Origin of the sequence: uncultured Microscilla sp., from assembly GCF_947493425.1 — a bacterium.
In the GTDB taxonomy this organism is placed as follows: domain Bacteria; phylum Bacteroidota; class Bacteroidia; order Cytophagales; family Microscillaceae; genus Microscilla.
In genome coordinates, this window is record NZ_CANLRP010000032.1 from 1 (window position 1) to 57,671 (window position 57,671).

Consider the following 57,671-nt stretch of genomic DNA (forward strand, 5'->3'; position numbering starts at 1 on the left):
ATGTGAGTGTAAATCCATTGCACAAATATCGTAATTTTAAAAACAATTGTAAACCAGCCCATAGTGCGTTTAGTCTGTTGACAAACCCACTGTACTTTGCCTGGATAAAAAACTGTGCTGCTATAAATCATTGTTTTTGGTAAGCGCTTGTTAGTATAGTTTTAGCCCCCTAAACTTACCGTATGCCCTTTTTGCGGGTCAACCTGGCCGCTCAACATTTCTTGATACAACTGTTCCAGTGCCTGGCTCCCCTGGTGTTTATCTATAGCTACAGCAGGCTGTACCTCAGTGGTAAACTGATGCCATACTTTAGCTACTCGTTTTTTTAGTTCATTGAGTCCCCAGTCTTTCACTCGCTTTTGCATTTGCGTAGGTGCAAAAAAGAAATCACCAGGTTGAGGAAGGGTTTGTGTTCCTTGCAAATGTTGCCAATCGGTAAGTCCTACCAAACAATTGTATACAAGTTGCTGCTGCAAATGAGTTTGCAATCGGTATTGTGTTTGGTGGTTGCCCGTAAAGTCAACTATTACATGCTTTTGTTGTGCATCAAGTGTAGTTATCTGGTCATAAGTGAGTACCTGATCATACCAACTTAGTTGTTGTACAAAATCAGTGTTTTTAGCCGAAGTGAGCCCTATAATATTGATAGAGAGATTTTCTTGTTTTTTGCGCAAAGCAAGTAAAAATGCCAATGCCTGGGCTGTCTTGCTCGATGCACTGGTTAATACAATATGAGTTGCCCCAAAAAATGCCTGATCAGCCACCAAATCGTCTATCAAAAAAGAGGTTTGAAACAAAGGGGCATACAAACTATGCAGGGCTTCTTTTTGTGGGTGGTACAACAAATCCTGGGTTACATTGACATAACCGTTGTATACTGGAGCCAACCCTTGGCGGTGAGGCGACACATCTATAAAGCCATGCGATGCCGCCTTGCCTGCACTTACCAACAAGTGCGACGACATGGGGTAATATCCATAAAAGCGTTGTCCGGGGAGTATATCGGGGTGGTTAGACACGGCTACGTTGGCAAAGCCCCATACTGGAATAATTCCGTGCCCTTCTTGAGTAGGGAAAAAGTTCCAGTAACCCATCTTATCTCCCACTATTGCATACGTAATATTATTGGAGGTAAACGCAAACTGGTCTATTTTAAATAATACCTGGTGAGGTTGTAAGTTTTCAGAGTAACTGGTTTCCACGATTTTTCCTGCATTGAGGTTGTTTAGTTCAACCACAAAATTTTTAGCTTTGATTGGTGGCATATATTTGTTAGAATAAAAGGGTTTAAAACCTTAAATATATCAATCCGAATTTGTTCGACCATAGCATCAGATGAAAAAATTTTTTACCGTTATCAAAGCCTCCCAGACAGTTTCTTTAGGCACTTGTTTTTATTGGCTGGGCTTTGGTTTTATTTTTCAGGCGATTATTCTAATTTTGATTATTGTTTGATAATTACTAAGCAAAAGTGCAATAACCCTCAACAAAAACCAGGAATGATAGTTTTATGAACAGTTGATTACCCTGGATAGTTTGTTAAAAATGTACAGGTTGCTGTAGCAATAGTTCAAAAATAACTGCTATACATCCAATTAGAAAGGTAGAAAGCCTTGCCTGTTTTGAGAGTTTGGTAATTATTGATTAAATAGTAACAACCAAGCTGTATGTGACACAATTTCTAAATAAAAAATAGAAGTAACCAACACAAACTTTTACAAAATGATAAACAAAGTAGTAGATAACGCTGAGGTGGCAGTAGCCGACATTCCTAACAATGCTACCCTTATGTTGGGGGGCTTTGGGTTGTGTGGTATTCCCGAAAACTGCATTAGTGCATTGGTGGCAAAAAAGACCGCAGGGCTTACCTGTATTTCTAACAATGCCGGAGTAGATGACTTTGGTATTGGCTTGATGCTCCAGCAACGCCAGGTGAAAAAAATGATCTCTTCTTATGTAGGCGAAAACAAAGAGTTTGAGCGACAGTTATTGTCGGGCGAGCTTGAAGTAGAGCTTACCCCACAGGGCACCCTTGCCGAGCGTATTCGTGCCGGTGGAGCTGGTATCCCTGCCTTTTTTACTCCAGCAGGTTATGGCACCGAGGTAGCAGAAGGCAAAGAAACCCGTGAGTTTGACGGAAAAATGTACCTAATGGAAAACTGGTTAATTGCCGACTTTGCTTTGGTAAAAGCCTGGAAGGGAGACACTGCCGGCAACCTTGTTTTTAAAGGTACCGCCCGTAACTTTAACCCAATGATGGCAGCAGCAGGTAAAATCACCATTGCCGAAGTAGAAGAGTTAGTTCCTGCCGGAGAGCTTGATCCTAATGCTATCCACACACCAGGAGTATTTGTTCAGCGTATTTTCCAGGGCACTGGCTACGAAAAGCGCATTGAGCAAAGAACAGTTTCTTCTAACTAATTGTTACATGGTTGAATTGCTAAATTGTTATTTAAGTAATATTTTACTAGTATCTAAAACCATTTAGCAATACAGCAATTTTTTTAATTGACAAAAAATATTGATTATGGCTTTAGATAAAAACGGCATAGCTCAGCGTATTGCCAAAGAGTTAAAAGATGGTTATTATGTAAACTTGGGCATAGGTATCCCCACTTTGGTGGCAAACTATATTCCTGAAGGCATGGATGTAGTGCTACAGTCTGAGAACGGATTGTTAGGTATTGGTCCTTTTCCTACCGAAGAAAACGTAGACGCTGATCTGATCAATGCGGGTAAGCAAACTATTTCGATGGTAGATGGCTCTGTATTGTTTAGCTCTGCCGATAGCTTTGGTATGATTAGAGGAGGACACATTGACCTGACTATTTTGGGGGCAATGGAAGTATCAGAAAATGGAGATATTGCCAACTGGAAGATTCCTGGTAAAATGGTAAAAGGTATGGGAGGCGCGATGGATTTGGTAGCGTCGGCCAAAAACATTATTGTGGCAATGCGTCACGTAGACAAGTACGGTAAGTCTAAACTATTGCCTGAGTGTAGCCTTCCGCTAACCGGGGTAAATTGTGTAAAGAAAATTGTGACCGAGCTTGGGGTATTTGAAGTGGTGCCCGAAGGTGGTTTTAAAGTATTGGAGCGTGCCCCTGGGGTAAGCCTGGAAGAAATAAAAAATTCTACAGCAGGTAAATTAATTGTAGAAGAAGAAATACCTGAAATGGCATTTTAATTTTTTATCTGAAACTTAAAACGGCAACGTGAAGGTCTGTACTTTGTTAGGAACGGTGAGAAATTAAATTACCATTCTTGAGGTAGAGGTTTTGTTTTGAGACGAGGCTATTTTTTGCGCCCATAGCAGCGCTACGGGCAATAAAAATAACGAAGTATCAAGGCGAAAAATCACCCCTCAGAGTGTAAATTTATTTTTGAACAATTCCTTAGTTTCAACCAATTAAGTGCTTAATAAAATAGGCAAAGTGTTATAAAAGACAAGCTACAAACGTATAGTAAACACTGTTTGTAGCTTTTTTAGTTAATTTGATGAACAATAATGAATCAAGCAGTGGTGATTGGGTATTCAGGACACGCTTATGTGGTCATTGATATACTTACTAGCATGGGGTATACTGTTACTGGGTATTATGATAGGGAAGAAAAAGCCCGTAATCCTTACCTCTTAAAGTATCAGGGCAAAGAAACCGCTCCAAGTACTAGTAAACAATTGAAGAAGCTTACTTATTTTATAAGCATTGGTGACAATTATGCCCGTAAAAAAGTGTATGAATTACTTGTTGGCTCTACTGCTCAGCCCGTAAACGCCATTCATCCCCAAAGCATTGTGAGCCATGCAGCATACATTGCAAATCAGACAGGAGTAATGGTTGCCCCCAATGTAGTGATTAACGCTTGTTGTTATGTAGGTGTAGGAACCATTTGTAATACATCGAGCACCCTTGAGCACGAATGCCATATAGGAGACTTTTGCCACATTGCCCCAGGTGCCACCCTATGCGGCAATGTACAAGTAGGCGATATGAGCTTTATAGGAGCCAATGCAGTAGTAAAACAAGGCGTTTGTATTGGCAAAAACGTGATCATAGGCGCAGGGGCAGTAGTGATAAAAGATGTGCCTGATAACACAGTAGTGGTAGGAAATCCACAGCGGATTATGCAATAATTTCTGCAAGAGTAATGTTTCTATAAGGGTGATTTTGAGAATTTGTAAAACTGCCAGTACTTCATACACTTAAAACATCAATTAAACTAAATCGTTTCATTCAAAAACCAACCATTTTTATAAAATAATGATACAGAAATACACATTTAAATCTTTGTTTTTGATGCTCATTCCTTTAGTCTTTTGTACTTGTACCAAGGATGGCAAAGTAAATATATTTAGCCTACAAGACGACATTAAACTAGGGCAACAGGTACGCGACGAGATTGCCAGTAAACCTACCGAATATCCTGTGCTAGATCGTACCCAGTATGCGACCTCTTATGCTTTTTTGGAAAAAATAAGAGACAATATTTTAAACGGTGGAGGGGTAGACAATAAAGACGTCTTCGAATGGCAATTATTTATCATCAATGATCCTAATACCCTCAATGCTTTTGTAACCCCTGGAGGCTATATTTATGTATACACAGGGCTGATTAAGTTTTTGCAAAACGAAGATCAACTTGCCGGAGTAATGGGACACGAGATTGCCCATGCCGACAAACGTCACTCTACTACCAACCTTACCAAAAAGTATGGGGTAAGTTTGATGCTAGATGTAGTGTTTGGCAAAAACTCTACTGGGATTAGTGGCATTGCCAAAGATGTTGCTGGTGGTTTAAGTGGTTTGAGTTTTAGCCGTTCCACCGAGACAGAAGCCGATGCCTTTTCGGTAGAATACTTGTCTAAAACCAGTTATCAGTGCAGCGGAGCAGCCGGATTTTTTGAGTTGATAGAAGCCCAGGGAGGTTCTAATACTCCTGTATGGCTAAGTACCCACCCAAGTCCCGAAAACCGGGTGCAAGACATCAAAGCCAAGGCGCAGTCTATTGGTTGTAAAACTACTGTAGACACCAATGTAAGTGACTATCAAGCCTTTCAGAACGGTTTACCTCAGTAAATTTTTAGCATAAAACCCCAAAGTGCGTTACTTGCTCGCTTTGGGGTTTTTGGTAAACGGCTTTGAAATAATTTTTACTAAACTTTGTGTGAAGTAAATAAATTTCTGTTATTTGCTTACTTAGGCAAACTTAATAATCTGAAAAAACCTTGCACAAAGGCTTTAGTGATTTTACGGTGCTGGCATACAAAATTTTTATATAAAACGAAGATACAACCCATGTCTCAAAAAGCTACTGAGGATCAATGGTCAGAAATAATTACACCCAAAAAATCGTGGTTTGATCTAAGGCTCAACGAGCTATGGCAATACCGTGACCTGATTGTTTTGTTTGTGCGGCGAGATTTTGTTGCAGTATATAAACAAACCATTCTGGGACCTTTGTGGCACATCATACAGCCCCTGTTTACTACCTTAGTGTTCGTGCTGGTTTTTGGCAACATAGCTGGACTATCTACTGATGGACAACCTGCCTTTTTGTTTTACATGTGTGGGGTGACTATCTGGAACTATTTCGCCAATAATTTAAATAAAACCTCTAATACGTTTGTTGAAAATCAAGGGGTTTTTGGTAAAGTGTACTTTCCTCGTTTAACTGTCCCTGTTTCAAATGTTATCAGTGGTTTATTCTCCTTTACTATTCAGTTCTTTTTGTTTCTTGTCATCTATCTTGTTTTTTACCTGAGAGGCGTCAGTCTACAGCCAAATATGTGGATACTTGCTATTCCATTTTTTATATTAACCATGGCTATACTTAGCCTTGGGCTAGGTATTATCATTTCTTCACTTACCACCAAATACCGCGACCTTACCATGTTGATAGGTTTTGGGGTACAGCTATTTATGTATGCCAGCCCTGTCATTTATCCAATGTCTTCACTGAGCCCAAAGTTACAGTATTATATGCATTTCAACCCTGTGGCATCTATTCTCGAAGGTTTCAAGTATGCTTTTTTTGGCAAAGGTATAGTAAGCTACAACTCATTGACTTATAGCTTCATTCTTGCGATCACTATCTTTTTGATAGGGGTGGCACTATTTCATCGGATTGAAAAAACATTTATGGATACGGTATAGCTCAACTAGTTTGATTAAGCATCGAAAACCTAAATGAAGCAAATTATAAAATAGCTTAATTATTCAAATGCTGGATTTTAAAAATAAATCAATCATTATAACTGGTGGTACAGGTTCTTTTGGTAGGCGCTTTACTAGAAAAGTTATAGAAGAGGTACCAGGTATAAAATGTTTAGCGATATTCTCCAGAGATGAATACAAGCAGCAACGAATGGCTGAGGAATTTCCTCAATCTAAATATCCTGCTATAAAATATATTTTAGGAGATATAAGGGACTTTGACAGGTTAAATCAGGTATTTACTGGAATGGACTATGTTGTGCATGCAGCAGCACTCAAACAAGTTGATATTTCAGAGGCTAATTCTATGGAGTTTGTCAAAACCAACATCATGGGCACAGAGAATGTAATAAGAGCTGCTCAACAAAATAAAGTAAAAAAGGTAATCGGGTTATCATCTGATAAAGCTGTCAATCCTGTAAGCCTTTATGGTGCTACCAAAATGTGCTCAGATAAACTATTTATTTCCGCAAACTTTCATCCTTATGAATCTTGTACCAAATTTACAATTGTAAGGTATGGCAATGTTATAGGGTCAAGAGGGTCTGTTATTCCATTATTTTTACGAAAGAAAAAAGATAAAAAACTACCCATCACTGATTTAGAAATGACACGCTTTCATGTTCCTATAGGTGTAGAAAGTAACACCATCTTGTTTGCGTTACAACATTCTCAAGGAGGTGAAATAATTATACCTAAACTGTCAGCTTTCCGCATAAGTGATGTAGCCAATACGATTTGCGCAGAGTGTGCTCATCAAACAATTGGACTAAGAAGCGGCGAGAAAAAACATGAAGAACTGATAGGAGCTGAAGAAACTGCTTATACTTATGACATCGGGCAACACTATTTAGTGGTTCCTCAAAATCAATCGTTTAACTTTAATTACTATAAACTATCTAGTGCTAATTTAAAGAAGGTCTCTGATAATTTTCAATACTCCTCTGACAATGGATTGTATTTATTAAGCATAAACGAAATACAAGAGGAGATTAGAAAGTACATTGACTGGGATAATTCACTTTTCGAACAAAGGAAGACATGAGTAGAACGGTTTTAAAGGTAGAAAATTTATATAAACAATATCGCTTGGGTTTGGTAGGTTCGGGCACTCTCAAAGATGACTTGGCTCGATGGTGGGCTAAAATGAGAGGAAAGGAAGATCCTTTGCTGAAGATTGGTGAAAGCAACAAGCTAGATACTATTGATGGTGACTATGTGTGGGCACTTAAGAATATTAACTTTGAAGTAAAGCAGGGAGAAGTATTAGGAATTATTGGAAAAAATGGTGCAGGAAAATCTACTTTACTAAAAATACTATCAAAGGTAACTGGACCTTCCAAAGGTAGTATCAAAGTGAAGGGTAGGGTAGCTTCTTTATTAGAAGTAGGCACTGGGTTTCATCCTGAGCTTACTGGGAGAGAAAATATTTTTCTCAATGGAGCTATTTTGGGCATGAATAAGCGGGAAATTCGTAGTAAACTTGATGAAATTATAGATTTTGCGGGAGTAAGTAAATATGTAGATACACCCGTAAAACGCTACTCTTCGGGCATGTATGTACGTCTTGCTTTTGCGGTAGCTGCTCACCTTGACCCTGAGGTTTTAATTGTAGACGAAGTATTGGCTGTAGGTGACATTGATTTTCAGGAAAAAGCCATCGGAAAAATGAAAGATGTAAGTAAAGGAGAAGGGCGAACGGTGTTGTTTGTAAGCCATAATATGAAAAGTGTAAAATCTCTTTGTACAAGGGGGATACTTTTGAGAAATGGACAAGTACAAGATACCGGAGACATACATAGTGTTGTGCAAACCTATCTGAATAAAAACAAAGGGCTAGTGTTTGATGGAACTATTTCGGACGATGTGTTTAGGTCGGGTACAGGAGAGGTTTTGTTTAAAGAAGTTCGCTTGTTGAGCGATAACCACAAGGTGACGGACACTGTTTTTTATAAAGAAAAAATTCGCTTAAGTCTTACTATTGAAGCTTTAATCGATGTACCAGCTTTGCTGGTAGGTTTTCAGATTGTGAGTGCCAATGGCGAAAAAATAGGCATGGCTTTAAGTAAAGATGAAACAAAAGATACCACACTTAGGGTTAATAAGGGGAGGCATAAAATATTAGTTGAGGTTGAAAACAATTTATTGCCAGGAAAGTATGCATTTAACCTGAGCATGTCTATGTTCCCATCTGGAAACGATGTTGATATTATAGATAATATCTGTGATTTTCGAGTGTTGGAGTTTACCCAACATAAAAATGGACACTTTAAGTGGACAACGCATGGGTATGTCCTGTTGAACGCAACATTTACTCTTCAGAGTAGTTGATTCATTGGTTTTAGTAAAGGTTACAGCTGCTTGTTTTAGGAGTTAGTGAAAGTAACAAAGAGCCTATTTCAGATAAATATGAAATCAAAAAAAAAAGTATTCCTTGGTCTAACTAATATTGCCTCCCAAATCCAGGATTGGCAACAGGGATTTGAAGCAAACGGTTTTGATACTTTTACTGCTATTCATGAAGTTCATGCTTCATTTGTAACAAAAGAAAACATACAATATGATATATCTAGCCTGAAAAACAACTATGAAAAATGGTATGATAAAGTACGTCCCTATAAATTAAGGTTTTTATTACAATACTTGGCTGGTGAAAAGTATAAGTTAGACCCAGTTAAATATGTGTATAAAAAGGCAATTGAAGAGTGTGATACTTTTGTGTTTATTTGGTCGAGTTTTTATCCTGATTTTCAAGATTATAGACTACTAAAACAAATGGGTAAAAAAATTATTACCATATTTGTTGGTAGTGACGTAAGGTGGTATCAAAGTATGAAGCAAGACTTTGCTCATTATAATGTACCTCCTATTGAGTATGCTAAGACCATTACTTTTGATGAAAACTACCTAAATCAAAGGTTATTATATATGCGTACTGCTGAAAAGTATGCCGATATAATAGTTAGTAACCCTACACAGTCTCAGTTAGCTTTACGCCCCTATCATAAAGGGTTTGTCATGATGAATCCAGAAATATTTCCTCATAAGCCTACCCAAAGGCACGAAAAGCCTTTATTGATGCACGCCCCGTCTAATAGTGATCAAAAAGGAACTAAATATATACTAGAAACAATTGATAAACTGAGAGATGAAGGTTTTGATTTTGATTTTAAGTTGATACAAAATTTACCCTATATGGAAGCTATAAAAGAGTATGCAAGGGCTGATATATTTATAGGGCAACTATTGATCCCTCAAGCAGGTAAACAAGACCGAGAAGCATTGGCTTGTGGAAAAGTAGTGCTTACAAGTATCAACTATGATTATGCAAATGAAGAAGAAGATTGCCCATTTATTGATATAAATCCTCAAAATATTTATCAGGAACTCAAAAGTGTTTTAAATGATTACCCAAGGCGTTGTAAATTAGCTGCACAAGGGCGAAAGTATATAGAAAAGCATCATACACCAGCCAATATTGTCAAGGATATAGTAAAAATGCTTGAGGTAAATGAAGAAGAACGTTCATATATTTTTAAGCCTACTTTCTTTAGAAACGATTTTAGTCCTGAGAGAGAATATTTAGATCTTTACAACCAATGGACTAGATATGTAAAAGATTGTAATTGGTACAAAAAACATGTTCCTTCAGGAGAGCATAATAGACTAATATTTTAATGCTATTGGGGCATTTAATTAAGTGTAAGGAATGGTGAGAAATTAAATTACCATTCTTGAGGTAGAGGTTTTGTTTTGAGACGAGGCTATTTTTTGCGCCCATAGCAGCGCTACGGGCAATAAAAATAACAAAGTATCAAGGCGAAAAATCACCCCTCAGAGTGTAAATTTATTTTTGAACAATTCCTAAAAGGTGCATAGTAGTAGATGTGGACAGAACAAAAGTAGGAATAGTTAAAACTTTTTAAGTTGAATGGGTGGGGTAACCTATTTCTCTCAAAAGCCAGGTAAAATATTGTTAGACAGTGATAAAGTATCCAACATCGATGAATAAAGTTAAGTTTGCCGTAGTAGGCTGCGGAAATATAGGCAGACGGCATATAGCCGTAGTAGATGCTGAACCCAATGCCGAGTTGGTTGCCATTAGTGATATAGATGAAAGCATTTGTGAAGAGCAATCTCAACTCTATAACAATGTGTCTTGGTACAATGATTATCACCAGTTGTTGGTAAATACGGACTGCGATTTTGTGAATATTTGCACACCTCACTATTTGCATAAAGAAATGACTCTTACTGCAATTGCAGAAGGCAAAAATGTGTTAGTAGAAAAGCCAATGGCACTTTCTGTAGAAGATTGTGAGGAAATGAACAAAGCAGCTAAAGAGGCTGGCGTAAAACTATATGTAGTAAAACAAAACCGATTTAATACTCCTGTAAGGCTCCTTAAGCAGTTACTTGACTCAGGTAAGTTAGGGCAAGTATATATGGTGAAATGTGACGTATTGTGGAATCGTTACCAAGGCTATTATGACGAATCGCCTTGGCGTGGTAAAAAGGCGCTTGAGGGAGGTGCCCTTTTTACTCAGGTGAGTCATTTTATAGATTTATTGGTCTGGTGGTTTGGCGATGTAATAGATGCAAAGACGCACTTGAGCACCAAAAGCCATGAAATAGAAATTGAAGATTGCGGCAACGCATCGATTGTTTTTGACAGTGGCACAATGGGTGCCATTACTTGGACAACCTCTGTATACAGCAAAAATTATGAAGGTAGTATTACCATTGTAGGCGAAAATGGCACTATTAAAATAGGAGGTAAGTATTTGAATAAAATAGAGTATTGGGATGTGCAAGCCTGGCCTTTAGATACAACTATAGAATATACTGATAAACCTAACCTATATGGTAAATACCAAGGCACTAGCTCTAATCACCCTTTTGTGATTGAGCATATTATTCAAAATTTTAATCAAGACACGGGTGATGTGGTAGAGGGTACTGAAGGCATTAAAAGCATCAAAGCAATAGAAATGATATATAACAACGCAAAATTGTACTAATATGACTAATGAGCCTACCTTTTATGAATCAGGGATAAAAAATGTACAGTTTGGCGAGCGTGTCAAGGTAGTTAAACCTGTTAATTTATATGGTTGTACCATTGGTGAAGATAGCTTTATAGGTCCTTTTGTCGAAATACAAAAAAGCGTAACTATAGGCAGTAAGTGCCGGATACAATCCCATGCTTTTATTTGCGAGCTGGTAACCATAGGCAATCATTGCTTTATATCACATGGGGCAATGTTTATCAACGATTTATTTGCTCAAGGCAAACCTGCTGGAGGCAATCAAGATTTTTGGAAAGAGACGCGCATAGGTAATCACGTATCTGTAGGTACCAATGCGACTATATTGCCTGTTACTATTTGTGACCATGTTGTAGTAGGTGCGGGAGCTGTTGTTACCAAAGATATTACCGAACCAGGGTTTTATGTAGGAAACCCCGCCCGTAAAATTAAAAACCACCCCACTATCAAAAATTAATTTATGCAAGTACCCTTTGTTGACCTAAAAGCCCAATACCTGAGTATTAAAACAGAAATAGACGAAGCTATAGCTCAAATACTACAAAATACCTCTTTTGTTGGAGGAGAGCCAGTCAAACAGTTTGAAAAAGCTTTTGCCAAATATACAGGCATTGACCATTGTATCAGCTGTGCCAATGGCACCGATTCGCTGGAAATATTGTTGAAAGCAATGGATATAGGTGCAGGTGATGAGGTGATTGTGCCAGCTGTTTCGTGGATTTCTACTTCTGAGGTAGTAACTTTGGTTGGAGCTACCCCTGTTTTTGTAGACATTGAGCCTGATTATTATACTATAGATGCTGAAAAAATAGAAGAGAAGGTTACCTCTAAAACCAAGGCTATTATTCCAGTTCATTTGTATGGACATCCTGCCAACATGCCTGCTATTATGGCTATAGCTAAAAAACATAACTTAAAGGTAGTGGAAGATTGTGCCCAGGCACATGGGGCAAGCAGGGAAGGTAAAGTAGTAGGCGCGTGGGGGCACTGTGCGAGTTTTAGCTTTTACCCTGGCAAAAACTTAGGAGCTTATGGTGATGCAGGAGCAATGCTTACCAATACCCCAGCGTTAGCCGAAAAAGCGCGCAGAATAGCTAATCATGGGCAATTAAAAAAACATGATCATCAAATAGAAGGTCGCAATAGCCGAATGGATACTTTGCAGGCAGCTGTGCTTAACGTAAAACTTCATTATTTGGATCAGTGGACACAAGCTCGTATCAACAACGCTGCTCAGTATAGCAAACTACTCGCAGGTGCAAACATTATTTTGCCCGCCACTCAAGCCAACGTTCGCCATGTATTTCACTTGTATGTAATAAGAAGCAAACAAAGAGATAAGCTCAAAGAGTACCTTAAGAGCCAAGGAATAGCCACAGGCATACACTACCCCACAGCTTTGCCTTTATTACCTTGTTATCAAAGGTTTAAGCATACACCTAACGATTTTCCAGTGGCTGCCCAATACCAAAACGAAATATTATCTTTGCCTATGTTTGCCGAGTTGACAGAGGAACAAATTATATTCATCACTAATACAATTCACAAACTATATTAACCTTACCAATGAAATTAATCTATTTATACTCGGGTGGGATGCAAGCAAGTGGTGTGCAAAAAAAAGTAGTAAATAAAATAAAGACACTCAACCAGCTAGGTGTAGAAACAAAAGGGATATTTGTAGCGAATACTGAAAAAGAAGTAAATTATCCAGACTTGAATATTAAAGTTGTTCCTTACCAAATCACCAATGTACCTAAAATTTATAGTGCCCCCTTTTTTTGGAGGCTTCATGTATATTATGAAAATAAGATCTTTTATGATACGCTTGACAAAGCCTTACAGAAAGAAGATTTTGATCTAATTCTGTTTCGTTATCCTATTTGGTATGCCGATTTCAATTTTTTAAGGTTTATGAAAAAGTACCACAAAAAAATTGTATTTGAACACAATACCATCGAAACTGTAGAAATGAAAGCTTATAAGCGTGAAGGCTTTCGTCAAAAGTATTTATTGTTTAATGAGAAAAACGTTGCTCCTCGTGCTTTAAAACATGCCAAAGGCATTATAGGAGTTTGTAAAGAAATAACGGATTATGAAATCAACAGGGTTGGTCATAAATTAACGGGGCAAACCATATCCAATGGCTTTGATGTAGAATCAGTAGATGTAAGAACCCCTCCTGATTATGACCAGAAAGAACTGCGTATTTTATTCTCGTCTGGTTTTGCTGGCAAATGGCATGGTTTAGACAGGCTTATAGAAGGTCTACATCTGTACAAAGGTGATGTAAATGTAAAGCTTCAAGTCATTGGGAATGTAATGGAGGAGATACACTTTTTGGTCGAAAAATATAACCTAAAAGACCAAGTAGAGTTCTTGGGAAATATGACTAATGAAGAAGCTAGTCAGGTTTTCGATGAATGTCATATAGCAGCAAGTTCAATGGGGATGCATAGAAATGGGTTACAAGAAGCTGCTACTTTAAAGACCAGAGAATACTTGTCTCGTGGTATCCCGTTTTTTATTTCAAATATAGATGTAGATTTGGTAAATAATGAGTTCATCAGTTTTTTTTATACCAAGATACCAGCTGATGATACTCCTGTAAGCATTGAAGATATTGTTAACTTTACAGAACAAGTCATGCAAAACTCTCAACACGCACAAGATATGAGAAATTTTGCAAAGCAAAACATAGATTATCAGTTGAAAATGAATGAACTTAAAAACTTTTTGGAGCATTTAAATACAAATTAAAGGTTTATACTACAATGACAAAAGGTGTTGAGCACATAGAAAAACAATTTGATTTAGCCATAGTAATATGTACTTATAATCCTGATAAGAAAATATTTGCCAGATTGTTGGATGCCGTCAATAATTTACAATATAGCAGCAACCCTGCACGTGTTGAATGTATAATTATAGATAATAACAGCCATTTACCATTAACAGAGTCTGAGTATGTGGTAGAGTTTCTAAACAAATGCCCATTTCAGACAAAAGTTATTCTTGAAAAAAAGCAAGGGCTTACTGCTGCTCGTGTGGCTGGTGTGCAAAATAGCAGTGCCCCAATTATTGTGTTTTTTGATGATGATAATGAACCAAAATCCACTTACTTAGAGGAGTTATATTCTTTATATGATAAATATCCTTTTGTAGGAGTATGGGGACCAGGAGATATACATGTTGATTTTTTGGAGCCTGTACCTAGTGATAAAGAAGGGTGGATGCGTGGAGTATTTCAAGAAAAACACCTTGACTCGATGCAGTATGCTTTAACTACTACTTGGACGCCTGCTCACCCTTTTGGTACTGGCTTAAGTATCCGCAGGCTTGCTATTAAAACTTATTTAGAAGCTGTGTTAAATAACCGATACAGCCTTTCAGACCGCAAAGGGAATAGTTTGGCTTCAGCAGGAGATACCCAAATCGTACTACAGGCAATACTTGATGGTTGGGCTGTTGGAGCATCACCAAGTTTACAATTAGTTCATATTATTCCTCCACACCGTACAACACTCAAATACCTAAAAAAACTAATGTATGAAGTGGCTATTAGTTCAAAAAAAGCTTTAATAGAACTTATGCCTGAAGAGAAAAAACACGTAGCTACTTTGGGAAGGCTTTCGTTTATAAAAAAAATAACCCACTATATTTTTAACAGAGTATTAAGACGGAGTAGCTTTTTCCTACAAATACACATGGCGAATTATCTGGGGAATATTTCTGCTAGTTATTATATCTTGGGAAAAAAACCACCCAAAAGAATAACTTTTTTTGTTAAAAAAATTATCTATTAGAAACAATAATGCTTGATACTCCCATACTATTTTTAGTATTCAACCGCCCTGATACTACTCGCCAAGTATTTGAACGCATTCAACAGATACGCCCTCGCCAGCTTTTTGTAGCGGCTGATGGGGCAAGGCAACACAAAGAAGGAGAACAACAAAAAGTAGATGCGGTAAGAAAAACCATTACCGATAACATCGATTGGGATTGCGAGGTGAAAACCTTGTTTCGAGAGCAAAACTTGGGCTGTGGCAAAGCCGTAAGCGAAGGCATTACCTGGTTTTTTGAGCAGGTAGAGCAGGGAATTATTCTGGAAGATGATACCTTGCCTGATTTGAGTTTTTTCCATTTTTGTGAAGAACTATTAGATTATTATAAAGACAATGAGCGAGTGATGCATATTGGTGGAAGTAATTTTTTGAACAGCAAAATAGAACTAAAGACAAGTTATTATGGCTCAAATTATTCCCAAATATGGGGATGGGCAACTTGGAAAAATGCCTGGAATAAATATAGATTTCGACATGATTTGACTATCCAAAAAATTACAGAAATCATTAAGCACCATCATTTTTCAAAAAAAGAGCAAATCTATTGGAAAAAGATATATGAAACCTACAAGAGTGTGGATACATGGGATTATCAGTGGTTTTTCACGATTTGGATACACCAAGGTATTTCTCTGATTTCTACAAAAAACCTTGTCAAAAATGTGGGGTTTGGCGAAGATGCCACCCATACTACCAATGTACAGGGTGTTATTGAAAGATTACAAATTGATACTCAAAGTATTGAAAAGGTTGCACACCTTGATAAAACAGAAGTCAATCGTAAAGCTGACATGATTACTTTTCAAACTTATTTTTCTGAGCCTGTATCTCTCAATAGAAAACTATGTATTTTTTTATCTAACATAAGGCAAAAACTTAAATCTTAATGCTAAAACAAGTACTAGAAAAGTATAGATATTATAAAACGAAAAGACAACTTCCAAAGAATGATATAAAGCTAATTATCAAAAAATATCTTGGAAATAGTCCTAATATTTTAGAAGCAGGAGCCCATGTAGGTTTTGATACGGCTCAATTTGCCATGCTATTTCCCAAAGGAAAAATTTATGCTTTTGAACCAGTTCCAGAAATATACAATGCACTAGAAAAAAATACCAGCGAATTCTCTAACGTTTTTCGTTATCAACAGGCCTTATCTGATAAAAATGGATACATGTCTATCAATGTTAGCAAAGGTGGAGTAAATGGAGCGAGTTCTTTGCTAAAGCCTAAAAAACATACAGATTTATTCCCTGAAATTACTTTTAACGAAACTGTAAAGGTTGCTACAGTTTGCTTAGATAATTGGGCAAAACAGGAGAGTATTCAAAAAATAGACTTTATGTGGTTAGATATGCAAGGCTATGAGATAACAGCTTTAAAAGAGGGAGAAAATATATTAAAAACGACAAAAATGGTTTTTACAGAAGTAAATTTAGAAGAACTTTATGAAGGTTGCCCATTAAAAACAGAAGTTATAGAATATATGAAAACTCAGGGTTTTGAAGTAATGAAAGAGTTTTTTGAAGAGAGTGAAGCATACGGTGATATTCTTTTCAGAAAGAAATAACAAACTAAATGAAACATTGTCCTGCTTGCAAAAGCAAAAATATAACAGCGATTAATAATGAGTCATACGCTCAATATCAAAATAATAGCCTTAACCAACAAGGGTATAAGCTTTATGAGTGTAGAGGTTGTGGTTTATGGTTTAAGGATAGTCAATATACACCTCATGAATTACAAGAGTACTATTCTAAATACATAGAAAAGCACTGGAATTATAGTGCAAGATTACCCCATGAATTAAGAATAGATGAAATATTAAAGAAAGCACCCGGAAATGCAGCTGTGTTAGATGTTGGTTGTTGGACAGGAAGGTTATTAAAACCACATACTCATCTCAAACGCTATGGTATTGAACCTAAATTAGAAAGTAGAAAAATTGCAAAGGATAATGGGTTAAATATCTTGTCAGATTTTTTTTATGAAAATACAGACCTAAAACAGCAGTTTGATTTTATTACTTTAGTGGATGTTTTCGAACACTTAAGTAACCCCATTGAAATACTTGATAACCTTATAAAGCATCTTAAAGAAAATGGTAAACTAATCATCATTACTGGAGCCACCAATGCTTTTCCTGTGTATTTATCTAGTTATACTTATTGGTACTATTCAAAAATACCTGATCATATTGTATTTCTAAATAAAAAATTTCTGCACTGGCTTGAGTCTAATAAAAGAATTAAAATAAGAAAGCAAAAAATCAGACATTATAAATTCAATTTCAAAAAAAGGCTTTATGAGCTCTTGTGGCTTATTTCTTGGCGATTTATTAACCCGAATAGCCCTTTTAAAAAAAGTGCATTTAGCAAAATATTTTCCGCGAGATTTAAGAATGTAAAAGAGGTTATTATATGTCAAACTTGGAAAGACCATTACTTTATTGAAGTTTCACGTAAAAAATAGTGCTTTTTTGAAATAAAGTTAGGGGTTAAAATAACCAGTAGTTGTATTGAGTATCTCTGTTAAGCCGATGTATTAGGAGCTACTGATGTATTTACTCAGGGACGCCGTAGAAAAATAGTGAAAACAGGTACGATTAAAAAAGTAGAAAACCGAGATGAGCAATTTCAAAACATCTCTTCTTTAATTACCACTTACCAAGCCTCAGGACATCCTGTGTTAAGTATGGATACCAAGAAGAAAGAATGGGTCGGTCCTTTCTATCAGGAAGGTAAAGTTTATACACAAAAAGAAGCTCCCCAAGCGTTTGATCATGATTCTAACTCTTTGGCTGAGGGGCAAGTTATTCCTCATGGTATTTATGATATAGGACGTAATGAAGCTTATATGTATTTGGGAACTTCCAGAGATACTGCCGAATTTGCCCTAGTACCTTAAACATTAAGTAAATGCACTATTATTTGGGATGAGTTTTGTTTTCTGATGAACTTCAAAAATCGCGCAGAGTTAGTTTACAATTCCGATGCATATCGCATTGGTCAGGGCTTAAAATTCCGCCTGTAAAAACCAGCTTCAAGTTGTGTTGAATCACAATTTTTATGGAATCGTTCAAAACTCTTTGCTCGTTTTTATGCCACTTATTACGAATATTAGCCCCAGTGGGGAGAAACCTTGGTAGAAAAAATAAACGAAACGGGACACGGCTCCGTAGGAGTTGCGCCTAAAAGAGTCGTTTTTGATGATTTTGACGGTATTTTAAGTGTTCGTAAAATTAAGCTTTGACGCATGCGATGCATATCGGAACCGGAGCTACGTAAACTTTTTGAAGTAAAGTAAGTGGGCAAAAATCGCCGAAATAATGGGTTAGGCATTTAGTATTTAAGTTACTAGATGCTTTAATGAATTGGTGGAAAAATCCTGGATCTGTATATTATAAAATGTGTTGTAAACTTGTTTTGTTTACTAAAATTGTATTTTCAGTAAAAGTCGATCAATAATACTCTATGTTTTGGCAACTTTAGCCCCCATAACCCTATTCGTTTACAACCGCCCTAGGCATACTCAAAAAGTATTGCAAAGCCTACAAAAAAATGCCCTGAGTCAAGAGTCGGTATTGTATGTATTTGCCGATGCTCCAAAAACTGACGCAACGCAGGCACAGGTAAACAAAGTAAGACAAATAGTAAAGCAAACACACTGGTGCAAAGAGGTCATTCTTATAGAAAGGGGCGAAAACTTTGGACTAGCAAAAAACATTATAGATGGAGTAACCAAAGTAGTGCAGCAACATGGCAAGGTGATAGTTTTAGAAGACGACATAGTTACCTCGCCAGGGTTTCTTGCATATATGAACCAAGCACTCGACCTATATGCCAACGAACCAAAAGTAATGCAGGTTTCGGGGCATGTGCCCCCAGTGCGTATGAGCAAACAATTGCCAGACACTTTTTTCTTTAAAAAAACATCTTGTTGGGGGTGGGGTACTTGGGTCTCTGACTGGGCAACGTTAAACTTGGATGCTCAATATTTGCTTGGCAGGATCAGAGAACTGGGGCAAACAGCCGCATTTAACATTGATAACTCTTACGACTTTATCGAACACTTAGAAGCTAACATTACAGGTAGACTCAACACTTGGGCTATCAAGTGGCAGGCAAGTGTTTTTTTGGAAGGTGGCTTGTGTTTATACCCTAAAAAATCATTAACACGTAACATTGGTTTTGATAACTCGGGTGAACATTGCACATATTCAGAGCTGCATCTAAACCAGCCAACAGCAGCCAGCGTTACAGTAAACAAAATTAGACTGGAGGAATCGGCAGAAGCCAGAAAAAAAATCGTAGCTTTTAATCATAAACAACGACAACCTACTTCGTTTTTACAAAGAGTAAAGAATAAGCTAAAGATATTTAGGAAGTAAAAGTGATTAACTTTGCATTTTTTTATTGAAAAACTACCAGCCTATAAGACATTTAGCAAAATTATTGGATAGTAAAAGCAAAACCTACTTGTTATTTTCAGGTACATCTGTCTATTTTAGAAAAACATCAATTTTAGATTATAATATCAAAATTACGTAGCCAACAAATAAGCACTTGATTTTGAGTATTGGTTCAATATGAGGGTACTACACATTAATACCACAGATACAGGGGGCGCAGGCAAAGCAGTTATACGTTTGATGAACGGTTTATTGAAAGCTAATATTGACAACAACTTGTTGGTGTTGTATAAATACCAAACAGAGCCTCATGTCCATAAATATTCATTCAATACCCAGTCTTTTTTCAAACAATTACAATTTTCGCTCAAATACAGGCTACACCAACACCACCAAAAAAAAGCCTTGAGAGGTAAAAGTCATAATTATGAAGTGTTCTCGTTTCCTGAGTCGGTGTATAACATATTAAATCATCCTCTATACAAACAAGCCGATATTATCCATCTCCACTGGGTGGCAGGTTTTATCGATTATACCTCTTTTTTCAAGCATTGCCAAAAGCCCATTGTCTGGACACTACACGACTTAAACCCGTTTTATGGAGGGTTTCATTATGAGGGTGATTACCATCACAATGAAACGGAGTATAAATTGCTAGATACTAAAATAAAGGACACGAAATACAAAGCACTCAAACCTATACACAAACTGCAAGTAGTGAGCCCCTCAAGTTGGATGCTTGATATAGCCCAAAACCGAAGTTTTTTCGATCGGTTTCAGCACATACATATTCCCAATGGTATCGACTTGAACGTATACCAACCAATGGACAAGCAATTGGTACGCAAAAAACTGGGCATACCATCAGACAAAAATGTATTGATATTTCTTGCTGAGAATATTACCAATAAACGTAAGGGATTTGAGCTTTTGAGCAAAGCCTTGAAGTGTGTTGACCCAAGCACAAGTTTGGCCGTATTGGTAGGCAACCACCACGATACTTCGCTTGATTTTCCTCACCTTAAGTTTGATTATGTGCAGGAAGAGCACAAGTTAGCCGAAATATATGCTTGTGCAGATGCTTGCATTGTACCATCGTTAGAAGATAACCTGCCCAATACTATGCTAGAGGCCATGGCTTGTGGAGTACCAGTAGTGGCTTTTGACATTGGAGGGATTCCTGATATGGTAGTACCTTACAAAACGGGGTTATTGGCATCAGAAAAAAACCATCAAATGCTTGGTGAAAAAATCAATGAGATACTACACAACACTTTGTTGCGTAGTGAGTTGGCGCAAAATGCCAGAAAAAAAGCGTTGGAAAAGTTTTCTATTGAACAGCAAACAAGTAATTATATAGATATATACCATCAAATATTACAAGCCAAAACATTTGAATACCACCCCTGATTTTCCAAAAAATGTAGGATATTTATTGTTCAATACAACTAAAAGTTAGCGTAAGGTTTTGTGTTTTCCTTCCCAATTGTATATTCATTCTATTTGTAAAAGTCCCGCATACTTTTTACATTTATTCATATAAAATAACAAATCTGTCCAAACTTAATAGTTTTACATACAATACCAGTCTCAATGAAGCATCAAGACATGGATACTGACAAAAATACCGATTTGTCAACTACCGAAAATGAAATCCGTAAGCATATTTTGCTTGTAAGAGATTTGTTGAATAAGATGGTAGTCGAAATATTAAAGAGGTCAAACACCCATGACCAATCCAAACTCTCTTCGCCTGAAATAGAGTACTCAATGAAGTATACTCAAAAACTCAAAGATGCTGATTATGGATCACCCGAATACTTGGTCATCCAAGAAGAAATGAGTGAAGCACTAGAGCATCATTATGCTTGCAACCGTCATCATCCCGAACATTTTGAAGGAGGTATTCAAGAAATGAACCTCATAGATGTAATCGAAATGTTTTGTGACTGGGCCATAGCTTCACAACAACACCCCAAAGGAGACATAGAGCAAAGTATTGAAGTAAATCAACAGCGGTTTGGTTATTCTGATGATCTCAAAGAAATTTTGAGGAACTCTATCAAATTACTAAAATAGGTGAGTAGCTATTTTACTCCAAAAAGAAGGGTGTTTTGGAAATGCCATCAGCGCAAGACATAACTAAAAACGACTTTAATTTATGGGCAAAAAAATTAACTTTGGTAAAAAAAGGTTTTGCCAGATAATTTTTTAAGCTTAAGGGATTATCTCTATATTGACAATTGAAAATTTGTGTATTGCAAAATTCCATAGATATGAAAAAAACTGTTACCGCAGTATTGGATGTAGGTATTATCCAAAAGAAATTAATTCTCTTTGATGAGAACTTTGATGTAGTTGATATAGCTTCTGAGAAGCTGGCAAAAACCAAAGATGATGATGGTTTTGAAGGAGACGATATACAGTTGCTGAACCAGTGGGCTACCGAATCCTGGAACAAGCTTGTGAGCAGTGATCAGTATGACGTAAAAGCGCTCAACTTTTCGACGTATGGGGCAACCTTCATGCATATAGATGAAAGTGGCAATACACTTACTCCCCTTTATTCATATTTGAAACCATTTGATGAAGACCTCGAAACGCAATTTTATGGCAAATATGGCGAAAAAGTAAAGTTTGCACTTGAAACCTGCTCTCCTCCTTTAGGTATGCTTAATTCAGGTTTGCAAATTTATTGGTTAAAGTACAAAAAACCTGAAGTATACAACCGTATTAAATATAGTCTACATTTACCCCAATACATGGCATACCTTTTTACCAAAGAAGCCACTACCGAGTATACCAGTATTGGTTGCCATACTGGTATTTGGAACTTCCGTCGTCGTGACTATCATCAGTGGGTAAAAGATGAAGGCATTGATAAAATCATCCCTGAATTTAGCACTAGTCCTGTTGTGGGGCACTGGGAAGGACAAGGCAAGCAAATACCAGTAGGGACCGGCCTGCACGATAGCTCGTCAGCTTTGAGAACTTACTTACACTTGTTCGACGAAAAGTTTTTATTACTAGGTATGACTGATACCTGGTGTATTACACTCAACCCATTTGATCACTCTCCTTTGCGCCCTGAAGATGTGTCACAGGATTGTTTACAATATTTAACCGTACAAGGACGTAGGGTAAAAGCATCTCGTTTTTTCATTGGAAACGAACATGGCTACCAATTTAATCGCATGGCAAAACACTTTGGCAAGCCCCTTGATTATTATAAAAGTGTAAAATTTGATGAAAGCCTATTTAGCAAAGCTCAGGCTACCTCTAAAGGAGATGCTCGAAGCCTGGTGCCTCATTCTTTTGATGCCAGTGGAGCCCATAAATCGGACACAGGAAGCGAAAAAGAATGGGATTTGTCAATATTCGACAGTTTCGAGGATGCCTATCATCAACTCATGCGGGACCTGATATCGTTTTTTGAACCAGCCATTGCCATTGCTGCCAGAAAAGGATTGCCCAAATACTTGATTGTAGACGGAGAATTTACCGATGATGAGATTTTTCTGCACACACTAAGTAAAGTTTATCCATCAGTAGAAGTTTTGGTGCCCAATATGCCTGAAGGGGCAGCTACAGGTGCCGCATTACTGATCAATCAGTACTTAAATCCTCAAATGAAAAAACCAGAACTAGGGTTTAAAAAATATTAAAGGAAGGATCTGTTGATTCCTAAAGCCTTAATGTCTGCCAAATGATTTGATTGCAAATGTTTTACAACAATTACCCGTTGATCATTCAAAACAGAATGCATATTAATAAAGTAAAGCACTTTACTGGTATAGCTGGCAATTAGAGGTATTGGGCGAACTTATGAGACGGTAAAGTCATAGCTGCAAAGCTATCTAAAACACTACAACTGCCAGAGATAGAGTTCAATAAACCCAAGTTATTTTGGTATGATTACTTGTTACACTGTTAATTAAGTTTATAGCTGCTTTGCTTGAACAATCCCAAAACAAAAGAGGGGCTGTATTTGCAAAGAGCCAAAGAGTGAAGTCCAAACTCAACACAGTTAATTTTGGTCAGATGCTTAATGAAAACTGCGATTTTTATCCAAAAAATCTGTAGCCACTGAACCTACAGCTTTGCTAAGTCTTGCAATGTTAATCTCTCACGTGTGGGCACTTTCAGGCATTTATGAAAAGCACCAAAAGATAAACTTATTTTAACTTATGTAAATTTCAGATTTTTAGTTGTTGTTCAAAGATTTTTGTTAGTGATATGGAAGATTTAGAAATCAAGGGAGAAAGCGGGGTTTTTTATATCCCAAATGTCAAAATGGAAGTAAGTACTGGAACTTGTGAAATTTCGGGGGAGTCTTATCTGGAAGACACCGATGAGTTTTACAACACCATTATCAAGTGGATAGAACAGTACCGGGCTGAAGTAAAAAAAGCCATTAAATTTAACTTTCGCTTGACTTATTTCAACACAAGCTCTTCGCGTGGTATTCTCAATGTGTTGCGTACCCTCAAAGATTATGAAGATAGTGGAGCCGAAGTAGAAATAAACTGGTATTACCCCGATGATGACGATAGCATTGCAGAAGAAGCCGAAGACTATATGGTAAGTACTGGGCTAAAGATTAATATGTATTCTTTTGAAGCCGAAGATTAGCATTTGTTTAAATTACGTCTACAGACCCTTTTTTAAACAATCTCTTTGTCAGGTGAATGCCCAAGTAAGGCTTGGAATAAAACAGAGTACTGCCCGAAGGCAGTGCTCTGTTTTGCTATTGTACCTTTTAGCATCCGCTTTTTTTGATAAAATAAATGTAATACTATAAATTTTTGATAAATTATAAATTACCAACGCTTGGTTTGATATGTTTACACCTAAAACTAAACAGCCCTCAGAAATGATGACGCCCCCTGAATTAATCGCACAAACCAACCAAAGTCTACTAACAGATCACCAACACCAACTATATCATTTACAAGAAATATTAGCAAAAAAGCAGCTCGACATAGAGCCTGTTATTCAAAAGCTACAGGCTTTTCAGGTGAGCGTGCCCAGCTGGGCTTTGGGTACGGGTGGGACACGTTTTGGACGCTTTCCTATAGGGGGAGAACCACGTAACATTGAAGAAAAAATAGCAGACACGAGTCTTTTGCACCAACTTACAGGGAGTAACAATGCTATTTCTTTACATATTCCTTGGGATACATCGTCAGATTATAGCGCAGTTCGACAGTTTGCCCACAGTCAAGGAATCAAGTTTGATGCTATCAATTCTAATACTTTTCAAGATCACCCCCAACAAACCTACTCATATAAATATGGTTCACTAAGCCATACCAAGGCTGAGGTAAGGCAGCAAGCCATTGAGCATAATTGTGAAGTGATAAATATAGGACAACAGCTGGGTTCTAAAGCTTTGACCACTTGGTTAGGCGATGGGGCCAACTTTCCAGGGCAAAATAATTTTAGAAAAGCCTATGAACGCACTGCCGAAAGTTTACAAGAAATATACCGATACTTGCCCAGCCATTGGCAAATGTTGATAGAGTATAAACCTTACGAACCTAATTTTTATTCAATGGTGATTCCTGATTGGGGGACAGCCCTGCTATTGGCGCAACATCTGGGCGATCAGGCGCAGGTATTAGTTGATCTGGGGCATCATTTACCCAATACCAACATTGAGCAAATCATTGCAAGGTTGGCAGGAATAGGGCGTTTGGGTGGTTTTCATTTCAATGGGTCTTCTTATGGTGACGATGATCTAACCACTGGAGCTTTAAAGCCTTACCGTTTATTTTTAATCTTTCAGGAACTTGTTAATGCTATGTGGAGCGATGCTCCCACCAATGCGCCAGACATTGCCTGGATGATTGACGCCAGCCATAATACCAAAGACCCAATAGAAGATTTAATGCAGGCAACCGAAGGAATATTAATAGAGTATGCCCATGCTTTGTTAATTGACCAAAAAATGCTTGAACAGATGCAGGAAGAAAATGAGGTGGTGCAGGCACAAGAAATGTTGCAAGCTGCTTTTAGGGTTGATGTGCGCCCATTGGTAGCAGAAGCCCGCTTCAGAAACAAGGCTTGTATCGATCCACTTACATTTTTTAGAGCTCAGCGTATACGGGCAACGTTGATTGAGAAAAGGGGAATTGCTTCGCGTGCCACTGGTTTGTAACTTTTTGTATTGGTATCTACGTTTAAAGTAAACGAACACATACGAACTACTGTAAATACACTTATGAAAAAATCAGGAGCATTGTTTATACTTATAGCAATAAGCACAATCAATTATGTTGGCTATGCCCAAACCAACAATGACCGCTCATCAACAAATTATTTCTTGTTGTCGTTTGACCAACACACCCACCCAAACAAGGCAAAGTTATATAAATACCAAAACAGAGGTTTTTTGCACATACAAGATGTGGTCAATGCCATGCGCAAAGAGATGATAAAGCCCGAACGCTCGCCAGAGTGGGGGAGTGCCAGAGGGACCAAGAAAAAATATAGAAATGGTTTAGATCTATCTAAACCTATTGCTGCCAAAGCTGGTGAAACCTTTTGCTTTGCAGTGAAAACCGATGCTCTGCCATCAATCTATCTAAGTGGCTATGTTACCCAAAATACGCCTAACTTTAGAACCAAAGACAAACAAAGAGAGCTCTTGATCATTACCTTGCCTCAAGATACTAACAATCACTTTTTTGATGATCGTGGAGTGGCTACTATCCGGGTATATGGTTATTACAAAAACGAGAAAAAAGTTTTTGCTACCCTTATTATTAGTCAGGTAAGCCAACATCGCTACCAGGAGTTAATGGCTGCGACAAAATAATATAAAACGACGATTAACGAATAGAGATTTGAGAGGTACTATCAATCGTTGAACAAATGATCATCAGTATTCGTTAATCGGTACTTAGTCTCTTGAGAAGCTGGTTTGACTAAAAGAAGCAATAGTATGAAGCAAGCCTTAAGCTACCCCATCTTTTTCTCTTTCATAGCGCTCTACATCCTCTTCTGAAATACCCAGTGAAACAATTGCTTTATTGTATATCTCTTGCTCATTAGAGTTACCTTCCTGATCATCGTCGTCTGAACTATCGTCCGATTTTAATAGTTTAAGTAACCAGTACAAAGCTTTTACCCTATCTTTATAGTCAAAGTTATTAAGTGTGGCATACACTTTCTCTACAAAAGCCTCATCAGATAGTTCTTTGGCTTGTGTAATTACAAATTTGTATTCCTCAGCGGTCAAATGATGCTCTTCACTGGTCAGGTCTACAAGCAAACGTTTTTCTTCTGACTGTAACACGCCATCAGCTTTGGCACCCATCAACATGAGCCCAAATACGGCTTGGTTGTAGCTGAATTCCCCGTTATTCATAAATCAAATTAATTTTGGTAGACATATTAGTATACGTTTATTGTAATAAACGGATTTTTTTGTGCAAAAAGATGTTGTTTGTCTGTGGAATTTATCAGGACGAAGGCCCAGCACTTGTTTAACCTTTGCCAAAATATGCTTAATTACCCAATCCTTGATTTCACAGGCTGCAAAATTAATATAGTTCCGATAAATCTCTATTTATAAATGAGGTGTTTTTTATAAAATTACTGAAAACCTGTATTTTGTCAAGTAATTAGTGATTGTTTTAATTATGTTTAGGCAATTTTACAAGGCTTATAGCCATCAAATGAGTAGAAAGTGTAAGGCAACTGTTTGAAGAGCAAGTACAAGAGTTTTTTACGTCTTTATTGATTTTTTTGCAATGCTTATGTTGTTATAAAATAAAAAAAAGACTTTGTGAAAGGCATATCAGCTGTACCCCGTCTTATGTTTGTTGAGGAATGCTGAAAAGGAGTAGTTAAAAATGCTGGTATTTGCCCTGAAACCTGTATAAAGCCAAAACTGCTATTTGCTTTAGTTTCGGTTCATGTAGTAGGTTTAGACAAAATACAGTGATGGATTTTCAAGTTCAGTGCCTTAAAGGCTAATCTCGAATAGCTACTACCAAATCTTTGAATGGATCATATTCTACCTGATTCACCTTAAGGTATACCCCCTTATTGAGTACAATAGTATCGTGTTCTTCGTGAGTAAGCACTGCTTCATTGATTACTTCAAACAGTATGGGTTCTATGCCTGCCTCCGGAGCGTTTGCGGCAATGTTTACCTCACCGGCCAAACGATGGGCGTGCCCCGTTACTTCGCCATACGCTAATACTAATTTGTTGACAGGTGTCATAGTAAACGTTTCCAGGTTAGCCTGGTCAAGCCTAAAAATAATAACATCGCCGTGGCGGTATATCTTACTAAACTTTCCCAAATGGTTTTTAGTGTTCATAGTATTGTTGTTTTGGTTTGTTAAAGCCTCAATATACACAAATATAAGCAGAGCTTCAAGTGATAAGTGGCGTTCCTATGTGCCACTTACCAGCACTACCATCTCTTTGTCGGCCTTGGTTACTTGTTTGTAAAATTTCACCATTTCCTGGTACTTTTCTTTGGGGAATGTACCAGCGTTGACTACCATTTTACGAACATAGGTGATTTTTCTGCCGTCCATGAACACTTTCATTTTATAAGATCCAAATTCGTTGCTGAATTTTATTGGGGCAGGTTTGTATTCGGCGTCATACTTTTCAGGTACTTGATAACTAATGCTATCTATATCAGTAAAAGCATACACTGACGAAATATAAATATCGCTTGAACGGTCTTTCATTGTTGGGGGGACTGTCCGGTAACGATTCATCAGGTTAGGTTTTAGAAATAAACGCTTACCACTTTTAGACGCCAGCCTTCTTATGTTTAGTTGCAAAGTTTCGGTACCTACTGGCAAGCGATCTTTCTTGAGTGTCAATTGATACTGGGCTATTTCAAAACCAGTGAGTTGGAGATGCTCATACAGCCACTTCTTTTGTACTTCAGGTGCTTGGCTAATTAGCCAGGCAATGGCTTCACTTTGAATGGCCTTGTACTTTGTTTGTATTTTTGCTGTAGCATTACCATCAGGAGCAATGGTTACCTGGGCTTGACGATGCAGGGTGTTTACGCTTTGGTCATACACAGGGGTACGAACTATTTTCCCCCCTTGAGGGGTAGCCAGTAATACTTCTCTATCTCCGGTAAAACTACCCATATACCCAAATGATTCGCTTTGACTGGTACACTCAAGCCAGATAGTATCTTTAGCTGTAGGTACACACAAAATCACGTGGTTGAACTGTGACGATGGAAAATCTGTCTGGATGGGTCTTTTATTTTTTCCGGCCTTTACCAAGGTGTAAAATGAAGCAATGCCTAGTTTCTTAAGCAAAGCATACATGTAGTTGCTCAATGCTTTACAATCTCCATAGCCCTTTTGGTCTACAGTCAGTGCCTTGAAGGGTTGCCAACCACCAATACCCAGCTGAATGCTCACGTAACGAGTATTTTGTTGGAGATAGTTGTACACAACTTTGATTTTATCTTCAATACTGCTCAATTTTGAGGTCATCGCCTTGAGCTTCTTTGTTGTTTCGGGACTCACCTCGTCTCGGTTGGCATTGAGCTGGTTTATCCATTTCCCAAAACTATTCCAGCTTTGCATGTTGCCTTTAAAGCCCTCTATCTCAAAGTAGTTGGGTGCCAGCAAAAGGCGAGGAAAAGAGGTTTGTTTTTTATAAGGGATTGGCTGGGCAGCAGGCAATTGAGCAATGCTCCAGGTTTGTACCCCGTTTTGTTCGGGTGTTTTGGTGGCTTTCTCAAGGTTGATTGCTTTGTAACGAAAGGAGTGACTGAGCAGTGAAAAAACAGTAAAAGACGACCTTTCTACGGACATTTTTTGGCTGGTTTGTGGGTGCCAACCCGGAAAAAACAGCAAGCCATTATAAGTTTTGGCATACTCACACTTGATTGTATAAGGGTAAGTATTGTGCCTCAGCTTGGCGTATTTTACGCGGTTGTCGGTATACAAAGAAAACCCATCGGCAGAGCTATAGTCTTGAACGTCACGCTGTTTAATCCTGCGCACAAACTTTCCGTTGGCATCATACACCGCTGCCCGCATGTAATCAATGTGGCTAAGCTTGTTATAAAATACTGTGAAGTTGGCAAAGTGGTCTCCTGCCTCATTCAAGATAGTATATACATACGATGTTGTAAAAACACCCTCACCAATGCTTTGTATACGCAAGTGGCTTGAATCTTTTCTTACTACTATGCTGGCTCCTTTCAATAGGTTAGGGGAGATCTTAGTAGCAGCATATTGAGGTTGATCAGCTTGGGTAAGCTGGGCTATGCTGTTTTGGTGAACAACAAGCCCTAGCACACAGATCAAAAAAACACTTTTCAATCGTTTCATTTAAATGTTTGTGTTTATATTTTTTTCAATACAATTTGTTCCTGTACTTTGTCTATCATTTGGTTATATAGCTCACGTAGCCCCAAGTACTCAGAGGCTAAAAAAACCGGTTTATTGATAGCAAATCTTATAATTACCTGTACCTTACCTTTTTGTTTTTGAGCAATATAAATGAGTCTTCCCGCTCGTTTGGGCAAAGACACCACCTTTTGTTTAGGCATAGATTCTACCTCATAACCTTTAGGTATCTTTATGGTAAAAAGATAGTTTTGTTTGAAGGTATAACCAAAGTCAATAGGTAGTTGCCTTGTTTTTGCTTTGAAAGGGTTTTCGTGAAGCTCAGGGGTAAGTACAGGGGTAATATAAAACATATTACCTGCTTTTTTGATACTGGCATCTTCTTTCAAATTCAAAATGTATTTTGCTGTAAACGGCTTGTAAATATTTTTGCTGTTTTGAAATTTATGAGCATTTACTGTATACTCTGAACCTTTCCAGAATTTTTTAGCGTATTTTTGAGGTTTTTGTTGGTGTAATTTTTTACGTTCATCATAAGCAGCAAATCCTTTTTGAGTGATTGAAGCTACTGTTTTAGAAGTACCATCTTCGGCGAGTATAACCTCTATACCTACCTGAGTACTACTTGGAGTGTTGCCCAAAAATATCCAGCTTCCTCCTTGGTTATTGACTGATCTACCCAAACCGTTCAAGCAACGGTAAGGCAACGTGCCTAAATCTAACAAAGGGTCGGTAGCATCTGCCAATATAGTTGTATTGGAATTAAGTTTTATTTGAGCAATCATATAGTTTAAACGATTGATCATTGGGGCACTACTAGGCTTTATTTTTCCATGTGATCGCGTACTTAGTACCACTGGATCGGTCTTGATGCCTAGTTTTCGGAGCAACGAAACTAGTAAGAAATTAATGGCAGTAGCATTACCAGTTTTTTTGCGGTAAACAACATCTAAAGGTTCATAAACAAATATTCTTTTTTTCTTGTTCCAAGTCATATAAGACTGTATGTGTTGGTAGGCTGCCACAACCCTTTGTGTAGTGTCTGAGTATTTGCTACGAATATTGTTTGCTACCTCATCCAGAAAAGTGTTGAATTTAAGGTGGGCTCCAAAGTTTTCGTGAGTCAATAATTGGTTATTGGCAGTAGCCCAATTGGTGTAATAGTTTGTAGAAGCACCATTCGGAATATTGACTTGATTTAAGCGAAACTCGATGCCCGGAGTATAGTCTTTCAAGGTAGTAATATGGCTTTCTTCCTTAAGGGCGGGTAGGTCTTTTACTGCCCAGTGGTAGTGGGTTGTTTTAACAGGCATTTGGTTGTTCATGCCAGAAGCCTTCATTTCGGTAATTCGTCGAATGCTATAATTGATTAAATACCCTCGGTTAGCAACGTTGTACTTAACGAAGTTAGGCACCTCTACTTTATACTCGCTCCACACAACAGGTATACTCTTTTGAAAATACCAGCTTTTTAGGTTTCTGAAGTCTTTCGATTTTATGGTGTAGGTATACTCTATTACAGTTCCTTCTTTTACCTTAGAAAAAGCCATTGTTTTTTGTTTCCAGTATTTGTTTAACTTTTGGGTCAAAACAGTTTTAGGGTCAAACTTTTGTTTGACAACTTTGCCATTTACTAAGTTGTAAGTATATCCACGAATATAGCGTACAGATTCTCCTCTAATACCACTTATGTAGTAAGGTATTTGAACGTTTGACCATTTATAACCTGATTTATTTATTATTTTTATTCTTACATGTCTAGTATGTATCACCGACAAGTCATCAGTGTCTATGCTGGTCTCTCCTTTGTCATACAGAATCACTGCCGTAGCGTTACTGTCTTTAGGATAGACCTTCATTTCCAGCCATTTCTTATCTATTTTGCCTAGCCTTACTTTGGGAGCTTTTACTTTTTGTTGTGCATTTGCATTGATTACAAATAAAAATATTGCCATCAGCAATAGCGTAAAAATTCTCATTATTGAATCTGATATTAATTTTATCATCTGAATAGGTTTGATATACAAAATTATAATACCAGCATTACTTGAGGCAAACGGATGTTTTTATTAGATTTTTTTCAAATTTCTTTATTGTAAGGTAAGTAGAGAAGGGGTGAGAATAAAAAACTCCCTGTTTTGTGGCCAAGCAGGGAGTAAGTGTTTAATAACAAGACAGATTAAGCCTGAGACATTTGCTTCCAGGCACTTTCTACTGAGTTTACAGGTAATTGACATGTTTTGTTATAGCAAACGTATACAGTTGTTTGCTCATTGATAGTGCCTCGGTTTTGTAAAAGCCCGAGTGAGTCTTGAGGTTGCAGTGTGCCAGCCAGTATTTTGTTAGGATAATAATATTTGTCGAAAGATGCGCGGTATTCTTGAGCTTGTTCGCCTACAATTGCGACTTCGGCTGTAGGCTGGGCAAAGTAAGTATACAAGGCAGCCCAGTTCGCAGTACTTTCGGGATTTTCTACTATTATTTTCTGCATTTGCCCCAACATTTGCGATGCCTTTTGTTGATAGTCACTTTGCTCATAGTAAAGTCCCAGCCAATATAGATTTTTGGCCATCATAGAGTTAGATGCGGGAATTACATTATCAAATAGTTCTTTTTTGCGGGCAATGAGCTTTTCAGCGTTGACATCAGTAAAAAAGAACAAACCCTCTTCTTTATCATAAAAGTTTGCCACGGCATAATCAGTCAGGACTTTTGCATTGGTAAGCCACTGTTCGTCAAATGTTGCCTGATAAAGGGCTATATAAGCATCTACTACAGCAGCGTAGTCTTCCAAATAAGCGTTAATAGAGGCTTTTCCATTTTTGTAACTATGGTAAAGCTGATAGTTTTCTGTGGTTAATTTTTCGGTAATAAACTGAGCATTCGCCAATGCCAGGTTCAATAGTTTTGGAGAGTCAAATACCCGGTACGCATCTACCAGTCCTTTGAGCATTAGCCCATTCCACGACGTTAATATCTTGTCATCCAGCCCTGGGCGTATTCTTTTGTTGCGGGCTGTCAATAATCTCTCATTCCACTGTGTTACTTTTTGTTTGAGGCTTTCCACGTCCATTTGGTGCTTTTTGGCAAAAGCCAGGTCTCCTATATTTCTATGTAGTATGTTACCTTCTTCCCAATTAGCTTGACTAGTTACCTGATAATAGTCAGCGGCTATAGCAGCATCTTCAGCACCTATCACCTCATCAAATGCCGTTTTTTCCCATACATAAAATTTACCCTCTACTCCTTCACTGTCAGCATCAAGTGCTGAGAAAAAGCCACCTTCTTCACTGGTGAGTTCCCGCGCTACAAAATCAACTGTTTGCATTACTACTTGTTGGTAAAGAGGGTTTTGAGTAACATTATAAGCATCAGCATACAGGCTCAGTAGTTGCCCATTATCATAAAGCATTTTTTCAAAATGAGGAGCAAACCAGTCAGCGTCTACTGAGTAACGGGCAAACCCTCCACCAACTTGATCATAAATGCCTCCTTTTGCCATCTCATTTAGCGTAACGTCAACTGCTCTTAAGGCCTCTTCGTCTTTGGTGATTTGATAATAGTGCAATAAAAACTGCCAAATAGAGGGCATAGGAAACTTAGGTGCACGATTGGTACCTCCACGGGTATGATCTACATCATTATAAACACTTTGAAACATTTTGTCAAGAGCCTCGCGTGAGTAACGAATAGTTTCAGGCTTCAGGTCATATTTTTTTGCTTCACTGGCTGCAATGGCTTCCCGGTAGGCTTCTGCCGATTGTTCTAGTTTATCGCGTTTGGTTTGGTACACTTCTGCTACATTTTGCAGCAGCTGCACCCACGACTCTTTTGGTAGGTAGGTAAGGGCATAAAAAGGTTTAGCTTCAGGGGTAAGCAATGCATTGAGCGGCCATCCTCCTCGTTGCCCCATGGCATGAATAGCCTCCATGTAAATGGCATCTACATCAGGGCGTTCTTCTCTATCTACTTTTATGCAAATAAAATAACGGTTCATAATAGCCGCTACCTCGTCATCTTCAAACGATTCCCGCTCCATCACATGGCACCAGTGGCAGGCTGAGTAGCCAATGCTTACAATGATGGGTTTATCTTCATCTTTGGCTTTCTGGAGCGCTTCCTTCCCCCATGGGTACCAATCTACAGGGTTATATGCATGTTGCAATAAATAGGGGCTGGTAGCTTTTGCGAGTCGGTTGGGTGTTTGGGTATTTTGATGGCTCATATTTAGTCTTGTTATTTTACTTTGGTTAAGCGCAAATTTTAGTATAGTTTGTACCAAGGTAGAAGTAAATATATCTAATAAACAGGTGCAATTGTTATACTATGAGTAAATTATACCTACTTGTGGTTTATAGCTTCTTACTTCAAAGTGAAAGAACAAGTCAAACCTACACAAAAGTTTCGGGGGAGTCGCTCTACTCCAAAAATAGCCCGTGAATGTAGCCCTTTTTTACCTAAAACAGCCAAAAATAGTTTTGAGGCACCATCGACTATTTGTGGCGAATCATCCCATTCGGGTGCAGCCTGAAAGTAAGCATCTATATGGTTGAGTCCCTCTATATTATTAAATCCAACTTTGGCATTCATTTGTGCTAACACATTGAGTGTGCAAAGTTCCATAGCCCTAAGACCTTCTTCAGTAGGTATTTCTGCCCCTAGTCGTCCCTGAAACTTAAATACTTCGTTTTCAATTGGAAACTGAATCGCGAGGTAGGCTATTTTGCCACGAATATTTACCGATTGGTAAGCTCCCCCCGGAGTAGATGGCTTGGGCAAACTTAAATTTAGTTTTTTTAGATTCTCTAACAGGTTCAACATGGTTTATTTGATTTACACTTATGTAGAAACACTATTTCTCCATTCTTTCTTTTCTATCGTCTGCACATTTTCTACGTGATGCAAGGTATATAAATATTTTTTCAAAAGCATCAATTCAACGTCGTTTACATCGCCTTGAAAGTCATTGATATAAATGGCATTGGCACTATTAAAAAATACTTTTTCGGGAGAGTTATCCACAATCAGTATTTTGTGTAGCGAGTACCCTCTTTTTCGCACCTTTTCTAGTTTTTTAAACCAGCAGCTAGGTTTTTGACTATCACTCAATGCTTGATGATTGGTTGGTGAATAATGCAAAGGCAAGCAGCCAAAAGTGCATCTTTTTCTACTCCATACAAAGCTTAAAGGGATGCTTTGAGGGAAAATTCTCTTGACTATTGGGTTGACATAATTGCGGTGGGCAGACGACCACACCGCCAATTCAAAATATTGTTGACAAGTATAAAGAAACTCTTCCAGATAAGGACGTTTGTACACATAATGGTATGCTGATAGCATAAATGCTGGCTCAATGTTGATGAGGGGCATCTGGGAAGTGTAAATAAGTGTTTCATCAAGATCAAGGATTAACAGTGTTTTTGGCATACATGTTTGTTTGAATAGGGTCTAAAGTACAAAAACTACCCAACAAAGAATGTCAGGTAGTTTTACTAAGCAAAAATACAGTGAGTAGTATTATTTGCTAATGATGAGTTTTAAACGGGTAGATAAATTTGTACTACTTAGATTGATAAAATGTAAACCACTGCTCAGGTTGAGTGAGTTTAGCTCAATTGTATTTGCATTACTTCTTGAGCCTGCCCCAATGGTTTGAGTGTATACTGTTTTACCCGAAATATCAGTAATTGTCAGTTGAATTTCCTCATTTGGCAGGCTTACCTCCGAACTTATTTTCACATAGTCTCCATTGTTAGGGTTCGGAAATATGGTGAATCCTGCAGTAAATGAGACCTCAGCACTTACCATTTTTGAGTGTTGAAATTTGCCATCTTTATCATACACCTTGATACGGTAATAGTTTATACCATTGATTGGTTGGGCATCTATTGCCGTATAGGTTTGTGTTAAACCTTGCTTACCCAATGCTACTTGATCGCCTATTTTTATAAACGATTGTCCATCTACACTTTTTTCAACTTCATAATGACTCAAGTCAGCTTCGCTAAAACTTGTCCACTCTAACAATACCTTTTTACCCTGTGGCGTGGCTTTTAGGGTAATATAATCAACTGGTAAAGCTGAGTATTTGATACCCATAGCAAATGTACCACTACCCAGTTGAGAAAAACTGGTTACATTATTAATAATAGTTGACTCTCCAATATCGGCATTGACTGTATTTTCGCCACCCAGGTTGATCCATGAGGCTCCCACAGTATGGTAAGGTACCTCTGAATCTAAACCTTTTTGGGTACTTGTTAGGGATGAGTTCACATCTCCTGGATCTTGTAATATACGGTAGTTGTCAAGGTTGGCGGTGGCTATAGTGCCTAAGCCTATCGTGGTTCCTGTTAATGCTTGGGTAGTAATGCTTTCCACATCTAAGGTCAATGGCAACCCGATTTTTCCAGCAGCAAAGTTCAAGTCGTTATTGTCTTTATCTTTAGCATACGAAGAATTGATGAAAGGATAAGGTGCCTGGTATACCCTGTAGTGAGCATCAAGCAATACGTTTACATCTGCTGACGCTGGAATGATTCTGCCATCCACTGGAAGTGCGTTAAACCTTTCTATTATATACAGGGCTTGGTCTTCATCGTTGCTTGATGCAATACCATCTAAGGTGAAGTCAAGTTTAACTGGACCTGGGTAACTTGTTTCTTTTCCTATATAATAATCGTAATCAGTGTTAGTGTTGTAAAGACGACCCATTGGTCCATCTACGTAACCATTGCCTGTTGTTAGAGCGTTGGTAGCAACGCTTCCTGTTCCTCCCACAATGCATTCTCTTAGGGTATCAGATACAATATTGTTGGCTTTAAAATCAAGTTTGTTAGTAATTTCTGTTCTTGTCAATAAAGTTACGTGATTAGCAGACTTGTAGATATCTACATTGTGGAAACTTTCTTTATCAATGGGAACGAACACTACAGTGGGTGCTGATGTATAAGCATTACCTTGATCAGTGATTGTTAATCCATTTATTTTACCATCTGTATCGATACTGGCAGTAGCTTTGGCTCCATAGCCGCCGCCACCTTCTAAAATTACCTGAGGTGCTATGGCATATTTTTCACCATCGTCTACCCTTGTAATGCCTGTGACTTTATCACCCGTAAGGGCGGCGGTAGCTGTGGCTATAGTTCTAAAACCTTTAGATACTGTTTGATCAAGATTACTGGCAAATATAACCTTACCTGCTTTGGGTTCAAAGTTTCCTTCGTTTTGCCATTTACCCCATAATTCTATAGTGTTGTTGTCATTAGAAGGGTTGAGTCTTGTGCCTGCATTTTTGATGCTTAAATCGTTTTCCACTCTTATATACGAGTTGAGTTCGGTAGTACCATCTGAAAGGGTTAAATTGTAAAACGCGTTGGCATGCTCATCTGCTTCTCCTACAGTAGCAGTAGAGCTATGAGCTGGTACCTCAGAGTAACTTTCTGTAATGCCAGACGTAGCGTTGATGGTACGGGTAAGTGGTTGGTTAAACTCAACAGTACCCCCTCCGTGAATGAACCTACCTTCGTTACTCCAACTGCCTCCGATAGACATAGTCGCAGCCGGGTTTTTTACAGCAGTGGTAGTAGCAGCACTTGCCGAAAAACTTTCCAGTATAGTCATTGGTCGGTCAAGTTCTAATAAAATAGCGCCTCGAGCATTAGATGGATTAGGCCCTGGAATCAAAGTTTCGATGGTCAAGCTTCTACAGGTGATAGGGTGAGCCACTGGATCAAGGTCCACCTGTACCAAGAAGTTGGTAGGGGCAATCACCGTTCCTGGACCTGCTGGGTTACTGTATTGTAATGACATCAATTGATAGTCAATAATAACGTGTTTATCTGGAGTGGGTATTCCATTGGGGCGCCAATTATTGGGGTTTCTCCATGAGGTTCCTGAGCTTGATGGTCCCCCATCCCAGCGAACAATGTTTGGCTCTACCCAAATCACCAAACCATCGCCTGTATTGTTAGGACTTGTTTCATCGTCATAATCTTCCCCCGAGAATGTCCCCAAGGCATCTTTAAAGACAATTTGGTTTTCTGTATTTGAACTGGTGCCTATTCTTCTAACATTGTTAGAATGGAATGGGTTCGTAATTCGTGTGGGGTTTTGCGGAAAAAGCACGTTGTAGATAGTGTCTACTACTGGATTTGCCTGGTAATCGTGGGTTACACTGGCAGGCAATGACTCTTCTGTACTATAAGCATTTGTACCATTACGGTATGCACTGTAGTTTTCCGGAAAAGTAATAAATACCCCATTTACTGAACCCCCTGCATTATCTCTGTTGTATCCATTGGTGAATATGCCATCGCTAAAAGTAGCTGCTGGGTATACATTTTTGGGCGTCAACACAATGGAGCTAATCTGAGCCCCAGCAAGATAGGCAAGGGCTGCACCATCTCCTTGGTTAGGGTTTCCACCCGTAGGAGTAATAGTAACTGTGGGCGTACCAGTATATAAGCTTCCAGGAGTTACTACATTAATTTTATCAATCCTTGAGCCTTTTAATGCCGTTACACTTGCGCCACTACAGCCACAAGGCGCAGCATTTACTAAGCTGCTAATGTCTACATCACTACCATATCCAGTGCCAAACGCTTTGACATTCACCCCCGCAACTACCCCGCCTACTACTGTTACCAATACCTTGGCAGTAGTAGTACCACCAGGTACGTCTATTTCGTGTGTACCATCGTTACATCCAGTACCTTTGGTATTAATAATTGCTTTGGCTATTTCATCAAAAGTTGGTCTAACCATTACTGCGGTGGCAGTAGCATTTGTACCACCTCCGTCAATCCCACCACTAATTGTTACTGTAGGTACAGAGGTGTAATATCCTCCATCTATTACTGGAATGTTGGATACCGTAGTATGGGCTAAGATGGGCGTGGCTGCAGCACCTCGCCCAGTACCAGTTGTGTCATTAATAATAATATAAGGAGTACTTGTATAATCAGCACCATTGGTTATCACATTGATGGCTGTAATTTCACCTACTGTTTCAGCAGTAGCCTTGGCTGCGATGGCACCATTGGCCACCCCAATGCCTATGCCAGGCTCAGGTGTTTGAATGGTGATGTTTGGTAGGCTCGTATTGGTATAGCCTGAGCCTGAGTTGGTAATAGAAATACTTTGTACACTCATAGTAGCTGCTATGCTGGCGTTATCTCCACCAACTGTAGTACCCCCCGAAAGAGACACGGTAGGAGGGGTGTCATAATTTAAACCACCAGAGTTGAGTGCTACTTCATTAATGGTCATTGTAAGCGATGCAGTTGCCTGAACTGCTCCGGTTGGTAAACTTAAAGTCACCTTGGGCGGAACAGCATAGCCACTGCCCCCATTGGTGACTACTACTTGGGTAACTACTCCATTTTCAACTACAGCATAAGCACTTGCGGTACCTGAATCGAAAGTTACTGTAGGAGCATTGGTATAATAGGCACCTCCTTGTTCTACATTTACTGAGGTTACTTGGCCTGAGGTCACATTAGCCGAGGCGGTAGCTCCAGGTGATTGAATGCTGATGTTAGGAGTAGAGGTGTATCCTTGCCCAGAGTTGTCTACTGTAATCGTTTTGATAGCGCCAGAAAGGTTGGCAACTGCATTGGCAACGCTGGTAGGTGCATCTGTGGCGGTGGGGGGAGCTGGAAAGTTAATGGCTGGAGCGGTTTCATATCCTGCCCCTCCTGTTCCTAAAGTAAGTGATTCAATGCTAAGGGTGGGAGTACAACTGGCACCAGTGCCTGGCCCGCTGATGGTAATACCTGTTGGGGCAGAAGTATATCCTGAACCTGGGTTGGTAATGGAAATACCCACCAACTGTCCACCTGAAATAACTGGGACAGCGGTAGCCTGGACAGTGAAAGTTCCACCTACGATTGTTACTGTGGTGGTGTTATCATAACCACTCCCTGCTACAAAATCTTTGGCTCCTGTAACCGTACAACTTATTCCGGCAATGGTAGCGTTTGCACTATTGTTAGTAGCAGAATGGTCAATGTCAATGCTTGCAATGGATGGCACTGTTACATAACCACTCCCACCTTCAGTGACAGTGTAGCCTACTACTTCGGCATCTAGTTTGGTAGAGGCAATGGCACCGCTTCCTCCACCACCAGTAATGGCTATCGTAGGGGCAGAAGAGTATTTGGCACCTGCACTGGTGAGGTTAACATTTTTAATACCAGCTTTTATTACTCCTGAGGCGCCACTTCCGCCGCCGCCAGTAAAGTTTACCAAGTTGGGCAGTACACTATACTCCCCACCATTGGTCATATACATGCCTGTTACTGGGCCTTTGATTATAGCTGTAGCTGTAGCCTGGGTGCCGCTGCCTGGAGGGGCAATGGTTACATTGGGGGCTGCTGTATAGCCTCCCCCTTGGTTACTTACATTTATTTTGGTAATACTTGCAGTTACTTCAGCTTTAGCTGTGGCGCCAATTCCACCACCACCTACTATGCTCACTCCAGTTTTGGCGCTGTAATTTTCACCTCCACCGCCTACAATAATGACCCCAGGGCTGAGTGTTTTTGCGGTAGAGCTTAAGTTTACTCCATCTGCATCAGTAAATTCTATCAGGTAATAACGTGCTTTGAGGGTTCCATTTACTTTAAAACTATAAGCATCGTTCCCTACCCCCATTCTACTTACCTTGGCGTACTTTGATACCGAACCAATTACATTTAAGGTGCCACCATCTTCTACCAATAGGGTTTGGGCACTCCTAATTTGGAACTGTGTACCCGCAGAAGTACTTAACTCCCCCTTGTCTTTGATCGTAATATTGCCAGTAGTGGCTATCAAATCTTCACTAAGCGTGATATGACGGTTATTTTCAATGATTACATCATTTAACACTTCAAAGTTATTATTACTACTTGCGATAGAGTATTTTACAATACCTGAAGTAACCGTAGTTACTGGGCTGGAAGGTTGGTAAGTTTGAGAGGTAATAAAATTAGTTGAGTTGTTATGCCCTGCGGTAGGCAGGTAAGCGTTTCTGGTAAATACTACTTTGTTAAACTTGACATTGCTGGCATCGAGTTGAATAACTCGCTCCGCTGTAGTATTAGGTATAAAATAAGTAGTACTTGAAGTAGGTATTAGGCTGCCTCCAGTTACTTTAAAGTTTCCTTGTACAGTGATAGGGCTTAAGTCAAAGTCTACCGACCCACCTTGCTGCTCATAGTCTCCCTGTATAACCAAAGGGCAGGTAGAGCGAATCACAAAGCCACCATTCAACATCAAAAACTTATTTTGAATAATTTGACTATAATAAGTAGCACCAGAAAGTCCTTGAGTAACCACTGTTCCACTTGCTTTGTCAATAGTGAGGTTATACAAAGCATTGGTTCTTAAACGAAGTTCTTGGTTTTCAGTACCATTTAACAACACGGTAGACCCATTAAGTGCTTCAAATATAGAAGAAGCTACTTCACCTTGATTAGAGCGTCCAAAGTTAGTAAAAAAGCTACCAGCAACATGTAAGTTACTATTGGTGCCTGCGTAAAACACACCACCAAGGTCTCTGTAAGATGATGCTCCCCCATTGATGAAGTCACCTCCAAGCGTCAGTGTTTTTCCATCTTCAAGGTAAGCCGAACGACGGTATCTTCTTCCATGCCACACTGAGCCATCCGAAAAACTGGTAGAAGCAAAGTACTCTAAGAAAAAATAGCCCCCATCTAAAGTATAATCATCATCTATTAGCAAGTTTCTGCTGCAAGTACTGGGTACATATACATCAAAATTGGTAAAACCTGCACTGCCTGGTATTTTGCTAGGGTCAGGGTCAATGGCCACATAAGCAGTAGGACTAAGTGACCATCCTAGGTTGTCAGGGGTACCATCAGCGTTTGAGTCTGACCATTTTCTAAATATTGAGGTATTATTTTTATTTACTTTGTCATGACTGCTTGCCATAGGAATTCCTTGTGGGCCTAACCAGTAAATAGGAGTGGGACCTGTCCAGATAATATTGGCATCGCCAGCTCCTCCGTCGTGAAGTTCACCTGTACGTGTACCGCCAGTTGATCCACTGGTTTTGTACATAGTGATGGTGTAAGCACCACTACCATTGGCAACTACGTTTCTAAAGTTAGGCGTACAGCCATTATTAGTACAAATAGATTGTCCACCAGTATCTCCAAATGATATTTTCTCTATTTGTATAGTTTGTCCAGTGTTGATGGTGATAAAACTAAGGTAAAAGCCACCAGTATTCATCGTACAATAACTAAAAGAAGTTACAGGGTTTGTAGCAGGGTCACTGTCGTGGTCTATGTCAGTAGCGAGCACTGAACCAGCGTAACACTTGAAGCCTCCATTACTATGGGTACCCCCTGTAGTGTTATCGGTACCTACGCCAGTACCAGGTAGCGCATACCCTGTATTACTACCAGTGATTAACTCAAATAAAGTGTATACAATGCGTACTGTAGCACCTGAGTAAGCGGCAATGCGGTAGTACTTACCAGGCGTACCATCACGGGTAATGTTTACATTTTGATCGGCAGTTCCTGAAGATTCAATGCTTCCACCTTTTCTTACTCTTAAAATAGTACCATAGGATGTACCACCAGTACTCATTTTTAAAATAGAATTTGGGCTTAGCTCAAACTTGCCATATACATTTATTTCATCTCCGTAGTTATAAGAGGTAATATTAGTGTTGCTTTGAGCAACACTTACTTTGTCTCCAAATAATAATTTGCGACTATTCAGACTAAATGTTCCTTGAGTGATAAGTAAATGTCCTAAGATTCGAAGGTTGTTACTTACATTGATAGTAAGGCGACTGGTAGCGTTGGCAGGGTTATAAATTACGTTTGGGAGTGCCAGTCCTACCCCTTCTGAGGGATTGTTGGCAAAGTTTTGTAATTGGTCGCTTGTTCCATTTCCGTTGAGGCCTCTGATGTCTTGGCTACTCTGCCCGTTAAATACAATGACAGGACGGGATTGATTAGCGTAGGCTGACGGTGATACTGAGCCAATATATAAACCTCCTCTGCTTTCTCCATCATTTGTTTCCGACGGGTAATACACGTTCAAGTCTTCAAGGCTGCCTCCCAGGTGCATGGTAATATCTTCTTTGTTGGCTAAACCTCCGTGCCACAAGTCTAAGCTTGCCCCCTTGTAGCTAACAGTTCCAACATCTGCATTGGCAATAAACAGTTTGCCACGAATGTTAATATCCGGATCATTGATTCGCCAAGACCACCCGTCTGAACCAGCAAAAGTTTGGTAAGAAGTATTGGCAGTGGCATTCTTTACCTCTACAGTTCCTTTATTGATAGCAAAGTTTCCAGTGCTTGCTAAAATTAAACTACCGCTCCCATCTACTACTCCAGATAATATAGGCATTCCATTATCAGTGTTTCTTACAAAGAAATCGTTGCCTTTCGATACTGATTTGTTAACCAAGATATTATCGAATGCACCAGAAGTAAAGCGACTAAAGTTGAGATAGGGGGTAAGAGCAGCAGACGCACTACTTACGTTGCTTTTGTTGTTTCCTGTGATATAAGAGTCAGAAGCACCTACAAAATTGATAGTGAAGATTCCGTTAGAACTAGTTTGTAGTTTGGTAATGGTTCCGTCTATGTTAATGTTTTTCTGAAGTTCTACCTGAATCTGCCCACTTACTATTACAAAATGTCCATTATTGGTGATATCCAGGTTACCATCAATTTTGGTAATGGGTGTTTCCAACATGAGTACTCCATCTGTGCCTCCTCCATTGTTGATAGTGACATTGCCAGCTACTTGTAGAGAGGAAGGCGAGCCAACACCTGAGCCTGCTTCATTGTAAAGAGCACCTCCATTAATGGTGATAGAAGCAGCCAATGGGTCAGTAGCTTGCACAAAATTGCCACTACAGGGAGCATTACCCACCGCAGGGGCGTTGGCATTAGTTGTAGCGTCTATACAGTAATTGGTATTGTTTGGGGGAATCCAACAAACAGCTGTACCACCAGGTATCACTACGTTTGTGTTAATATCTGGTATACCATTGTCGGGTACACTGGCGTGGGTAGGGTCGGCTGCGCCACCACTTACTGTCCAGCTCCAGTTAGCAGGGTTGTACCAGTTTTTTTCTTTTAGGTTTGTATAAAAACCTCCAGCCATTGCACCTGCTCCCGGGTTCCACGTGGCAACTATTTGCGCCTTGATTTGAGGAATAAAGAGGAAGGTAATGGCAAAGACTTTAAGGACTTTAATAAAGCGTTGGAAATTCATAGAAGCAATAGTTATTTATATAAGCATTTGTTAGTTTTTACAACACAAGGTTTGTTTGGCTGCTGGGGAAGGCAACTAAAAAACAAATATTCTCATTGTTTTTTAATGCAAGCATAAGGAAAGGCTTGACCTCTTATGTTTGCAAATCTAAACAATTTATATGTGTATAGTGTAGGGAAGCCCCTTTATGGGAAAAATGAAAAGGCTTGGGTATGTAAGTAATAGCACTTAATCCCCAATTTTGAAAGGAATAACAAGTGTTTTTCCGTGTTTTTTGCTGCATGTAATGTTGCCAAAAAAACGTTTTTGTGTGGTGTTTTTTTACACAAGTGGCTGCATTAAGTGCAGTAAAGTTATTTTTTACTTTGATAGATGTGCAGAAATTCATACAATATATTAATTAATAAGCTGTGTTAGTTTTATGTAAAATAATATACTTTGTCAAGAACGTATTTCTAATATATGAAGTCAGGAGTTATAAAAATGTAATATAGGCTGATCCCATTATTTTCTATGTGATGTTGAATTAGTACTGCTTTACGGAAATAAATTACTTTTAGTTAAAACAAAACGGAGTTAAACAAATTATATTCCATTTAACAGTTGTTTGATAGGAATAATTTGATAATACGTATTGATATTTTAATAATAATTACTATGTAGATGGGTATTTTACCTATACATGAGAGAATGCTAAAAAATGTAACCGGTGTTTTATTAAAAAATATTTGTACAATTATCTGTAGGTAGATGCCTTGTTGCAAAAATATAAACCATTACTTTTGTATTTGACAAAACTTAGAATACAACTAACCAAATGAAGATATTGATCCTATTTGTGCAGAGTGCTGTGTTATTATGCTGTATGGGCTGTAGTGCACAAAGCAACAAGAGTGTGAAGAGTAACCTGATTGATAGCTTGATGAAAAGCCAGCCAGATGCTTTTAGGCAAGTATTGCAAAATTCCAAAGTGTATGAATTACAGGTAATGTATACCCAGATAAATCGTGATACAAACAATACCCCCAGCTTTAAAACCTACCAATATAACGTAGATAAAAATCGCTATTTTTATCCGGCAAGCCTGGTCAAGCTTCCGGTAGCTTGCCTTACATTAGAAAAGCTAAATAAGTTAAAAATAAAAGGCTTAAACAAATATACAGTATTTGAGGTTGATTCTGTACGTGCACCCCAAACCCCTTTGAAAAAAGATACCACCACTGTGCATGGCAAACCTTTTCTTGCCCAAATGATTAAAAGAGCGTTTGTCGTAAGTGATAATAAAGCGTTTAATCGTTTGTATGAGTTTTTGGGGCAAAAGTATATCAATGAATCTCTTTGGCAAAAAGGTTATTATGATATCATGGTACAACACCGACTGGCTAACTCAGACTTTAACGAAGTATCTAATCGGTACACGAATCCTTTTAAGTTTTATAAAAAAGAAAAAGTAATTTATGAGCAAAAAGAAGCTTATAATGATATAGAATATCTACCGAAAGTAAAACAGCCGTTTAAAGGAGTTGCTCACATCAACAAAGAAGGTGAAAAAGTGAATAAGCCCTTTAACTTTTCGCTAAAAAATTATTTTTCACTTGAAACCATGCACCAGATGTTAAAAGCGGTCATGTTCCCTGCATCAGTGAGTCCTCAACAACGGTTTGATTTGACTGAGGCTGACTATCAGTTTTTGTATAAATGTATGGCAATGCTCCCACGTGAAAGTACTTACCCTGTATACAATAAACCTGAGCATACAGATGGTTTTATGAAGTTTTTGATGTACGGTGATTTGTTTAAAAAAAAGGACTATAAATCAAAAATACCTGCCCATATACGCATCTTCAATAAGGTGGGACTTTCCTATGGTTTTTTAGTAGACAATGCGTATGTTGTTGATTTTAAGAATAACATAGAGTTTATGATTTCGGTGGTAATCTACGTAAACAACAACCAGGTGCTGAACGATAGTAAATATCAGTATAAAGAAACAGGAATGCCATTCATGGTAAACTTTGGACAGCTCATTTATGAATACGAACTTACCCGCTCGCGTAAGTACAAACCCGACCTATACCGCTTTAGAGTAGGGAGGTAGTTTGCTACATTTTCCAATGTATAAATGCACTAGCATTTAATTGATCATCTTTTTTATATATAAAAACTCATTTTACCTTGATTATGGGTGAGATGACCAACTCATTACAGACAAATGACTTTGAATAAATCTATATTTTTTAGCCTTTGGGTTGTGCTTATATGTTCCAGTGCTTATGCTCAAACAGACAAGATAAATGACCTGCTAAAGCAGGGTAGGGTAGAGCACAGCAAAGGAAACTTCAACGAAGCAATTGCTATATTTCAACAAGCTTTAAAAATTGACAGTCAACACACGATTGCCACCTATGAACTTGCCAACAGTTACTACTCTAATAAAGAGTATGAAAAAGCCCTTAAGTTTAGTCAAAAGGTAATTGAAAAAAATAAGAGGTATCTTTTAGCTGCGTACCTGCTTACAGGAAGTTGCCTGACAGACATGGGTAGATTGCCTGAAGCCAACGAAGTTTTTGAAAAAGCTGCCCAAAAATATACACATCATTACCTTATTCAATATAACCTGGGTATTAACCATTATACGCTTAAAAACTATGGCAAGGCTTTAAAGTATGCCCAGAAATCAGCTTTTATCAAACCAATGCATGCCAGTAGCCACCTATTGTTGGCAGCCCTTAACGAAATAAAAGGCAGTAGAATAAAAGCTGCAATGTCTTATTATTTCTTTTTACTGTTAGAGCCCGGTTCTCCGCGTTCGGTAAAAGCTTTGGTAGAGTTAAAAGGCTTGTTAAAAATAATTATGAACAACGAAGGAGGGTCAATCCCTTCTTCCGATCCTTTTTTAATGACCAAGCACCGCTTGGCACAAGTAGACCTTAGCCGTAAGCGGAATGAAAGTAATATGGATGAGTTTGTGAATAAAACCAAGTTCTTCTTTAAAACTTTAGGGAGTGTCAATAGAAAAACACCTTATCCATCGGTATGGGGCGATATGTATGCACCTTTATTTTATCGCTTGGGGCGCTCTCGTCATATTACTCCATATTGCTATTTTATTCATCAAAAAGTAATTACCAAAGAGGTGAGAAAGTGGAATAAAGAAAAGAAAAACCAAAAGTCTACTGTATCTTTTCAGTATTGGATGGGTAAGCAGTTGTCTTCATTGTAAAATTAAGCAAAGCAGAGAATATTTATTGTAATGGAGGAATCACAAGAATCAAAAACAGTATTGGGGATGATAGCCTTGGAAAGTGCCATATTTCCCAAACCAGAAAAGTTTATTGAAGTATTTGAAGAAGATTGGGGCATCTCGTTAGGCTTGTCAGACTTGAATAGTAGTGAAAATAATGCTACAGTATTACAAGTAGGCAATCAAATAGTAGCTTTAATGTTTATAGATAAACCTGTGCCTTGGGTAGACCTGGAGCAAGTGTGTAAACTAGCCTATTACTGGCCTGAAGCCGCTGAAACTCTCAAGCCACATCAGGCACACATTGTTGTCAGTGTAATGTCAGATGAAGATGGTGTGACCAAGTACAACTTGCTTACTAAAGTAAATGCATCGTTACTTAAACTTTCGCCTGCTTTAGGGGTATATATGGGCACTCAAAACCTCGTGATGTCAACTGAACGATACCTGGAAGAAAGTGAACTAATAAAGACCAATGCTTTACCTATTTCGTTGTGGGTTTATTTTGGTTTGTATGCCGAAGATGAAGGCAAAATATCGGGATATACTTATGGTTTGAGCGAGTTTGGCAAAATGGAGTTAGAAGTTAGTCACTCAGAGCAAACCCTGACCGATATTTACGGCTTTTTGTATAATATTTCTCATTATTTGCTGGCACATAGCCCTGTGTTGAAAGATGGCGAAACTATAGGCATGACTGCCGAGCAAAAAGTAATGATGACCCACCAGCCATCAAGATATTTAGATAATGTAACTGTTATTGATTTAGAGTTTTAACCGGTTTGTTGTCAAGCGTGTGCAAAAAGTTCAGCACTTCTTGTTGAGATTTTTGCATCGCTTGTTGGTTTCCGTCAGAAGTGCCCCCCAACAAAAATTGGTATTGTGTATTTAAAATAGATTTACGCCAACTGTTTGAGGAGGTGGAAGGTGGGGAGTCTCCAAACCAAAAAAAAAATGCCCTGCTTGCTCGTATGCCACACTTTTGGCTTGCTTGGGTCTAAAGTTGGCCTCTAATTTATATAAAATTAAGCGTGCCATTTTTTCCGATCCCCACATTTTATCATCTTTGCCAGCGAGCAATAGCAATGGGCAACGAATGTTTTCTACCTTAATCATGGTGTTTTTTAGTACCTCTACATTTTTCAGTAGTGGGTCAATATATTTTTGATAAGTGACGATTTTAGTATTTTTATCTAGCTTTTTTACTGGAGCAAATGGCAGTGGTTTGTATTGGTAGCTCCAGGGTGCCTGGGTAGGTTGGGGGTCGTTGGAAGAGGTGATGCCTGGCAATAGCAAACAAGAAGGTGAATAGGCAATAATGCCATCAATGTTTTGATAATAACTGCCATACAATAAAGCCAGTTCTGCCCCTTTAGAAACGCCCAATAATACTATCGAGTGGTCTTTGTAAGCGGTATTAGCTTTAAGCCAGTTTACTGCTTTGGCCAGGTACTCTATAGGTATTTTGGATATTTTATCAGGAAGCACAGAAGGGGGAGCCACATAAGCAAGGGAAAACACGTCGTAACCCTTGCCCGCCAGTGCCAATAACGATGCTTTAGGCAAATGCCCACCCTCAAAACCTGACAAAGTAATGAGTACCGTTTTTTTGAGCATAGGAGTTGCTTTGACACCTGTAGGTAATATGTTTTTGTACAGCTCGCCTTTTATCCAACTCTCTTTGACAGGAATAATTCGTATGTTTTGATGTTTTTTTTTGCAAGTAATGCACAAAAACATCCCACATATAAATAATAGATTCTTCATTGTTGTGAATACATTTGAAAAACAAAAAAGGCAAACCTTGCGAGATTCTGCCTTTTTTTAGGAACTTGTTTAGTGTTTATGCTTTGAGAGCAAAAATCAAAAAGCTAGTACACCAGCTCCTAAATTTGTAAAGTCTATTTTGTGCTTTTTGCCCCCTGATTTCACTTCAAAAATATCACGTAGCTTTGGTTCCGATATGCATCGGAATTGTAAACTAACTCTGCTCAATTTTTAAAATTCATCAGAAAACAAAACACACTTAAATACTCTATTTACCTATTTAAGAGCAAGTGTACTAGTTTTGAATCATTTGTAGAAACCTTAAACAAGTTCTAGGAAAACCTGCCAGTAATTTACAACAATATTAGCTTATTTCGTTGCTTCGGTGGCATATTTCATAATGGTATTTTTGCCCAGCTGGTGCATGTGTACTTCATCGGGACCATCGGCAAGGCGAATGACCCTGGCTGCACCAAAAAATCCAGCAAGAGGGGTATCTGCGCTCAAACCCATGCCTCCAAACGATTGCATGGCTCGATCTACCACAGTTTGTGTCATATGAGGCGCTACAATCTTAATCATCGAAATCAACTCTTTAGCCCCTTTAGTACCTGCTTTGTCCATCATATCGGCAGCCTGAAGTGTAAGCAATCGGGCTTGCTGTATTTCGCACAAAGATTTCGATATGTCTTGACGGATGCTACTAAACGCGGCAATCGGACGACCAAATGCTTCGCGTGTTGCCACACGTTGGCTCATGAGCTCTAGCGCACGCTGTGCCATTCCAATCAAGCGCATACAGTGATGTATACGCCCTGGACCCAAACGCCCTTGAGCTATTTCAAAGCCGCGTCCTTCACCCAAAATCAAATGACTTTTAGGTACCCTCACATTTTCGAGCAATACTTCAGCGTGTCCAGCGGGTGAATCATATTCGCCAAACACAGACAGTGGGCGTACTATAGTAACTCCAGGTGTATTTTTAGGTACTAAAATCATGCTTTGCTGACTGTGGCGAGCTGCTTCTGGGTTGGTTTTACCCATCACAATAAAAATCTCACAACGAGGGTCCATAGCGCCCGAAGACCACCATTTACGTCCATTGATGACGTACTCATCTCCTTCGGCTTGAATAGAACATTGAATATTAGTAGCATCCGAAGAAGCCACTTCTGGCTCAGTCATCAAAAAGGCCGAGCGTATGTTACCCGCCAGCAGCGGCTTGAGCCAACGTTCTTGTTGTTCGTGGTTGCCATACTTTGCCAACACTTCCATGTTGCCTGTGTCAGGGGCACTACAGTTGAAAATTTCAGATGACCAAATCACCTTACCCATAATCTCGGCAAGTGGAGCATATTCTAAATTAGATAGTCCGGGGCTTACTTCACCATAGTTGGCAGGTAAAAACAAGTTCCACAGCCCCTTTTCACGGGCTTTGGCTTTTAAGTCTTCTAAGCCTGGCCACACTTTCCAAAAGTTTTCGGGAGAGTGTGTCCAATGGAAATAATCATTTTCTATTGGGTACACATGTTCCTTCATAAAGCCAGTAAGCTTTTCCTGAAGGGATTTCATTTTTTCGGTATAGTCAAAATTCATGAGTTTCTTTTTATTTTTGCTTGTTGTTAGCTACTTACGACTATTTCAAAGTGATAAATTATACAACAATTGTTGTTGCTCTTCGATGGCTTCCCTCATTTCTTTTTTGAGCCTTTGTACCAAGGTTTGCACGGGTACCACATCTTGAACAGAGGCAACACCGTGCCCCGCTGACCAGATTGTTTTCCAAGCCTTGGCTTCAGCCTGGGCAGCGTCCAACTCTTCCCCAAAGTTGATTTTTTTCTGATGATGCCACATATCTTTGGTAATGCCCATTGCCTCAAGGCTCATACGTAAAAAGTTGGCTGGTACTCCTGAAATGGCCGCAGTATATACAATATCGGCGGTGTTGCTCTGGATAATCATCTCTTGATAAGCCCTGTCTGCTTTGCTTTCGCTCACATTGATAAACCGCGTACCCATGTAGGCAAAATCGGCACCCATTTGTAGGGCAGTGGCTATATCGCGCCCGTTGCTTATGCATCCTGACAGGATGATTGTTTTGTCAAAAAAGCTTTTAATTTCGGCTACCAATGCCATGGGGTTTACAGTACCTGCATGTCCACCAGCCCCCGCGCTCACTAAAATAAGCCCATCTACTCCTGCTTCTATAGCCTTTTCAGCATGGCGGCGGTTGGTAATGTCGTGAAACACCAACCCCCCATAACTATGCACCGCTTCGACTACCTCAGCCACTGCCCCCAGCGAGGTAATGATAATAGGTACTTTGTGTTTAACGCAAACTTCTAAGTCTGCCTTAAGGCGAGGGTTGGTGTGGTGTACAATAAGGTTTACCCCATAAGGAGCTACTGGCTGCCCACCTTGTTTGGCTTGTTCCAATTCATTTTCTATCTCGGTTAGCCATTGGTCAAAACCCTCAGTACTGTGTTGATTCAAGGCAGGAAAAGTGCCTATGATGCCGTTTTTGCAACAGACAGTGACTAATTGAGTACCTGAAATTAAAAACATAGGGGCAGCAATTACCGGGAGCGATAATTGATCTTTGAATGGATTGTTTAGGCTCATGATTGATACTTTTGGGGTGAATTGGGTTATGAAGTAACTAAAAATCAGTTGTTTATCAGGCAGTTGTGCCTCCATCTACTGGCATTATGTGCCCAGTTACAAAGCTTGAATTGCTGGCACTAAGCCAAGCAATTGCTTCGGCTATCTCTTCTACTTTGCCGTAACGTTTCATCGGAATATTTGCCTTGAGTTTTTCTGCTTTATCACCAAAAAACTGAGGCTGAAATAAATTAGTAAGTGTAAATACCGGGCACACTGCGTTTATTCTAATATTGTGTTTGGCATATTCCATGGCTGCGGTTTTGGTCATGCCTACTACAGCGTGTTTGCTTGCCACATACGCCAGGTTATTGGGCAAACCGCGCAAACCTGCTACTGACGATACATTGACTATATTGCCACTGCCCTGTTTCATCATCTGTTGAAGCTCCATTTTCATGCAATAAAACACCCCAGTTTGGTTTACTGCAATTACCTTGTCCCAACTATCTACTGGATGCTCAGCGGTTTTTTTTTGGTTAAAATCTCCAATTCCAGCATTGTTAACGGCAATATCTATTTTGCCAAATTGAGCAACAGTTTCATTGATTAGATTTTCTACTTCGTCGAGTTTGGCAACATTGGCCTCTATAAAGCTGGCTTTCCCTCCTGCTTCGGTGATAAGCCTCACCGTTTCTTCTCCTCCTTTAGGGGCAATGTCTGATACGATGACTTGCGCCCCATTTTGAGCATAGAGTAGCGATGTAGCCCGACCAATGCCTGACCCTGCCCCGGTAATGATTACTACTTTGTCTTGAAATTTCATTGTGTACTTTTCTGATTGTGTGATTTAAGGCGATTGTTTTATGAGCTATAGACTAATTGCAAAACAATCTCTTGTAAAAGCTATATTCACGCAAATTATAATACTATTAGACAGCAACAAAATAAATTAGTATAAAAATACTAATCTAGTTTTTGGTAAGCTGTTTTTTACTAAAATTTGACTTGTAGCACTAAATTCTAAACGGACTGATGCAACTGCTTGATGACTTTGCTAATCTTTCGTTAAAACGCCAATTGTTCTTTGGCTTATAGGGTGTTTTTCGTTATATTAGAGATGTTTCGTTGTATTTGTTCTTGATGATTAATCGTTGTGTATGCAGTAACATTTTTGTTTTGCTATACACTATTTTCAACCCCATTATTTTTATGAAAAAATATGTTTACCATACACCCCGATTTTTAACCTCGCTCAAAAAAGTTTGCGTCGTTACATTGAGTCTGTTATTTACTCATTTGGTGCAGGCCCAGCAAAACTCTAAAGCAAAGGTGATAGACTCAGTCATGAACTTGCTTTATGCCAATAATCAGTTTAACGGTGCGGTGTTGGTCAAGGATAAGGGTAAGGTAATTTATAAGAAGGCCTTGGGTTGGAGCAATTTAGATAAAAGAGATACTTTAAAACTCTCTACACCCATGCGAATTGCTTCAGTGTCTAAGCAGTTCACTGCCATGGCTATTATGATTTTAAAGGAAAGAGGCTTACTTGATTTTTCTGATTTGGTACATCGTTATATTCCGGTATTGCCTTACAAAAACGTGACTATAGAAAATTTGCTGCATCATAATTCTGGTTTACCCGATTCTTTTGGAGAGTTAAGCGGGGTCACCCGGATGTTTGGTGCTACCAAGCTTATTAGCAACGATGACATCATTGCTTATTTGAGTGCAGTGCGTCCCAGAGTAAACTTTAAACCTGGCAAAAAAGCTAGTTACTGCAACACGGGGTATATTCTGTTGGCAACCATTGTAGAAAAGGTAAGCAAAATGCCTTTTGACAAGTTTTTGCATGAAAACATTTTCAAACCCTTACAAATGAACCACACCTATATTTATCACCCCAAGCGTAATTATACCAATGTATATAATACCAAAACTTATGACACTTTAGTAGTAAAAAGAGATACTATTCAGAAAAACGCAGATACTCGTATTGTAAAAAGTACTTTGCAAACCCAAGAGGTGATAGTGAGCAAAAAGAAAAAAAGAGCGTATGGCTACTATATTGACCGTAAATATGGTTGGCAGTTACTTGATTATCATCCTTATGATGGCATAGTAGGCGAAAAAAGTGTGTGCACCACGGTAGAAGACCTTGCCAAATGGGATGAAGCACTGCACAAAAGAACTTTAGTAAGTGACGCTACTCAAAAAAGAGCGTTTACAATGGCAGCCGTTACCAATAAAAGAAAATATGGCTATGGCTATGGCTTTAAAGTATATAGAAAAAAACCGCATGTGGTTTTTCACCATGGGCTTTATCGAGGGTTTAGAAGTTACCTGCAACACGACACCAAAGACAAAAGTTTTATTGTAATTTTGACTAACCGAGGATTGGGCTATCAAATGTATCCTATTTATGAAATGATTGATAATATACTGTATGGGCGTAAATTTAAAATGCCTAAAAAAGTTTGGATTGAGAAGCGTACTGCCAAGATGTTTAAAAAACGTTACTGGATCAACTATGATGAGCCAAATATAGGTGTGTTGAAGGCAAAAATAGACAAAAAATAGATGAAGGGGAGGGTGTAAGGCAATGGCTTTTTGAGACTGTACAAACTCCCCGTTAAATGCTAAAGTAGGATTTGTTGGCTTGTGATATGCTATGTAAAATGAACTTGTGGTGATGACAAACGTTATTAGATTTTGTTTATTTGGGTTATCCTTCCCTTCATAAATATAAAAATAATGAAACTAAAAGATCAGGAAAAACGGGCACGAATAAGACAAGTAACTATAGATATTGTGGCTGAACAAGGCATTGCAGGAGTAAAAATGGCTTCAGTAGCAAAACGTGCCAAGGTAGTACCCTCTACTTTGTATACTTACTACAAAAACAAAGAAACCCTCATTGTATCTACTTTTACCTACATAGCACAACAAATGACCGAAGAGCTTAACCTGCTCTTTGAGCCCATCCAACCCTTTCGTAAGTTACTCTGGAACCTGTTTGAACAAGCCATTGATTACAAGCTCAAACATCATAAAGAAGATGTTTTTTTTAAAATGTTTATTGTATCTCCTTACTTCGACAAAGCAACTCCTGAAACAAAAAGAGCCCTTGAGACTGCTGCCCGGCAGTTGATGGAGTTTGGCAAAGAGCAAATGATTATAAAAGCTGAAACTCCAGATATGGTTCTTATTGCTGCTTTAGATGGCATCATTGATAAATTGGTAGATTATCATTACAAAAACATGCTGACACTAGACGAAGCTATTATCCAGGCAGGGTTTGATGTTTTGTGGGATGCTGTTACTTGACCTTATTTGCAAAGCTTTTGGTTCAGTCAGGAGCCACCTTTCGTTTAGTTTATCACTTATATCTTCTTGAGTTTACCACATGATTTGCGTTAATTTGCCTAATTACCTGCTCACCTATAGCAATGCAACAGGTGGTAAGTAAGCCGTTGTGTGACACCAAACCTTATCCATTCTTTTGTGTATAGTTTGTCGCAGGTAATTTACTAATTACTATGTCTAACAAGCAAGTATAATAGGTTTACTATGAGTGGGTTATACTTATAACTTATTGCACTGACACGCATTGGTATCCAATACTTGCTGTTATTTAATATACTACAACCACGCATTATATCATGAAACGAAAAAAAATATTTTATGTAATCCTCTTAGCACTGGTAACAGCCATTTCTACCTTTTTATTTACACATGCTGCTGCGACTACTTATGCCGTTGGTTTGGGGGTCATTCTGTTGAGCTTAACAGTTTTGTGGCTGGTGAGTCTCACAATTAAAGATGCTTCTATCATTGATGTTTTTTGGGGGTTAGGTTTTTTTATCATTGCTTGGTTATACGGTTCCCAAGTTGGTTTTGAGCTCTTAAGTACACGCAACTGGGTATTGCTCATGATGGTCACTATCTGGGGCTTGCGACTTACCATATACCTGGCTATTCGTAACCTGGGCAAAGGCGAAGATTACCGTTATGTGGCTATGCGCAAACAGAATGGGAAACATTTTTGGTGGATTTCGTACTTCCGGGTATTTGCCTTGCAAGGCTTCCTTCTCTGGATGATTTCGGCAGTATACTTACCTGCACTGTCTGTTTCCGGAAGTTTATTATTGCTCGATTATCTTGGAATTTTGTTCTGGAGCATAGGTCTGTTTTTTGAGGCGGTAGGTGATGCGCAATTGCGCAGGTTTAAGCAAAATCCTGCCAACCACGGCAAAGTAATGGACAAAGGCTTATGGCGTTATACCCGACACCCCAACTATTTTGGTGATGCGATGGTTTGGTGGGGCTTTTTTATGTTTGGCTTAAGCCAATGGCAAGGGCTATACTTTATATTTTGTCCATTGATCATGACCTTGTTTTTACTCAAAGTATCAGGAGTAGCTTTGTTGGAAACCAAGCTTAAAAAAACCAAGCCTCAATATGCCGAATATATTAGAAAAACACCTGCGTTTATACCTGGCTTGCCTAAGGAATAAGCAATGTAAGGAATGACCACTGAAGCCTCATTGAACGTAGCTGGAATATTAGGTGGGCTTGATGAAGCAAAAAAACTGCTCCAACCTCAGTTTTTTTGCTTTGACATGTCCTTTATTTTATTGGAAAACTAAATTTAAACGAGCTGTTTTTTTTACTTCATTTTTCATTATTTTTGAGCCTCGATAATGGAGCTACATTGCTGTTTAAATCAATGTAACAGCTTCATTGTGAGCACCCTACCCATTGCATAAATCACTCAATTGACATGTGAGACGGACAGGAATTGATATATAAACTATCGGAAAATACACATAACACACGATTTAAATGGATAAAAGCACGCATTATATTTCCAGCGAATGGCTTTCGCTAGACCAGGTAAAACAGGTTTTGAATCAACAAATTGCCCTTTCTGACAACGCCCGCGAACGAGTTGTGCAATGTAGAAGCTACTTAGATAATAAGCTTGCCAAAGAAGATACCCCCATTTATGGCATCAACACAGGGTTTGGTTCTTTGTGTGACCAGGAAATAGACAAAAAAGACCTTGCTCAGTTGCAGGCAAACCTCGTAAAATCACATGCCTGTGGTACAGGCGATGAGGTTCCCCAGGATATAGTAAAAGCGATGCTTTTGCTCAAAGTACAGTCTTTGTCTTATGGGCACTCTGGTATAGCGCTGAAAACCATACAACGCTTGATTGATTTCTATAACCATGATGTTATCCCAGTAGTTTATCAGCTGGGCTCTTTGGGGGCTTCTGGCGACTTGGCTCCTTTGGCGCATATAGCCTTGCCTTTGTTGGGTTTGGGTGAAGTATACTTTGAGGGTAAAGTACAACCTGCTGCCCAGGTATTGGCTCATTTTGGTTGGGAGCCCATAGAACTTCAGTCAAAAGAGGGACTGGCTTTGCTGAATGGTACCCAGTTTATGAGCGCGTTTGGCACGATTTGTTTGCTGCGTATAGACCAATTACTGAAAGCCTCTGAAGTAATTACAGCCTTGTCGTTTGATGGGTACGATTGCTTACTTTCTCCTTATAATGATCTTATTCATCAGGCACGTCCTCACCCTGGGCAAATACAGGTAGCCAAAAATATCAGAGAGTTGTTAGAGGGTAGCGAAATTGCTCAGCAGAAAAAGCCTTATATCCAAGACCCTTACTCGTTTAGGTGTGTGCCTCAAGTACATGGCGCTACTTACGATGCGCTTAATTATTGTCGTGAGGTGATTTTGCGTGAAATTAATTCGGTGACTGATAACCCAAATATTTTCCCTGACGAAGATAAAATCTTATCAGGAGGTAACTTTCACGGACAGCCGCTTGCCTTGGCACTTGATTTTTTGAGCATTGCTGTGGCTGAGCTTGCCAATATTTCGGAGCGCCGTACGTACACGCTTATTTCGGGCAAAC

The 57,671-nt window shown here is 38.8% G+C and carries 44 protein-coding genes (1 of these 44 running past the window's edge); 31 read left to right on the forward strand and 13 right to left on the reverse strand.

Annotation, left to right across the window (positions count from 1 at the left end):
• Positions 1-161: 161 nt before the first annotated feature.
• Entirely contained in the window at positions 162-1,265 is a 1,104-nt protein-coding gene (locus tag Q0954_RS10905; RefSeq protein WP_299456751.1) for a DUF2855 family protein, read from the reverse strand.
• A 457-nt stretch (positions 1,266-1,722) separates the two neighbouring features.
• Between Q0954_RS10905 and Q0954_RS10910 the strand changes: the two genes are divergently transcribed.
• The 24 genes from Q0954_RS10910 (at position 1,723) to Q0954_RS11025 (ending at position 26,342) form a co-directional block, all read left to right on the forward strand.
• Complete coding sequence (locus Q0954_RS10910) at positions 1,723-2,421, forward strand: CoA transferase subunit A (RefSeq protein ID WP_299456754.1); 699 nt, start codon at positions 1,723-1,725, stop codon at positions 2,419-2,421.
• A 106-nt stretch (positions 2,422-2,527) separates the two neighbouring features.
• Positions 2,528-3,187, forward strand: coding sequence for a 3-oxoacid CoA-transferase subunit B (locus Q0954_RS10915; RefSeq protein ID WP_002692854.1), 660 nt, complete (start codon positions 2,528-2,530; stop codon positions 3,185-3,187).
• 321 nt (positions 3,188-3,508) lie between these two features.
• Positions 3,509-4,135, forward strand: a complete 627-nt coding sequence (locus tag Q0954_RS10920) for an acetyltransferase (protein WP_299456760.1) — start codon at positions 3,509-3,511, stop codon at positions 4,133-4,135.
• A gap of 127 nt (positions 4,136-4,262) precedes the next feature.
• Positions 4,263-5,078 (forward strand): M48 family metalloprotease, encoded by an 816-nt coding sequence (locus Q0954_RS10925; RefSeq protein WP_299456762.1) that lies wholly within the window; start codon positions 4,263-4,265, stop codon positions 5,076-5,078.
• A 219-nt stretch (positions 5,079-5,297) separates the two neighbouring features.
• Positions 5,298-6,155, forward strand: a complete 858-nt coding sequence (locus tag Q0954_RS10930) for an ABC transporter permease (protein WP_299456764.1) — start codon at positions 5,298-5,300, stop codon at positions 6,153-6,155.
• A 67-nt stretch (positions 6,156-6,222) separates the two neighbouring features.
• On the forward strand, positions 6,223-7,260 hold the full coding sequence (locus tag Q0954_RS10935; RefSeq protein ID WP_299456766.1) for an SDR family NAD(P)-dependent oxidoreductase: 1,038 nt from the start codon (positions 6,223-6,225) through the stop codon (positions 7,258-7,260).
• Entirely contained in the window at positions 7,257-8,546 is a 1,290-nt protein-coding gene (locus tag Q0954_RS10940; RefSeq protein WP_299456768.1) for an ABC transporter ATP-binding protein, read from the forward strand. Before Q0954_RS10935 ends, Q0954_RS10940 begins: the two co-directional genes overlap by 4 nt.
• Positions 8,547-8,624: 78 nt before the next feature.
• Entirely contained in the window at positions 8,625-9,893 is a 1,269-nt protein-coding gene (locus Q0954_RS10945) for a glycosyltransferase (RefSeq protein ID WP_299456770.1), read from the forward strand.
• Positions 9,894-10,219: 326 nt separating this feature from the next.
• Positions 10,220-11,236, forward strand: a complete 1,017-nt coding sequence (locus Q0954_RS10950; RefSeq protein ID WP_299456772.1) for a Gfo/Idh/MocA family oxidoreductase — start codon at positions 10,220-10,222, stop codon at positions 11,234-11,236.
• Position 11,237: 1 nt separating this feature from the next.
• Complete coding sequence (locus Q0954_RS10955; protein WP_299456774.1) at positions 11,238-11,720, forward strand: acyltransferase; 483 nt, start codon at positions 11,238-11,240, stop codon at positions 11,718-11,720.
• A 3-nt stretch (positions 11,721-11,723) separates the two neighbouring features.
• Positions 11,724-12,821, forward strand: a complete 1,098-nt coding sequence (locus tag Q0954_RS10960) for a DegT/DnrJ/EryC1/StrS aminotransferase family protein (RefSeq protein WP_299456776.1) — start codon at positions 11,724-11,726, stop codon at positions 12,819-12,821.
• A gap of 8 nt (positions 12,822-12,829) precedes the next feature.
• Positions 12,830-14,023: a glycosyltransferase gene (locus Q0954_RS10965; protein ID WP_299456778.1), complete on the forward strand. Its 1,194-nt coding sequence runs from the start codon at positions 12,830-12,832 to the stop codon at positions 14,021-14,023.
• 14 nt (positions 14,024-14,037) lie between these two features.
• Positions 14,038-15,069 carry a glycosyltransferase gene (locus Q0954_RS10970; RefSeq protein ID WP_299456780.1) on the forward strand — a complete coding sequence of 344 codons (1,032 nt, stop codon included), beginning with the start codon at positions 14,038-14,040 and terminating at the stop codon, positions 15,067-15,069.
• A gap of 8 nt (positions 15,070-15,077) precedes the next feature.
• Positions 15,078-15,998, forward strand: a complete 921-nt coding sequence (locus Q0954_RS10975; RefSeq protein ID WP_299456782.1) for a nucleotide-diphospho-sugar transferase — start codon at positions 15,078-15,080, stop codon at positions 15,996-15,998.
• Positions 15,998-16,681 (forward strand): FkbM family methyltransferase, encoded by a 684-nt coding sequence (locus Q0954_RS10980; protein WP_299456784.1) that lies wholly within the window; start codon positions 15,998-16,000, stop codon positions 16,679-16,681. The genes Q0954_RS10975 and Q0954_RS10980 overlap by 1 nt, the downstream gene beginning before the upstream one ends.
• A gap of 8 nt (positions 16,682-16,689) precedes the next feature.
• The gene (locus Q0954_RS10985; RefSeq protein ID WP_299456786.1) at positions 16,690-17,583 is read left to right on the forward strand and encodes a class I SAM-dependent methyltransferase; all 894 of its coding nucleotides are present in this window, start codon (positions 16,690-16,692) and stop codon (positions 17,581-17,583) included.
• Positions 17,584-17,700: 117 nt separating this feature from the next.
• Positions 17,701-18,018: a hypothetical protein gene (locus Q0954_RS10990; protein ID WP_299456788.1), complete on the forward strand. Its 318-nt coding sequence runs from the start codon at positions 17,701-17,703 to the stop codon at positions 18,016-18,018.
• 571 nt (positions 18,019-18,589) lie between these two features.
• On the forward strand, positions 18,590-19,501 hold the full coding sequence (locus tag Q0954_RS10995; protein ID WP_299456790.1) for a glycosyltransferase: 912 nt from the start codon (positions 18,590-18,592) through the stop codon (positions 19,499-19,501).
• A 198-nt stretch (positions 19,502-19,699) separates the two neighbouring features.
• A complete protein-coding gene (locus tag Q0954_RS11000; RefSeq protein WP_299456792.1) occupies positions 19,700-20,932 on the forward strand; it encodes a glycosyltransferase in 1,233 nt (410 codons plus the stop codon).
• 183 nt (positions 20,933-21,115) lie between these two features.
• Positions 21,116-21,601: a DUF5662 family protein gene (locus tag Q0954_RS11005; protein WP_299456794.1), complete on the forward strand. Its 486-nt coding sequence runs from the start codon at positions 21,116-21,118 to the stop codon at positions 21,599-21,601.
• A 197-nt stretch (positions 21,602-21,798) separates the two neighbouring features.
• Complete coding sequence (locus Q0954_RS11010) at positions 21,799-23,187, forward strand: FGGY-family carbohydrate kinase (protein WP_299456795.1); 1,389 nt, start codon at positions 21,799-21,801, stop codon at positions 23,185-23,187.
• Positions 23,188-23,758: 571 nt separating this feature from the next.
• Positions 23,759-24,154, forward strand: coding sequence for a DUF1987 domain-containing protein (locus Q0954_RS11015; protein ID WP_002692915.1), 396 nt, complete (start codon positions 23,759-23,761; stop codon positions 24,152-24,154).
• A gap of 208 nt (positions 24,155-24,362) precedes the next feature.
• Entirely contained in the window at positions 24,363-25,682 is a 1,320-nt protein-coding gene (locus Q0954_RS11020) for a TIM barrel protein (RefSeq protein ID WP_299456799.1), read from the forward strand.
• 63 nt (positions 25,683-25,745) lie between these two features.
• Positions 25,746-26,342: a hypothetical protein gene (locus tag Q0954_RS11025; RefSeq protein ID WP_299456801.1), complete on the forward strand. Its 597-nt coding sequence runs from the start codon at positions 25,746-25,748 to the stop codon at positions 26,340-26,342.
• Positions 26,343-26,480: 138 nt separating this feature from the next.
• Here Q0954_RS11025 and Q0954_RS11030 read toward each other — a convergent pair whose 3' ends face one another.
• The 8 genes from Q0954_RS11030 to Q0954_RS11065 form a co-directional block, all read right to left on the reverse strand.
• On the reverse strand, positions 26,481-26,894 hold the full coding sequence (locus Q0954_RS11030) for a TerB family tellurite resistance protein (protein ID WP_002692921.1): 414 nt from the start codon (positions 26,892-26,894) through the stop codon (positions 26,481-26,483).
• A gap of 607 nt (positions 26,895-27,501) precedes the next feature.
• The gene (locus tag Q0954_RS11035; protein WP_299456805.1) at positions 27,502-27,855 is read right to left on the reverse strand and encodes a hypothetical protein; all 354 of its coding nucleotides are present in this window, start codon (positions 27,853-27,855) and stop codon (positions 27,502-27,504) included.
• 75 nt (positions 27,856-27,930) lie between these two features.
• The gene (locus Q0954_RS11040; RefSeq protein WP_299456806.1) at positions 27,931-29,856 is read right to left on the reverse strand and encodes a DUF3857 domain-containing protein; all 1,926 of its coding nucleotides are present in this window, start codon (positions 29,854-29,856) and stop codon (positions 27,931-27,933) included.
• A 14-nt stretch (positions 29,857-29,870) separates the two neighbouring features.
• Positions 29,871-31,853 (reverse strand): DUF3857 domain-containing protein, encoded by a 1,983-nt coding sequence (locus Q0954_RS11045; protein WP_299456809.1) that lies wholly within the window; start codon positions 31,851-31,853, stop codon positions 29,871-29,873.
• Positions 31,854-32,053: 200 nt separating this feature from the next.
• The gene (locus Q0954_RS11050) at positions 32,054-34,099 is read right to left on the reverse strand and encodes a thioredoxin domain-containing protein (protein ID WP_299456811.1); all 2,046 of its coding nucleotides are present in this window, start codon (positions 34,097-34,099) and stop codon (positions 32,054-32,056) included.
• A gap of 137 nt (positions 34,100-34,236) precedes the next feature.
• Positions 34,237-34,695, reverse strand: a complete 459-nt coding sequence (locus Q0954_RS11055; RefSeq protein ID WP_299456813.1) for a RidA family protein — start codon at positions 34,693-34,695, stop codon at positions 34,237-34,239.
• A gap of 18 nt (positions 34,696-34,713) precedes the next feature.
• Positions 34,714-35,301, reverse strand: a complete 588-nt coding sequence (locus tag Q0954_RS11060) for an HAD family hydrolase (protein ID WP_299456815.1) — start codon at positions 35,299-35,301, stop codon at positions 34,714-34,716.
• A 90-nt stretch (positions 35,302-35,391) separates the two neighbouring features.
• A complete protein-coding gene (locus Q0954_RS11065; RefSeq protein ID WP_299456817.1) occupies positions 35,392-44,127 on the reverse strand; it encodes a T9SS type A sorting domain-containing protein in 8,736 nt (2,911 codons plus the stop codon).
• Between the two features lie 817 nt (positions 44,128-44,944).
• Here Q0954_RS11065 and Q0954_RS11070 point away from each other — a divergent pair.
• The 3 genes from Q0954_RS11070 to Q0954_RS11080 all read left to right on the forward strand — a co-directional run bounded on the left by Q0954_RS11070 (position 44,945) and on the right by Q0954_RS11080 (position 48,148).
• Positions 44,945-46,225, forward strand: a complete 1,281-nt coding sequence (locus tag Q0954_RS11070; protein ID WP_299456819.1) for a serine hydrolase — start codon at positions 44,945-44,947, stop codon at positions 46,223-46,225.
• Between the two features lie 114 nt (positions 46,226-46,339).
• Positions 46,340-47,350: a tetratricopeptide repeat protein gene (locus tag Q0954_RS11075; RefSeq protein ID WP_299456820.1), complete on the forward strand. Its 1,011-nt coding sequence runs from the start codon at positions 46,340-46,342 to the stop codon at positions 47,348-47,350.
• A 30-nt stretch (positions 47,351-47,380) separates the two neighbouring features.
• On the forward strand, positions 47,381-48,148 hold the full coding sequence (locus tag Q0954_RS11080; RefSeq protein ID WP_299456821.1) for a DUF4261 domain-containing protein: 768 nt from the start codon (positions 47,381-47,383) through the stop codon (positions 48,146-48,148).
• A 111-nt stretch (positions 48,149-48,259) separates the two neighbouring features.
• Here Q0954_RS11080 and Q0954_RS11085 read toward each other — a convergent pair whose 3' ends face one another.
• The 4 genes from Q0954_RS11085 to Q0954_RS11100 all read right to left on the reverse strand — a co-directional run bounded on the left by Q0954_RS11085 (position 48,260) and on the right by Q0954_RS11100 (position 52,565).
• Positions 48,260-49,138: an acyl-CoA thioester hydrolase/BAAT C-terminal domain-containing protein gene (locus Q0954_RS11085; RefSeq protein ID WP_299456823.1), complete on the reverse strand. Its 879-nt coding sequence runs from the start codon at positions 49,136-49,138 to the stop codon at positions 48,260-48,262.
• 369 nt (positions 49,139-49,507) lie between these two features.
• Positions 49,508-50,734: an acyl-CoA dehydrogenase family protein gene (locus Q0954_RS11090; protein ID WP_299456825.1), complete on the reverse strand. Its 1,227-nt coding sequence runs from the start codon at positions 50,732-50,734 to the stop codon at positions 49,508-49,510.
• A 45-nt stretch (positions 50,735-50,779) separates the two neighbouring features.
• Positions 50,780-51,760, reverse strand: a complete 981-nt coding sequence (locus tag Q0954_RS11095; protein WP_299456826.1) for a nitronate monooxygenase — start codon at positions 51,758-51,760, stop codon at positions 50,780-50,782.
• A gap of 55 nt (positions 51,761-51,815) precedes the next feature.
• Positions 51,816-52,565 (reverse strand): SDR family NAD(P)-dependent oxidoreductase, encoded by a 750-nt coding sequence (locus Q0954_RS11100; protein WP_299456827.1) that lies wholly within the window; start codon positions 52,563-52,565, stop codon positions 51,816-51,818.
• A gap of 386 nt (positions 52,566-52,951) precedes the next feature.
• Here Q0954_RS11100 and Q0954_RS11105 point away from each other — a divergent pair, with 386 nt between their 5' ends.
• The 4 genes from Q0954_RS11105 to hutH form a co-directional block, all read left to right on the forward strand.
• Positions 52,952-54,319, forward strand: coding sequence for a serine hydrolase (locus tag Q0954_RS11105; protein ID WP_299456829.1), 1,368 nt, complete (start codon positions 52,952-52,954; stop codon positions 54,317-54,319).
• A 174-nt stretch (positions 54,320-54,493) separates the two neighbouring features.
• Positions 54,494-55,066 carry a TetR/AcrR family transcriptional regulator gene (locus Q0954_RS11110; RefSeq protein ID WP_299456831.1) on the forward strand — a complete coding sequence of 191 codons (573 nt, stop codon included), beginning with the start codon at positions 54,494-54,496 and terminating at the stop codon, positions 55,064-55,066.
• Positions 55,067-55,401: 335 nt separating this feature from the next.
• On the forward strand, positions 55,402-56,256 hold the full coding sequence (locus Q0954_RS11115) for a DUF1295 domain-containing protein (protein WP_299456833.1): 855 nt from the start codon (positions 55,402-55,404) through the stop codon (positions 56,254-56,256).
• Positions 56,257-56,584: 328 nt separating this feature from the next.
• Positions 56,585-57,671 carry the 5' portion of a histidine ammonia-lyase gene (hutH, locus tag Q0954_RS11120; RefSeq protein ID WP_299456835.1) on the forward strand. Its footprint extends 395 nt past the window's final position, so 1,087 of the gene's 1,482 nt are visible here — the first part of the coding sequence; it begins with the start codon at positions 56,585-56,587; its stop codon lies beyond the right edge, outside the window.

Excerpts from the sequence above, each read along its gene's own strand:
- Q0954_RS10905 (WP_299456751.1), bottom strand. The coding sequence starts at position 1,265 with ATGCCACCAATCAAAGCTAAAAATTTTGTGGTTGAACTAAACAACCTC.
- Q0954_RS10910 (WP_299456754.1), top strand. The coding sequence starts at position 1,723 with ATGATAAACAAAGTAGTAGATAACGCTGAGGTGGCAGTAGCCGACATT.
- Q0954_RS10915 (WP_002692854.1), top strand. The coding sequence starts at position 2,528 with ATGGCTTTAGATAAAAACGGCATAGCTCAGCGTATTGCCAAAGAGTTA.
- Q0954_RS10920 (WP_299456760.1), top strand. The coding sequence starts at position 3,509 with ATGAATCAAGCAGTGGTGATTGGGTATTCAGGACACGCTTATGTGGTC.
- Q0954_RS10925 (WP_299456762.1), top strand. The coding sequence starts at position 4,263 with ATGATACAGAAATACACATTTAAATCTTTGTTTTTGATGCTCATTCCT.
- Q0954_RS10930 (WP_299456764.1), top strand. The coding sequence starts at position 5,298 with ATGTCTCAAAAAGCTACTGAGGATCAATGGTCAGAAATAATTACACCC.
- Q0954_RS10935 (WP_299456766.1), top strand. The coding sequence starts at position 6,223 with ATGCTGGATTTTAAAAATAAATCAATCATTATAACTGGTGGTACAGGT.
- Q0954_RS10940 (WP_299456768.1), top strand. The coding sequence starts at position 7,257 with ATGAGTAGAACGGTTTTAAAGGTAGAAAATTTATATAAACAATATCGC.
- Q0954_RS10945 (WP_299456770.1), top strand. The coding sequence starts at position 8,625 with ATGAAATCAAAAAAAAAAGTATTCCTTGGTCTAACTAATATTGCCTCC.
- Q0954_RS10950 (WP_299456772.1), top strand. The coding sequence starts at position 10,220 with ATGAATAAAGTTAAGTTTGCCGTAGTAGGCTGCGGAAATATAGGCAGA.
- Q0954_RS10955 (WP_299456774.1), top strand. The coding sequence starts at position 11,238 with ATGACTAATGAGCCTACCTTTTATGAATCAGGGATAAAAAATGTACAG.
- Q0954_RS10960 (WP_299456776.1), top strand. The coding sequence starts at position 11,724 with ATGCAAGTACCCTTTGTTGACCTAAAAGCCCAATACCTGAGTATTAAA.
- Q0954_RS10965 (WP_299456778.1), top strand. The coding sequence starts at position 12,830 with ATGAAATTAATCTATTTATACTCGGGTGGGATGCAAGCAAGTGGTGTG.
- Q0954_RS10970 (WP_299456780.1), top strand. The coding sequence starts at position 14,038 with ATGACAAAAGGTGTTGAGCACATAGAAAAACAATTTGATTTAGCCATA.
- Q0954_RS10975 (WP_299456782.1), top strand. The coding sequence starts at position 15,078 with ATGCTTGATACTCCCATACTATTTTTAGTATTCAACCGCCCTGATACT.
- Q0954_RS10980 (WP_299456784.1), top strand. The coding sequence starts at position 15,998 with ATGCTAAAACAAGTACTAGAAAAGTATAGATATTATAAAACGAAAAGA.
- Q0954_RS10985 (WP_299456786.1), top strand. The coding sequence starts at position 16,690 with ATGAAACATTGTCCTGCTTGCAAAAGCAAAAATATAACAGCGATTAAT.
- Q0954_RS11000 (WP_299456792.1), top strand. The coding sequence starts at position 19,700 with ATGAGGGTACTACACATTAATACCACAGATACAGGGGGCGCAGGCAAA.
- Q0954_RS11005 (WP_299456794.1), top strand. The coding sequence starts at position 21,116 with ATGAAGCATCAAGACATGGATACTGACAAAAATACCGATTTGTCAACT.
- Q0954_RS11010 (WP_299456795.1), top strand. The coding sequence starts at position 21,799 with ATGAAAAAAACTGTTACCGCAGTATTGGATGTAGGTATTATCCAAAAG.
- Q0954_RS11015 (WP_002692915.1), top strand. The coding sequence starts at position 23,759 with ATGGAAGATTTAGAAATCAAGGGAGAAAGCGGGGTTTTTTATATCCCA.
- Q0954_RS11020 (WP_299456799.1), top strand. The coding sequence starts at position 24,363 with ATGTTTACACCTAAAACTAAACAGCCCTCAGAAATGATGACGCCCCCT.
- Q0954_RS11025 (WP_299456801.1), top strand. The coding sequence starts at position 25,746 with ATGAAAAAATCAGGAGCATTGTTTATACTTATAGCAATAAGCACAATC.
- Q0954_RS11030 (WP_002692921.1), bottom strand. The coding sequence starts at position 26,894 with ATGAATAACGGGGAATTCAGCTACAACCAAGCCGTATTTGGGCTCATG.
- Q0954_RS11035 (WP_299456805.1), bottom strand. The coding sequence starts at position 27,855 with ATGAACACTAAAAACCATTTGGGAAAGTTTAGTAAGATATACCGCCAC.
- Q0954_RS11040 (WP_299456806.1), bottom strand. The coding sequence starts at position 29,856 with ATGAAACGATTGAAAAGTGTTTTTTTGATCTGTGTGCTAGGGCTTGTT.
- Q0954_RS11045 (WP_299456809.1), bottom strand. The coding sequence starts at position 31,853 with ATGAGAATTTTTACGCTATTGCTGATGGCAATATTTTTATTTGTAATC.
- Q0954_RS11050 (WP_299456811.1), bottom strand. The coding sequence starts at position 34,099 with ATGAGCCATCAAAATACCCAAACACCCAACCGACTCGCAAAAGCTACC.
- Q0954_RS11055 (WP_299456813.1), bottom strand. The coding sequence starts at position 34,695 with ATGTTGAACCTGTTAGAGAATCTAAAAAAACTAAATTTAAGTTTGCCC.
- Q0954_RS11060 (WP_299456815.1), bottom strand. The coding sequence starts at position 35,301 with ATGCCAAAAACACTGTTAATCCTTGATCTTGATGAAACACTTATTTAC.
- Q0954_RS11065 (WP_299456817.1), bottom strand. The coding sequence starts at position 44,127 with ATGAATTTCCAACGCTTTATTAAAGTCCTTAAAGTCTTTGCCATTACC.
- Q0954_RS11070 (WP_299456819.1), top strand. The coding sequence starts at position 44,945 with ATGAAGATATTGATCCTATTTGTGCAGAGTGCTGTGTTATTATGCTGT.
- Q0954_RS11075 (WP_299456820.1), top strand. The coding sequence starts at position 46,340 with ATGACTTTGAATAAATCTATATTTTTTAGCCTTTGGGTTGTGCTTATA.
- Q0954_RS11080 (WP_299456821.1), top strand. The coding sequence starts at position 47,381 with ATGGAGGAATCACAAGAATCAAAAACAGTATTGGGGATGATAGCCTTG.
- Q0954_RS11085 (WP_299456823.1), bottom strand. The coding sequence starts at position 49,138 with ATGAAGAATCTATTATTTATATGTGGGATGTTTTTGTGCATTACTTGC.
- Q0954_RS11090 (WP_299456825.1), bottom strand. The coding sequence starts at position 50,734 with ATGAATTTTGACTATACCGAAAAAATGAAATCCCTTCAGGAAAAGCTT.
- Q0954_RS11095 (WP_299456826.1), bottom strand. The coding sequence starts at position 51,760 with ATGAGCCTAAACAATCCATTCAAAGATCAATTATCGCTCCCGGTAATT.
- Q0954_RS11100 (WP_299456827.1), bottom strand. The coding sequence starts at position 52,565 with ATGAAATTTCAAGACAAAGTAGTAATCATTACCGGGGCAGGGTCAGGC.
- Q0954_RS11105 (WP_299456829.1), top strand. The coding sequence starts at position 52,952 with ATGAAAAAATATGTTTACCATACACCCCGATTTTTAACCTCGCTCAAA.
- Q0954_RS11110 (WP_299456831.1), top strand. The coding sequence starts at position 54,494 with ATGAAACTAAAAGATCAGGAAAAACGGGCACGAATAAGACAAGTAACT.
- Q0954_RS11115 (WP_299456833.1), top strand. The coding sequence starts at position 55,402 with ATGAAACGAAAAAAAATATTTTATGTAATCCTCTTAGCACTGGTAACA.